Annotated in this window: 49 protein-coding genes and 2 pseudogenes (1 of these 51 running past the window's edge); 29 read left to right on the forward strand and 22 right to left on the reverse strand. The window is 62.0% G+C overall.

The window, feature by feature from the left end; genetic code table 11:
- Positions 1-319, forward strand: partial view of a DUF1810 domain-containing protein gene (locus ACGSLL_RS22895; RefSeq protein WP_394508034.1) — the 3' portion only. The gene continues 152 nt to the left of window position 1, outside the view; the window shows 319 of its 471 coding nt (coding positions 153-471); the start codon falls outside the window, past its left edge; it ends in the stop codon at positions 317-319.
- On the opposite strand, the gene ACGSLL_RS22900 is transcribed toward ACGSLL_RS22895, so the two are convergent.
- The gene (locus ACGSLL_RS22900; RefSeq protein ID WP_394508128.1) at positions 284-2,644 is read right to left on the reverse strand and encodes a DNA polymerase II; all 2,361 of its coding nucleotides are present in this window, start codon (positions 2,642-2,644) and stop codon (positions 284-286) included. The genes ACGSLL_RS22895 and ACGSLL_RS22900 overlap by 36 nt on opposite strands.
- 198 nt (positions 2,645-2,842) lie before the next feature.
- On the opposite strand from ACGSLL_RS22900, the gene ACGSLL_RS22905 reads away from it, so the two are divergent.
- Positions 2,843-3,283: a CBS domain-containing protein gene (locus ACGSLL_RS22905; RefSeq protein ID WP_090284551.1), complete on the forward strand. Its 441-nt coding sequence runs from the start codon at positions 2,843-2,845 to the stop codon at positions 3,281-3,283.
- Between the two features lie 132 nt (positions 3,284-3,415).
- On the opposite strand, the gene ACGSLL_RS22910 is transcribed toward ACGSLL_RS22905, so the two are convergent.
- Positions 3,416-4,039, reverse strand: a complete 624-nt coding sequence (locus ACGSLL_RS22910) for a glutathione S-transferase N-terminal domain-containing protein (RefSeq protein ID WP_208940537.1) — start codon at positions 4,037-4,039, stop codon at positions 3,416-3,418.
- Between the two features lie 1,090 nt (positions 4,040-5,129).
- Here ACGSLL_RS22910 and ACGSLL_RS22915 point away from each other — a divergent pair.
- The 12 genes from ACGSLL_RS22915 to ACGSLL_RS22970 all read left to right on the forward strand — a co-directional run bounded on the left by ACGSLL_RS22915 (position 5,130) and on the right by ACGSLL_RS22970 (position 18,368).
- Positions 5,130-5,945, forward strand: a complete 816-nt coding sequence (locus tag ACGSLL_RS22915; RefSeq protein ID WP_394508035.1) for an energy transducer TonB — start codon at positions 5,130-5,132, stop codon at positions 5,943-5,945.
- A 63-nt stretch (positions 5,946-6,008) separates the two neighbouring features.
- Positions 6,009-6,695 carry a MotA/TolQ/ExbB proton channel family protein gene (locus ACGSLL_RS22920; protein WP_394508129.1) on the forward strand — a complete coding sequence of 229 codons (687 nt, stop codon included), beginning with the start codon at positions 6,009-6,011 and terminating at the stop codon, positions 6,693-6,695.
- A complete protein-coding gene (locus tag ACGSLL_RS22925) occupies positions 6,695-7,096 on the forward strand; it encodes an ExbD/TolR family protein (RefSeq protein ID WP_394508036.1) in 402 nt (133 codons plus the stop codon). Before ACGSLL_RS22920 ends, ACGSLL_RS22925 begins: the two co-directional genes overlap by 1 nt.
- A 208-nt stretch (positions 7,097-7,304) precedes the next feature.
- On the forward strand, positions 7,305-10,016 hold the full coding sequence (locus ACGSLL_RS22930; protein ID WP_394508037.1) for a TonB-dependent receptor: 2,712 nt from the start codon (positions 7,305-7,307) through the stop codon (positions 10,014-10,016).
- A gap of 151 nt (positions 10,017-10,167) precedes the next feature.
- Positions 10,168-12,033 carry an extracellular solute-binding protein gene (locus ACGSLL_RS22935; RefSeq protein WP_394508038.1) on the forward strand — a complete coding sequence of 622 codons (1,866 nt, stop codon included), beginning with the start codon at positions 10,168-10,170 and terminating at the stop codon, positions 12,031-12,033.
- Position 12,034: 1 nt separating this feature from the next.
- The gene (locus ACGSLL_RS22940; protein ID WP_394508039.1) at positions 12,035-13,099 is read left to right on the forward strand and encodes a microcin C ABC transporter permease YejB; all 1,065 of its coding nucleotides are present in this window, start codon (positions 12,035-12,037) and stop codon (positions 13,097-13,099) included.
- A complete protein-coding gene (locus tag ACGSLL_RS22945; protein ID WP_394508040.1) occupies positions 13,099-14,121 on the forward strand; it encodes an ABC transporter permease in 1,023 nt (340 codons plus the stop codon). The genes ACGSLL_RS22940 and ACGSLL_RS22945 overlap by 1 nt, the downstream gene beginning before the upstream one ends.
- A 1-nt stretch (position 14,122) precedes the next feature.
- A complete protein-coding gene (locus tag ACGSLL_RS22950; RefSeq protein ID WP_394508041.1) occupies positions 14,123-15,757 on the forward strand; it encodes an ABC transporter ATP-binding protein in 1,635 nt (544 codons plus the stop codon).
- Positions 15,758-15,926: 169 nt separating this feature from the next.
- Positions 15,927-16,448: a DUF3455 domain-containing protein gene (locus ACGSLL_RS22955; RefSeq protein ID WP_258448636.1), complete on the forward strand. Its 522-nt coding sequence runs from the start codon at positions 15,927-15,929 to the stop codon at positions 16,446-16,448.
- Positions 16,449-16,611: 163 nt separating this feature from the next.
- Complete coding sequence (locus tag ACGSLL_RS22960) at positions 16,612-17,145, forward strand: sigma-70 family RNA polymerase sigma factor (RefSeq protein ID WP_394508042.1); 534 nt, start codon at positions 16,612-16,614, stop codon at positions 17,143-17,145.
- Positions 17,142-17,834, forward strand: a complete 693-nt coding sequence (locus ACGSLL_RS22965; protein WP_394508043.1) for an anti-sigma factor — start codon at positions 17,142-17,144, stop codon at positions 17,832-17,834. The genes ACGSLL_RS22960 and ACGSLL_RS22965 overlap by 4 nt, the downstream gene beginning before the upstream one ends.
- Before the next feature lie 132 nt (positions 17,835-17,966).
- Positions 17,967-18,368: a hypothetical protein gene (locus ACGSLL_RS22970; RefSeq protein WP_394508044.1), complete on the forward strand. Its 402-nt coding sequence runs from the start codon at positions 17,967-17,969 to the stop codon at positions 18,366-18,368.
- A 71-nt stretch (positions 18,369-18,439) separates the two neighbouring features.
- Here the strand turns inward: ACGSLL_RS22970 and ACGSLL_RS22975 are convergent, their stop codons facing one another.
- The gene (locus ACGSLL_RS22975; RefSeq protein ID WP_394508045.1) at positions 18,440-19,531 is read right to left on the reverse strand and encodes a DUF1615 domain-containing protein; all 1,092 of its coding nucleotides are present in this window, start codon (positions 19,529-19,531) and stop codon (positions 18,440-18,442) included.
- A gap of 197 nt (positions 19,532-19,728) precedes the next feature.
- Here ACGSLL_RS22975 and ACGSLL_RS22980 point away from each other — a divergent pair, with 197 nt between their 5' ends.
- Positions 19,729-21,933 (forward strand): TonB-dependent receptor, encoded by a 2,205-nt coding sequence (locus ACGSLL_RS22980; protein WP_394508046.1) that lies wholly within the window; start codon positions 19,729-19,731, stop codon positions 21,931-21,933.
- Between the two features lie 311 nt (positions 21,934-22,244).
- Positions 22,245-23,780 carry an FAD-dependent monooxygenase gene (locus tag ACGSLL_RS22985; protein WP_394508047.1) on the forward strand — a complete coding sequence of 512 codons (1,536 nt, stop codon included), beginning with the start codon at positions 22,245-22,247 and terminating at the stop codon, positions 23,778-23,780.
- A gap of 168 nt (positions 23,781-23,948) precedes the next feature.
- On the opposite strand, the gene hemB is transcribed toward ACGSLL_RS22985, so the two are convergent.
- Positions 23,949-24,923 (reverse strand): porphobilinogen synthase, encoded by a 975-nt coding sequence (hemB, locus tag ACGSLL_RS22990; protein ID WP_125918128.1) that lies wholly within the window; start codon positions 24,921-24,923, stop codon positions 23,949-23,951.
- A gap of 245 nt (positions 24,924-25,168) precedes the next feature.
- Positions 25,169-25,867 (reverse strand): glutathione S-transferase family protein, encoded by a 699-nt coding sequence (locus ACGSLL_RS22995; RefSeq protein WP_394508048.1) that lies wholly within the window; start codon positions 25,865-25,867, stop codon positions 25,169-25,171.
- A 282-nt stretch (positions 25,868-26,149) separates the two neighbouring features.
- Here ACGSLL_RS22995 and ACGSLL_RS23000 point away from each other — a divergent pair, with 282 nt between their 5' ends.
- A complete protein-coding gene (locus ACGSLL_RS23000; protein ID WP_394508049.1) occupies positions 26,150-26,824 on the forward strand; it encodes a histidine phosphatase family protein in 675 nt (224 codons plus the stop codon).
- A 119-nt stretch (positions 26,825-26,943) separates the two neighbouring features.
- Here ACGSLL_RS23000 and mnmH read toward each other — a convergent pair whose 3' ends face one another.
- Both mnmH and selD read right to left on the reverse strand, forming a co-directional pair.
- Positions 26,944-28,047, reverse strand: coding sequence for a tRNA 2-selenouridine(34) synthase MnmH (mnmH, locus tag ACGSLL_RS23005; protein ID WP_394508050.1), 1,104 nt, complete (start codon positions 28,045-28,047; stop codon positions 26,944-26,946).
- Entirely contained in the window at positions 28,047-29,081 is a 1,035-nt protein-coding gene (gene selD / locus ACGSLL_RS23010; protein WP_394508051.1) for a selenide, water dikinase SelD, read from the reverse strand. The genes mnmH and selD overlap by 1 nt, the downstream gene beginning before the upstream one ends.
- A gap of 293 nt (positions 29,082-29,374) precedes the next feature.
- On the opposite strand from selD, the gene ACGSLL_RS23015 reads away from it, so the two are divergent.
- The gene (locus ACGSLL_RS23015) at positions 29,375-30,334 is read left to right on the forward strand and encodes a nucleoside-specific channel-forming protein Tsx (RefSeq protein WP_394508052.1); all 960 of its coding nucleotides are present in this window, start codon (positions 29,375-29,377) and stop codon (positions 30,332-30,334) included.
- A 15-nt stretch (positions 30,335-30,349) separates the two neighbouring features.
- Positions 30,350-31,372, forward strand: coding sequence for a purine-nucleoside phosphorylase (locus tag ACGSLL_RS23020; protein WP_394508053.1), 1,023 nt, complete (start codon positions 30,350-30,352; stop codon positions 31,370-31,372).
- Between the two features lie 138 nt (positions 31,373-31,510).
- On the opposite strand, the gene ACGSLL_RS23025 is transcribed toward ACGSLL_RS23020, so the two are convergent.
- The 3 genes from ACGSLL_RS23025 to ACGSLL_RS23035 all read right to left on the reverse strand — a co-directional run bounded on the left by ACGSLL_RS23025 (position 31,511) and on the right by ACGSLL_RS23035 (position 33,677).
- Positions 31,511-32,467 carry a quinone oxidoreductase family protein gene (locus ACGSLL_RS23025; protein WP_394508054.1) on the reverse strand — a complete coding sequence of 319 codons (957 nt, stop codon included), beginning with the start codon at positions 32,465-32,467 and terminating at the stop codon, positions 31,511-31,513.
- Positions 32,468-32,499: 32 nt separating this feature from the next.
- Positions 32,500-32,673 carry a DUF1427 family protein gene (locus tag ACGSLL_RS23030; protein ID WP_073471384.1) on the reverse strand — a complete coding sequence of 58 codons (174 nt, stop codon included), beginning with the start codon at positions 32,671-32,673 and terminating at the stop codon, positions 32,500-32,502.
- A 221-nt stretch (positions 32,674-32,894) separates the two neighbouring features.
- Positions 32,895-33,677, reverse strand: coding sequence for an AraC family transcriptional regulator (locus ACGSLL_RS23035; protein ID WP_394508055.1), 783 nt, complete (start codon positions 33,675-33,677; stop codon positions 32,895-32,897).
- Positions 33,678-33,813: 136 nt separating this feature from the next.
- Between ACGSLL_RS23035 and ACGSLL_RS23040 the strand changes: the two genes are divergently transcribed.
- Together ACGSLL_RS23040 and ACGSLL_RS23045 are read left to right on the forward strand one after the other, a co-directional pair.
- Positions 33,814-34,041: a DUF6555 family protein gene (locus tag ACGSLL_RS23040; protein ID WP_090284584.1), complete on the forward strand. Its 228-nt coding sequence runs from the start codon at positions 33,814-33,816 to the stop codon at positions 34,039-34,041.
- 35 nt (positions 34,042-34,076) lie between these two features.
- Complete coding sequence (locus ACGSLL_RS23045; protein WP_394508056.1) at positions 34,077-34,349, forward strand: hypothetical protein; 273 nt, start codon at positions 34,077-34,079, stop codon at positions 34,347-34,349.
- Between the two features lie 553 nt (positions 34,350-34,902).
- Here ACGSLL_RS23045 and ACGSLL_RS23050 read toward each other — a convergent pair.
- Entirely contained in the window at positions 34,903-35,358 is a 456-nt protein-coding gene (locus ACGSLL_RS23050; protein ID WP_394508057.1) for a DMT family transporter, read from the reverse strand.
- A 3-nt stretch (positions 35,359-35,361) separates the two neighbouring features.
- Positions 35,362-35,847 (reverse strand): DMT family transporter, encoded by a 486-nt coding sequence (locus tag ACGSLL_RS23055; protein WP_394508058.1) that lies wholly within the window; start codon positions 35,845-35,847, stop codon positions 35,362-35,364.
- Positions 35,848-35,958: 111 nt separating this feature from the next.
- On the opposite strand from ACGSLL_RS23055, the gene ACGSLL_RS23060 reads away from it, so the two are divergent.
- On the forward strand, positions 35,959-36,894 hold the full coding sequence (locus ACGSLL_RS23060) for a LysR family transcriptional regulator (protein WP_394508059.1): 936 nt from the start codon (positions 35,959-35,961) through the stop codon (positions 36,892-36,894).
- 201 nt (positions 36,895-37,095) lie between these two features.
- On the opposite strand, the gene ACGSLL_RS23065 is transcribed toward ACGSLL_RS23060, so the two are convergent.
- The 3 genes and pseudogenes from ACGSLL_RS23065 to ACGSLL_RS23075 all read right to left on the reverse strand — a co-directional run bounded on the left by ACGSLL_RS23065 (position 37,096) and on the right by ACGSLL_RS23075 (position 40,294).
- Positions 37,096-37,917 (reverse strand): methyl-accepting chemotaxis protein, encoded by an 822-nt coding sequence (locus ACGSLL_RS23065; RefSeq protein WP_394508130.1) that lies wholly within the window; start codon positions 37,915-37,917, stop codon positions 37,096-37,098.
- Positions 37,918-37,953: 36 nt separating this feature from the next.
- Positions 37,954-38,778: pseudogene (locus ACGSLL_RS23070) on the reverse strand (cache domain-containing protein); the annotation flags it as partial.
- Positions 38,779-38,977: 199 nt separating this feature from the next.
- Positions 38,978-40,294 carry a Na+/H+ antiporter family protein gene (locus ACGSLL_RS23075; RefSeq protein ID WP_394508060.1) on the reverse strand — a complete coding sequence of 439 codons (1,317 nt, stop codon included), beginning with the start codon at positions 40,292-40,294 and terminating at the stop codon, positions 38,978-38,980.
- A 1,560-nt stretch (positions 40,295-41,854) separates the two neighbouring features.
- Between ACGSLL_RS23075 and ACGSLL_RS23080 the strand changes: the two are divergent.
- Together ACGSLL_RS23080 and ACGSLL_RS23085 are read left to right on the forward strand one after the other, a co-directional pair.
- Positions 41,855-42,001 (forward strand): annotated as a pseudogene (locus ACGSLL_RS23080) (HAMP domain-containing protein); the annotation flags it as partial.
- A gap of 102 nt (positions 42,002-42,103) precedes the next feature.
- On the forward strand, positions 42,104-42,859 hold the full coding sequence (locus ACGSLL_RS23085) for a methyl-accepting chemotaxis protein (RefSeq protein WP_394508131.1): 756 nt from the start codon (positions 42,104-42,106) through the stop codon (positions 42,857-42,859).
- Positions 42,860-42,989: 130 nt separating this feature from the next.
- Here ACGSLL_RS23085 and ACGSLL_RS23090 read toward each other — a convergent pair whose 3' ends face one another.
- The 4 genes from ACGSLL_RS23090 to ACGSLL_RS23105 are packed head-to-tail and all read right to left on the reverse strand — an operon-like array spanning position 42,990 to position 45,591.
- Entirely contained in the window at positions 42,990-44,303 is a 1,314-nt protein-coding gene (locus tag ACGSLL_RS23090) for a sensor histidine kinase (protein WP_394508061.1), read from the reverse strand.
- Complete coding sequence (locus ACGSLL_RS23095; protein ID WP_203418735.1) at positions 44,300-44,968, reverse strand: response regulator transcription factor; 669 nt, start codon at positions 44,966-44,968, stop codon at positions 44,300-44,302. Before ACGSLL_RS23095 ends, ACGSLL_RS23090 begins: the two co-directional genes overlap by 4 nt.
- A gap of 3 nt (positions 44,969-44,971) precedes the next feature.
- Entirely contained in the window at positions 44,972-45,283 is a 312-nt protein-coding gene (locus ACGSLL_RS23100; protein ID WP_208940505.1) for a PepSY domain-containing protein, read from the reverse strand.
- Positions 45,283-45,591 carry a PepSY domain-containing protein gene (locus tag ACGSLL_RS23105; protein WP_394508062.1) on the reverse strand — a complete coding sequence of 103 codons (309 nt, stop codon included), beginning with the start codon at positions 45,589-45,591 and terminating at the stop codon, positions 45,283-45,285. The genes ACGSLL_RS23100 and ACGSLL_RS23105 overlap by 1 nt, the downstream gene beginning before the upstream one ends.
- A gap of 376 nt (positions 45,592-45,967) precedes the next feature.
- Between ACGSLL_RS23105 and ACGSLL_RS23110 the strand changes: the two genes are divergently transcribed.
- The 4 genes from ACGSLL_RS23110 to codA all read left to right on the forward strand — a co-directional run bounded on the left by ACGSLL_RS23110 (position 45,968) and on the right by codA (position 50,765).
- Positions 45,968-47,047 carry a patatin-like phospholipase family protein gene (locus ACGSLL_RS23110; RefSeq protein WP_394508063.1) on the forward strand — a complete coding sequence of 360 codons (1,080 nt, stop codon included), beginning with the start codon at positions 45,968-45,970 and terminating at the stop codon, positions 47,045-47,047.
- An 83-nt stretch (positions 47,048-47,130) separates the two neighbouring features.
- Complete coding sequence (queD, locus tag ACGSLL_RS23115; protein WP_007915588.1) at positions 47,131-47,487, forward strand: 6-carboxytetrahydropterin synthase QueD; 357 nt, start codon at positions 47,131-47,133, stop codon at positions 47,485-47,487.
- 742 nt (positions 47,488-48,229) lie between these two features.
- Positions 48,230-49,501, forward strand: a complete 1,272-nt coding sequence (codB, locus tag ACGSLL_RS23120) for a cytosine permease (RefSeq protein WP_394508064.1) — start codon at positions 48,230-48,232, stop codon at positions 49,499-49,501.
- A 13-nt stretch (positions 49,502-49,514) separates the two neighbouring features.
- Complete coding sequence (codA, locus tag ACGSLL_RS23125; RefSeq protein ID WP_394508065.1) at positions 49,515-50,765, forward strand: cytosine deaminase; 1,251 nt, start codon at positions 49,515-49,517, stop codon at positions 50,763-50,765.
- Positions 50,766-50,957: 192 nt separating this feature from the next.
- Here the strand turns inward: codA and ACGSLL_RS23130 are convergent, their stop codons facing one another.
- Positions 50,958-51,938, reverse strand: a complete 981-nt coding sequence (locus ACGSLL_RS23130; RefSeq protein ID WP_394508066.1) for a diaminopimelate epimerase — start codon at positions 51,936-51,938, stop codon at positions 50,958-50,960.
- Positions 51,939-52,239: 301 nt separating this feature from the next.
- Between ACGSLL_RS23130 and ACGSLL_RS23135 the strand changes: the two genes are divergently transcribed.
- Positions 52,240-53,391: an MFS transporter gene (locus ACGSLL_RS23135; RefSeq protein ID WP_090284616.1), complete on the forward strand. Its 1,152-nt coding sequence runs from the start codon at positions 52,240-52,242 to the stop codon at positions 53,389-53,391.
- 93 nt (positions 53,392-53,484) lie between these two features.
- Here ACGSLL_RS23135 and ACGSLL_RS23140 read toward each other — a convergent pair whose 3' ends face one another.
- Positions 53,485-55,911, reverse strand: a complete 2,427-nt coding sequence (locus ACGSLL_RS23140) for a TonB-dependent siderophore receptor (RefSeq protein WP_394508067.1) — start codon at positions 55,909-55,911, stop codon at positions 53,485-53,487.
- A 98-nt stretch (positions 55,912-56,009) separates the two neighbouring features.
- On the reverse strand, positions 56,010-56,993 hold the full coding sequence (locus ACGSLL_RS23145) for a FecR family protein (protein ID WP_394508068.1): 984 nt from the start codon (positions 56,991-56,993) through the stop codon (positions 56,010-56,012).
- Positions 56,994-57,017: the final 24 nt, after the last annotated feature.

Genomic DNA, 57,017 nt, shown 5'->3' on the forward strand with positions numbered 1-57,017 from the left:
CGGCAGCGAGATGGCGCGACGCTTTGCCATCGGCTCGGCCGAAGAAGCGCAGGCTTATCTGATGCACGACTTGCTCGGCGCACGCCTGCGCACCTGCACGCAATGGGTGCTGGCCGTGCCGCAGCGCTCGGTCAACGAGATTTTCGGCCACCCCGACGATCTGAAATTCCATTCATCAATGACCCTGTTCGCCCAGTTCGCTGGCGCGGACAGCGTGTTCGATCAGGCGCTGGAGCGGTATTTCCACGGCATTCTCGATGAATGGACGCTGCAGCTGCTCGACTCAAAACAGGCCCAGTTGCCCGCCGATCAGGGTTGAGAAATCGTCATCGACGAACGGCAGAATCGCATCCGCCACCGGTTGCAGCTGCCGGGTGATGTAGTGGTCGTAATCGATGGCGGCGCGACGCACTTCCAGCGGCTCGGGGCCGGCCAGGGTGATCACGTAACTGATCCAACCGCCGTTCTGGTATTGCCGCGGGCGCCCGTGCTCGGCGTTGTAGTCATCGGCAAGGCGCGCCGCGCGCACGTGGGGCGGCACGTTGCGTTCGTAGTCGTCGAGGGTGCGGCGCAGGCGTTTGCGATAGATCAGGCGATCATCGAACTCACCGGCCAGCGTCTTGCGCACATAGTCGCGCACGTAATCCTGATACGGCTTGCGCTGGAAAATCCGCTCATACAGTTCCTGCTGAAATTGCCGGGCCAGCAGCGACCAGTCGGTGCGTACGGTTTCCAGGCCCTTGTAGACCATTTCTTCGCTGCCATCGGTGCGGACGACGAGGCCGGCATAGCGTTTCTTGCTGCCCTCCTCCGCGCCGCGAATGGTCGGCATCAGAAAGCGTTTGTAGTGAATCTCGAACTGCAATTCCAGCGCGCTTTCCAGCCCGTATTCTTCGCGCACATGCTCACGCCACCAGTCGTTGACATGCCGGACCAGCGCATGGCCGATCTGCGCTGCCTCCTCCTGGCCATGCGGGCGCCGCAGCCAGACGAAGGTCGAATCGGTGTCGCCATAGATCACCGCGTGGCCCTGCGCTTCGATCAACTGGCGCGTGCGCAGCATGATCTCGTGACCGCGCAAGGTGATCGATGACGCCAGTCGCGTATCGAAAAAACGGCAACCGCTGGAGCCGAGCACGCCATAGAACGCGTTCATGATGATCTTCAGCGCTTGCGACAGTGGCGCGTTGTGCTCGCGCTTGGCGGTCTCGCGGCCCTCGGCCACCCGCGAGACAATCGACGGCAGGCAGTGCCGCGTGCGAGAGAAGCGTGCGCCGCGAAAGCCCGGCACCGAATCGGCGTCGTCCGGGTGCTGCAAGCCTTCGATCAGCCCGACCGGGTCGATCAGAAAGGTGCGAATGATCGACGGATACAGGCTCTTGTAATCGAGCACCAGCACCGACTCATAGAGCCCCGGCTGCGAGTCCATGACAAAGCCGCCGGGGCTGGCTTGCGGCGGATTGGTGCCCAGATTCGGCGCAACGAAGCCCTGGCGGTGCATCAGCGGCATATACAGATGAGTGAAGGCCGCCACCGAACCACCGCTGCGATCCGCCGGCAGCCCGGTGACGCTGGCGCGTTCGAGCAAAAAGGTCAGCAGTTGGGTCTTGGCGAAGATCCGCGTGACCAGTTCGCAGTCCTTGAGGTTGTACTTGGCCAGCGCCGGTTTGTCCTCGGCGAACATGCGGTTGATTTCGTCCATGCGCTGGTACGGATTGTCGATGGCCTTGCCTTCGCCGAGCAGGGTCTGCGCGACGTTTTCCAGACTGAACGACGGAAAGCTCCAGGTCGCCGACCGCAGTGCTTCGATGCCATCGATGATCAGCCGCCCGGCGGCCGAGGCGAAATAGTGATTGCGGCTGCCGTGCTCGCGCCATTGCATTTCTTCGCCGCCACGGCCAATTTTCAACGGCACACCGAGGCGTCGCGCATGTTGATGAAGGATACGCAAATCGAATTGCACGACGTTCCAGCCGATGATCGCGTCGGGGTCATGCTGCGCGAACCACTCGTTGAGCTTTTTCAGCAGCAGCGTGCGCGAATCGCAATATTCGAGATCGAAGTCGACGATGCTGGCATCACCGTTCGGCGCGCCGAGCATGTACACCTGGCGCTGACCGCAGCCTTCCAGCGCGATCGAGTACAGCTCGCCGGTTTCTGTGGTTTCGATGTCCAGCGACACTAGGCGCAGCGTCGGCCGGTAAGCCGGATCGGCTTTGAGCTGGGCATTGAGCAACACGCCGTCGGCATCGGCTGTACCGCTGAACACGACCGGCGCGGTGATGAAGCGCTCCATCAGATAGCGTTCCGGCGGGCGCACATCGGCTTCGAACACATCGATGCCGGCGCGGCTCAGGGCGGTTTCCAAGCGCATCAACTGGCCGTGTTGCTGGCAATACAGACCCAGCACCGGACGATGCTCGAAATCCTGCAGGGCCAGCGGGCGCAGTTCGACGTTCTTTTCGTCGTGCAACAAGCGTTCGGCCGCTTCGCGCTGCTCGGCAGGAATGAACGCCACCGACGGCTGATGCGGCAAGCGCACACGGCGCGGCCCGGCGTCGGTCGCCAGCCAGAACTCGACTTCGGTGCCGGCCGGCGTATCGCGCCAGTGCCGGGTCAGGACGAAGCCCTGCGGTAAATCCACCACTGCAACCTCGGAATCTGGATAGACCGGCATTCTACCCGGCATTGCCGGAAATGACCTTGGCGATAAATCAGCGCTTGAACCGCAGAAAATCCGGCAAATGGCGTTTTTTGCACGCTATCTGCCGCTTTGCCACCTTGCCCTGCGCGGCTGCGTCTACGATGCTTGGTGAACAACGACAACACCTGAGTAACCGCCATGAAGACCGTCGCCCAACTGCTCAAGCTCAAAGATCAGAAAAATCAGGAAGTGCACCAGATCAAACCCGATCACATGGTGCTTGAAGCACTGATGAAGATGGCCGAGAAAAACGTCGGCGCCCTGCTGGTGGTGGAAGACGACAAGGTGGTCGGCATCATCAGCGAGCGCGATTACGCGCGCAAACTGGTGCTGCACGGGCGCTCGTCGGTGGGCACACCGGTCAGCGCCATCATGGTCAAGGACGTGATCACCGTAGACACCAAACAGACCGTCGACACCTGCCTGGGCATCATGTCCGACAAACGCCTGCGTCACTTGCCGGTGGTCGAGGACGGCCAGTTGATCGGCCTGCTGTCCATCGGCGACCTGGTCAAGGAAGCAATTGCCGAACAGGCCGAATTGATCAAACAGCTGGAGCAATACATCCGCGGGGAATGATCCCCTCAACATTCACCCCAATCCCCTGTGGGAGCGAGCCGGCTCGCGAAAGCGGTCTGCCAGCCGACTTATTCGGCGCTGACCGGACGCTTTCGCGAGCAGGCTCGCGCCCACATGGGTTACCGATTGCGCTCAGGTCGGCCAGTGCCGCGCAAACACCGGCGCCAGCACCGGGTGGCGGTCGATGCGTTGCAGCCAGGCGTAGAACCCCGGTCGCGTCTGCCGCAAATGCTCGCGGCTACCCTCCCAGCGTGTCACCACCGCCGCCAGCACATCCAGCGCCCCCGGCGTCTCGTCGTCCAGGTACAGCTCGCCGGAGAACTGGTCGGCAAACAGCTCCCAACTGAAGTGCAAACGCCGGCGCGCGCCGTCGATCAGGTTCTGCCGTGCGCCTTCGTCGGGCGTGATCAACCAGCGCTCGGGGTAATCGATGATGCCGATGGCCGCGTAGCAATTGCTGACGATGTAGGCCAGGCCGCGAATCGCCTGATCACGATCCGCCGCCTCGGCGGGCAGCAGACCGGATTGGGGAAACGTCAGCCCCAGGTGAATCAGAATCGCCGCGCTCTCGGTCATCGCACTGCCGTCGGGCAGTTGCAAGGTCGGAATCTGTTTCAGCGGATTGAGTTTGGCCAACGCCTCGGCGGCCTCCGCACTGGCTTCGTTATCAATGAAGCGATAAGCAATCTGGCATAACTCCAGTGCCGCCTCGATCGCCGCGGCGCCAGAATTCTTGTGCCCATAGAGCTGATACATAGCCAATCCCCCGAAAAAACCTTTGCCACAGCGTAGATGCCTGTGGCCCGGGTGTAGAAATAATCTGCCGGCGTAACGTTTCTGGCACGCTTTTCCCATGCACTGCCGACTTGCGAATTCATACCTCGCACAACAGCGCTGGCGGTGCCCATCCCGCACCAAGAGCAATCATCGAACGCTATCCGCGTTCTTGTAAGGTGCGATACCGAACCAAAAGTTCGCGTATCCGGGCTGGCAACAAGGAGTTCACCGCGTGAATCTTCAAACGTTCTGCCGTATCACTCGCCACTCTTATCTATGCGCTCAAGGCCCGGTTCATCCGAACAGCCGCCCCGCTTACTTTATTACCTGATTTCAGCAGCACCTCACTATCGGCCATCCATTGTTCGCCGAGAGCGAGGTGCTATTTACTTTTTAAATATGACTGGGATTGTTCGCGGCGCTAATCGGCGCAACTACAGAATTGTCGGACAACAACTTCCAGATAATCAACATTGCACCAAAAGCGTTCCAGCCGAATAACCAGACCAGCACTAGTTCATCGGTTTCCGATAAACAAAAACAAGGAAAACAGCCTGTGACCCGTTAGAACATTGACCCGCACCAAATCAGTCCGCCGCGCACCAGCACGTGCACCGGCCGGCAGCCACGCAACCGCTCTGTTCCGCTATTTCGCGGGATAAAGCGTCAAGCCCGGCTCGCCTCTGAAAAAGCCCCGCCCGACGGGGTAACGGTTCACTGCGCGTCATAACAAACGCTTGACCGTGATAAAACTTATATAAATGCGACATGCGTAACAGCAGTGAAATAAGCGCGCTACGTTGCAGCAACATCTGGCACAACGGTTGCAATATGTAACAGGCATGAGACACCCAGCTGTGTTTTGAGCAAAAGAACAACAACCATGGAATGGCGAATGAACAATCGAAGTCGATGGCACTGAGCCAGTAAGTTTGCACAAGCCTTGTTAATTAGATAGTTCCACTATCGGCTTCTGCACACCTTGAAGAAAGTTGCATTCACCCACTCGAACATTCACCCAATGTTCGGACGGCGGCTTATTGCCCTTCATCTACCCGAGGGAGCTTTAATGAACGATGCGGTAAAGCATAAAACCCTGCCGGGGCCGTTGCGGGAAGCGCCGGTCCCGCCGCCAACGGGCAGGCCGGCCTTCACAGCCAACACTTCACAACCCGGCGGTCTGAATAAACAGCAGATGGTCTTGCTGGTGGCCGTGTCGGCGCTGATACACGGGGCTGCCTGGTGGTTTCTCCAGCAGTCCAGAACCGAGCCATTGCCAACGCCGCCGCAGATTCCGGAAATGACCGTCGAGCTCACCAGCCCGACGCCACCGGCACCGCCGACTCCGGAACCGCCACCCCCGCCGCCTCCGCCGGAGCCTGAACAACCGGTGGAAGACGAGGACGCGGTCAAGCCACCGCCCAAACCGGTGGAAAAGCCCAAGCCGATCGAAAAACCGAAACCGCTCGAGAAGCCCAAACCGGTGAAAAAAGTCGAGCCTGCAAAAGCGCCACCAGCCCCGCCACAACCGGCTGCTCCCACTGCCCCGGCGGCACCGAGCGCGCCGCCGGCACCCGCCGCTGCGCCCGCGCCAGTGAAAGAGTCGGCAGCGATTTCCGGCCTCGCCAGCCTGGGCAATCCACCACCGGAATACCCGTCGCTGGCATTGCGGCGCAACTGGGAAGGCAGCGTGGTGTTGCGCATTCAGGTGCTGGCCAACGGTCGCGCGGGTTCGGTGACGGTGACCAAATCCAGCGGCAAGCCGCAACTCGATGACGCCGCTGTCGCTGCGGTGAAGAACTGGAAGTTCATTCCGGCCAAGCGCGGTGACACGCCGATCGACGGCTTCGCCACCCAGACCATCGATTTCAAATTGCCGCAGTGACGGCACAACCGACTCATAACTGATTAACGCAAGCGAGGTGTAACCATGAACGATTTGTCTTCGATGATTGTCCCCGGTGTCCTCTGGGGCCTGGTGCTGTTTTCCGTGGTCAGTTGGGCGATCCTGCTGGTCAAGTCGGCGCAGTACCTGCGCCAGAAAGCGCAGAACAAACAGTTCACCAAAGCCTTCTGGAGCGCGCCGGACCTGCTCACCGCCGCCGAGCACGCCAGCCAGTACCCGGGTTCGCTGGCGCGCATCGCCAGCAGCGGTTTCGAGGCATTGCTGGTGGAAGATTCGCCGCGTACCACGCAACAGCTAGCGCACACCATCAACCGCTCGGATCGTCTGGAACGCAACCTGCGCCAACAGATTCAAAAGGAACGCCGCTCGCTGGAAAACGGTCAGGCGATTCTCGCCAGTATCGGCAGCACCGCGCCGTTCATCGGCCTGTTCGGTACGGTGTGGGGCATCATGGAAGCGCTGAAAAGCATCGGCGAAACCGGTTCGGCCAGCCTTGAAGCGGTCGCCGGGCCCATCGGCCATGCGCTGATCGCCACCGGTGTGGGTATCGCCGTCGCGGTCCCGGCGGTGCTGATCTACAACTTCTTTCTGCGGCGCCTGAAGCTCGCCTCGGCGGACATGGATGACTTCGCCCACGACTTCGACGCCCTCGCCTCGCGCAGCGCGTTTTCCATCAGCCGTCAGGCGATTGCCAGCAAAACCACCAGCGCCGTGCGGGAGGCCAGCTGATGTCTTTCTCGACTCAAGACAGCGACGAAGTGCTCAGCGAAATGAACGTCACGCCGCTGGTCGACGTGATGCTCGTGCTGCTGGTGGTGTTCATCGTTACCGCGCCGCTGATGACCAACGCGATCAAGGTCAACCTCCCGAAGACCGACGCCGTTGCCCCCGCCGAAAAGAAAGACCCGGTGGTGGTCAGCGTCGATCAGGACGGCAGGTTTTACCTGGCCAAGACTGAGTTGGCCCCCGAGTCGCTGGAGGCCAGCCTCAAGGAGGTCAAGGCCAAGGATGCCGATGTCCGCGTGCAGTTGCAGGCCGACGCCGCCGTCAATTACGGCCAGGTGGCGAAAGCCATGGCCTCCATCGAACGCTCGGGCATCAGCAAGATATCGGTGATGACCACCCACTGAGTGCGGTGCCGCGCGCGGCTTGAAGGCGCGCGCGGCACCGCTCAACGAATCCCGTCGTAATCAGCCGACCGAAAAAACGCCACGCGTGTTCGGAGGGGATCGGCTTGCTTGAAGAAAGTGGTTTTCCGCACGCGGTATCACCGGTAGCGGAGCAATGAGCGGCTCACAAGGCCATTTCGATAACGTCTGATAAAAGTCGGAAACAACCATGCTGATGAACACTCCACGCTTCACGCTCAAACCCTTGGTGGCCACGATCTCTCGCCATCGTTTCGTTCCGCTGTACCTGGTGGCCATGGGGGTGGGCGCCGGCACCGTGCAAGCGGCCGAGGACGACAACGCCAGCGCTCCAGCGGCAGCCGCGGTCGTCGCGCCCACCACGCAGCTGCAACGGGTGGAAGTGACCGGTTCGGCGATTCGCCGGGTCGATGCGGAAACCGCGGTGCCGATCACCATTCTCAAGGCCGATGAACTGCGCAAACAGGGCGTGACCACCACCGCCGAACTGGTCCAGCGCATCACCGGCAGCCAGTCGATCAACAACAGTGCAGGCTCAGTGGGCTCGGCGACTGGCGGCGCCTCGTTCGCCGACATGCGCGGCATCGGCGCGAACAAGACGCTGGTGCTGCTCAACGGCCGACGCCTGGCCAACAACGCGTTGTCGGGCACCAACTCGGCGGGCGGCGCGGTGGATCTGAACATGATCCCGTTTGCCGCCATCGAGCGTGTGGAAGTACTGCGCGACGGCGCCTCGGCGCTCTACGGCACCGATGCGATCGGCGGCGTGATCAACTTCATCACTAAGAAATCCCTCACCGACGGCGCGTTGACCCTCGGCGGCGAAACCCCGACCCACAGCGGTGGTGGCGCGACCAAAGACATGAGCGCCAGTTGGGGTTACGGCGATCTGGAAGAAGACCGCTTCAACGTCCTCGGTGTGTTCAACTACAACAAGCAGCAGAACCTCGACGCCAACGACCGCTCCTTCGCCACCGACTATGCCCCCGGCCGCGGCCTCGATCAGACCTCCGGCACCGCGTTCCCCGGCAACTACAGCCAGAACGGCAACGCCACCAACCCGTTGGCCGCCAGCAATTGCAACGGGCCCAACCTGATCGCCCGCGACGGTTTGTGCCGCTTCAGCACTCGTGAATTCATCGACCTGGTGCCGCAGACCGAGAAGACTTCGTTCTTCGGCAAGACCACCGGCAAGCTCGGCGACGATCACAACGTCAACCTCGAGTATTTCTGGTCGCGCAACAACAATGCCGTCGCCGTCGGCCCGGCGCCGTTGACCGGTCTGAGCCTCGACGGCTCGTCGCCCTACTACCCGGGCAACGGCATCACCCCGGCGCCGACCGAGTTCGCCCTCGATCCGACACAACCGGTCGACGTCAACTGGCGTGAAACCGCCGCCGGCCCGCGGGAATCGAAGGACCAGAACACCAGCCAGCGCTTTCTGCTGAGCTTCGATGGCCTGGTCGCCGGCTGGGATTACAACGTCGGCGCCTCGTACAACCAGAACAAAATCGTCTCCAGCGTCACCAGTGGTTATGTCAGTGATCAGGCGATGATCGACGGTCTGGCCAGCGGTTTGCTCAACCCGTTCGGCCCGCAATCGGCCGCTGGTCAGCAGTACATCGATAACGCGGCGTACCACGGCGCCTATTCCACGGCTGTGGGCCGCGTGGCCGGGTTCGACGGGCGCATCAGCCGCGAGATCGGCGACTGGTTCGGCGCCGGCCCGTCCGGTCTGGCCTTGGGTGGCGAGTACCGCAAAGAGAAATTCCATCAGGACTTCGAACAGTTTGCCGGCGACATCCAGAGCCTCGGCATCGACCCCAACGGCAGTGTCGAGGGCGACCGCAGCGTCAAAGCCGCTTACGCCGAAATCAACGTACCGGTGCTCGACAGTCTCGAACTGTCCGCCGCCGTGCGCCACGACAAATACAGCGACTTCGGCAGCACCACCAACCCGAAATACTCGTTCCGTTATCAGCCCTTGAAAGAGCTGGTGGTACGTGGCGCCTACAGTGAAGGCTTCCGTGCGCCGTCGCTGTACGAGCTGTATTCGCCGCGCAGCATCACCTTCACCCAGGGCTACTACAACGACCCGGTGCTGTGTACCGGCGGCGTGGTGCAACCGGGCGGCAACGGTGGCCGCGATTGCGGTCAGCAGTTCCTCAACCAGATCGGCGGCAACGAAGACCTGGCCCCGGAAAAGGCGCGCAACGTGACGCTGGGCTTCGTCTATCAGCCGATCAGCAACCTCTCGGTAGGTCTGGACTTCTGGTGGATTCACATTTCCAACCAGATCCAGCCGTTCCCGGAATCCACCGTGTTCGATCAGGCCGGTTCCTATCAGGATCGCTTCGTGCGTAACGCCGACGGCACGCTCAATTACATCGTCACCGGCAACGCCAACCTCGGCATCGTCGAAACCAACGGCGTCGATGTGTCGCTCGACTATCGCTTCCCCAATACGCCGTACGGTCAGTTTGGCCTGGGCCTGCAAGGCACTTATGTCGACGAGTACGACTTCCAGAGCACCATCAAAGGCCCGTTCACCGACAAGGTCGGCGACTTTCAGGGTGACGGCGTGATCGCGCGCTGGAAGCACAACCTCACCGGCAGCTGGAGCCTGGGCGCGGCGCGGGCAGCGCTGACCAACCGCTTCACCACCGGTTACAACGACTACGACCGCGACACCCATTCGCGCGTGGCCTCGTATTCGGTGTGGGACCTGTCGGCCGGCTACACCTTCAACAAGGTGCTCGACGTTGATGCCGGGATGAAGAACGTCTTCGACCGCAACCCGCCGTTTTCCAACCAGGCCTACAACTTCCAGAGCGGCTATGACCCGCGCTACACCGACCCGCTGGGGCGCACCTTGTTTGCGCGCATGACTTACCACTTCTAACTGAAAACAGAACACATCCCCCATGTGGGAGCGAGCCTGCTCGCGAAGGCGTCGTGTCAGTCAACACACCTTTCGCTGACACACCGCATTCGCGAGCAGGCTCGCTCCCACAGGGGGCGGTGTCTTTTCAAAGGGATTGAGGAGTGACTTCATGAGTTTTTTGCGCAACATCGCCGCCCTGCTGTTCGGCAGTGCGTTGCTGTGCTCCGGCGCCTCGGCGCTGGCCGCTGGCAGCCATGCGCTGACGGTGTACGGCGAGGCGCCGAAGTATCCGGCGAATTTCCAGCATTTCGATTTCGTCGATCCCAAGGCGCCCAAGGGCGGTTCGCTCAGCCGCGCGTCGATGGAAATCGGCCAGTACAACTACATCACTCCGTATGCCGATCAGGGCATTTCCGTGGTGCAGGTCAACGACTGGGTGTATGCGCCGCTGGCGTTCCGCTCGCTCGATGAGCCCTACACCGTTTACGGCCTGGTCGCCGAGCAGATCGAGCGCGATCGCGACGGGCTCTGGGTGCGTTTCACCCTCAACCCCAAGGCGCGTTTTGCCGACGGCACGCCGATCACCGCCGAAGATGTGCGCTACACCTTCAACCTGCTGATGACCAAGGGCAGCCTCAGTTATCGCCAGCAGTACGCCGATGTGCAGGACGTGCTGATCGAAGGCCCGCAGCAAGTGCGCTTCACCTTCAAGAACAACCTCAACCGCACGCTGGCGCTGGATCTGGCGACGATGCGCGTGGTGCCCGAACACTGGTGGAAAACCCGCGACTTCGCCAACGGCGGCGGTTTCGAGCCGCCGCTCGGCAGCGGCCCGTACCGGGTGAGCAAGGTCGACGCCGGGCGCAGCATCAGTTTCCAGCGCGACCCGGACTGGTGGGGCAAGGACCTGCCGGTCAGTCGCGGCATGTACAACTTCGACACGCTGACGGTGAATTTCTATGGAGACACCGACGTCGCCCGGCAGCTGTTGCAGGCCGGTGCGTTTGACTACAACCGCGAGTTTTCCTCGTCCGGTTACGTCGTCGGCTACGACAGCCCGGCCCTGCGCGACGGGCGTTTGCAGCAAGCGATCCTCGCCCCGGAAAAGCCTACCGCCGCCCAAGGCTTCGTGTTCAACCTGCAAAACCCGATCTTCAAGGATCGCCGCGTGCGTCAGGCGATCAGCCTGCTGTGGGATTTCGAATGGACCAACAAGCAGATGATGCGTGGCTTCTACGTGCGCCAGAACAGCTTCTGGCCGAAGAGTGAAATGGCCGCCACCGCCCTGCCCGACGCCGAGGAATTGCAGATCCTCGAACCGCTGCGCGGCAAGGTCCCCGATGAGGTTTTCACCACGGTGTATCAAGCGCCGAAAACCGACGGCAGCGGCTACATCCGCGACAAGCAATTGCAAGCGCTGAAGCTGCTCGCCGAAGCCGGCTGGACGCCGCAACACAATCGTCTGGTCAACGCTGCCGGTGAGCCGCTGGAATTCACCTTTCTTGACGGTCAGGGCGGCTTCGATCGGATGTTGCTGCCGTTCAAACGCACCCTCGCGCAGATCGGCATCACCCTCAATCTGCGGCGCATCGATTCGGCGCAATACATCAACCGTCTCAACGCCCGCGACTACGACATGATCGTCACCAGTTTTCCGCGCAGTGGCGATCCGATCGTTTCTCCAGGCCGCGAGTTGTACAGCCTGTACGCCTCGCAAAGTGCCACGCAGGTCGGCAGTTCGAACTCGATGGTGCTGGCCGATCCGGCGGTCGATCAACTGATCGACGGACTGGTCCAGGCCAACAGCCGCCAAGCCATGGTGCATTACGCCCGCGCCCTCGACCGGGTGCTGCAATGGGGTTACTACATGATTCCCAACTACTATTCCAAAGGCACGCCGACGGTATTTCAAAACCGCTTTGGCATGCCACCCGTGCAACCGGCGTACGACGAAGGCCTCAACACCTGGTGGGAAGTTTCGGTCAAGCCGCTGACCACCCAGCAGATGCGCGCTCAGCTCGCGGGAGGCCAGTGACATGTTGCGTTATCTGAGCCGCCGCTTGCTGCTGATCATCCCCACATTGCTGTGCATTCTGGTAGTGAATTTCCTGATCGTGCAGGCCGCGCCCGGCGGGCCGGTGGAGCAAGCCATCGCGCGGCTGCAAGGCTTCGGCGGGCACAGCATGGGCGGTGGCGGCGAAGTCGCGGCAGTCGGCGGTGCCGGGCGCAGCAGCCGTGGCCTGGACCCGGCGCTGATCGAAGAAATCAAACACCATTACGGCTTCGACAAACCACTGCACGAACGCTTGTGGCTGATGCTGAAAAACTACGCGCAGCTGGATCTGGGCAGCAGTTTCTTTCGCGGCGCCAAGGTCACTGACCTGATCGTGCAGAAGCTGCCGGTGTCACTGTCGCTGGGCTTGTGGGCGACACTGATCACCTACCTGATTTCGATCCCGCTGGGCATTCGCAAGGCAATCAGAAACGGCAGCGCCTTCGATGTCTGGAGCAGCACGGCAATCATCGTCGGCTATGCGATGCCGGCGTTTCTCTTCGCCATACTGCTGATCGTGGTGTTCGCCGGTGGCAGCTACGTTAACTGGTTCCCAGTGCAGGGGCTGGTTTCGGACGACTTCGACCAACTGAGCATGTTGGGCAAGCTCGGCGATTACCTCTGGCATCTGGTGTTGCCGGTCACCGCGCTGGTGATCGGCGGCTTCGCCACCCTGACGATCCTGACCAAGAACAGTTTTCTCAACGAAATCAGCCGCCAGTACGTGATCACCGCGCGGGCCAAAGGCCTGACCGAGCGCCGCGTGCTCTACGGCCACGTGTTTCGCAATGCCATGCTGCTGGTGGTGGCCGGGGTGCCGTCGGCGCTGATCGAGGTGTTCTTCGCCGGCTCGCTGCTGATCGAAACCATCTTCAACCTCGACGGCCTCGGGCGCATGAGCTACGAAGCGGCGGTGTCGCGCGACTACCCGGTGGTGTTCGGCGCGCTGTTTCTGTTCACCCTGTTCGGCCTGTTGATCAAGCTGATCGGCGACCTCTGCTACACCCTGCTCGATCCGCGCATCGACTTTTCGGCGAGGGCTGCCTGATGTTCACACTGTCTCCTCTGGGCCGGCGCCGCGTCGCGCAGTTCAAGGCCAATCGCCGTGGACGCTGGTCGCTGTGGCTGTTTATCGGCCTGTGCCTGATTTGCCTGGGTGGCGAGTTGATCGCCAATGACAAGCCGCTGGTGATCCGTTATCACGACGCTTTTTACTTTCCGATCTTCAGCGATTACCTGGAAACCGATTTCGGTGGCGAACTGCCGTTTCAACCGGATTACGCCAGCAATTACGTACACAAGCTGATCGAAGATCAGGGCGGCTGGATGCTGTTTCCGCCGATCCCGTTCAGCTACGACACGGTCAATTACGACCTTGCGGAACCGGCTCCCAGCCCGCCCTCGGCGAGCAATTGGCTGGGCACCGATGATCAAGCCCGCGATGTGTTGGCGCGGGTGATTTTCGGCACGCGGATTTCGATTCTGTTTGCGCTGATCCTCACCGCCATCAGCGCGTTGATCGGCATCGTTGCCGGGGCGCTGCAAGGCTATTACGGCGGTTGGGTCGACCTGCTCGGGCAACGCGTACTGGAGATCTGGTCGGGGCTGCCGGTGCTGTACCTGCTGATCATTCTGTCCGGTTTCGTCTCGCCGAGTTTCTGGTGGTTGCTGGGGATCATGGCGCTGTTTTCCTGGCTGGCGCTGGTCGATGTGGTGCGCGCCGAGTTCCTCCGTGGGCGTAATCTGGAGTACGTCAAAGCCGCGCGGGCACTGGGCCTGACCGACAACGAACTGATGCGTCGGCACATCCTGCCCAACGCCATGACCTCTACCCTCACCTACCTGCCGTTCATTCTGACCGGTGCCATCGCTACCCTGACCGCGCTGGATTTTCTCGGCTTCGGCATGCCGGCCGGCACCGCCTCGCTGGGCGAGCTGATCGGTCAGGCCAAGCGCAATCTGCAAGCGCCATGGCTGGGGCTGACGGCGTTTTTCGCCTTGGCGTTGATTTTGTCCTTGTTGGTTTTTATTGGTGAGGCTTGCCGTGACGCGTTCGATCCCCGGAGCTGACATGACTGACAACCTGATTGAAATTCGCGACCTGCGTGTCGCCTTCGCCGGGCAGCCCGTGGTGCACGGGGTCAACCTTGATATTCGCCGTGGCGAGTGCCTGGCATTGGTCGGTGAATCCGGCTCGGGCAAATCGGTGACGGCGCATTCGATCCTGCGCTTGCTGCCGGGAAAGAACCTCAGCAGCAGCGGTTCGATCCGCTACAACGGCGTGGACTTGCTGCACGCCAGCGAGCAGCAGATGCGTGGCTTGCGTGGCAATCGCATCGCGATGATCTTTCAGGAGCCAATGACCTCGCTCAACCCACTGCACACGGTGCAACGGCAGATCAGCGAAGTGCTGGAAACCCACAAAGGCCTCAAGGGCCGCGCCGCCCGCGCGCGCACGCTGGAGCTGTTGGAACTGGTCGGCATTCGCCAGCCGTTACAGCGTTTGAAGGCCTATCCGCATCAGCTCTCCGGCGGTCAGCGGCAACGGGTGATGATCGCAATGGCGCTGGCCAATGAGCCGGAGTTGTTGATCGCCGATGAGCCGACCACAGCGCTCGACGTCACCGTGCAGCAGAAGATCCTCGAACTGCTGATCGAGTTGCAGCAACGCCTCGGCATGTCGTTGCTGCTGATCAGTCATGACCTCAATCTGGTGCGACGCATCGCCCAGCGCGTGTGCGTGATGCGTCACGGCGAGATCGTCGAGCAGGCCGATTGCGCAACGCTGTTCAACGCGCCGCAGCATCCTTACAGCCGCCTGCTGATCGAGGCGGAGCCGAGCGGCGCGCCGGTGCCGAGTCAGTACGAGCACAACCTGCTCGAGGTCGATGATCTGAAGGTCTGGTTTCCTCTGCCCAAATCCTTGTTCAGCCGCCAGCAGGATTACATCAAAGCGGTGGACGGGGTCAGTTTCACCCTGCAACGCGGCAAGACCCTGGGGATTGTCGGCGAGTCCGGTTCGGGCAAGTCGACCCTGGGTCAGGCGATCCTGCGTCTGGTTGAATCCGAAGGCAACATCCGTTTCGGCAACAAGCAACTGAGCCTGCTCAACCAGCGCTTGATGCGGCCGTTGCGGCGGCAGATTCAGGTGGTGTTTCAGGACCCGTTCGGCAGCCTCAGCCCGCGCATGTCGGTGCAGCAGATCATTGCCGAGGGCTTGCTGACCCATGGCATCGGTACAGAAGCCGAGCGTGAAGCCGCGGTGATTCGCGTGCTCGAAGAGGTCGGCCTCGACCCGCACAGCCGCCATCGCTATCCCCATGAGTTTTCCGGCGGCCAGCGCCAACGCATTTCCATCGCTCGCGCACTGGTGCTGGAACCGGCGCTGATCCTGCTCGACGAACCGACCTCGGCGCTGGACCGCACCGTGCAAAAGCAGGTGGTGGAGTTGTTGCGGCAGCTGCAGATCAAACATGGGCTGACGTATCTGTTCATCAGCCATGACCTGGCGGTGGTGCATGCGCTGGCGCATGACTTGATGGTGATCAAGGATGGCAAGGTCGTGGAGCAAGGATCGTCGCAGGCGATTTTCGCCGCACCACAACATCCGTACACCCAAGAGTTACTGAAAGCCTCGGGCCTCAAGCCTTACAGAGAGCCTTGTGGGAGCGAGCCTGCTCGCGAATGCAGTGCGTCAGTCACATAAATGCTGACTGACCCGACGCTTTCGCGAGCAGGCTCGCTCCCACAGGTTTGATCGGTGGTGTTTGAATTTATTTTTCAGGCACTGCATCCAATCGCCGCCGCCACGGGTAGTCCCTGTAACAGCCCACTCTTGTGCTGTCAGCGCTCTACCCTTTTCGGAGAATCATCGGATGAACATCACCCAGCTGATTGGCTTCACCGGTTTGCTCGCCGTCACCTCGACGACCTTTGCCCAGAGCAGCTATCCCGACACCATCAAAGTGCCGGACGGCCACAAGATCGCCATGGAAACCACCGGCGTCGGCGAGATCACGTATGAATGCCGCGACAAGCCGAACATGGCCGGCCAGACCGAGTGGACCTTCGTCGGCCCGAAAGCCGTGCTCAATGACCGCAGCGGCAAGCAGGTCGGCACCTACTTCGGCCCGCCAGCGACCTGGCAGGCCAAGGACGGTTCGAAAGTCACCGGCACGCAATTGGCGGTGGCGCCTTCGAGCCCGGGTAACCTGCCTTATCAACTGGTCAAGGCCAACCCGGCTGAAGGCAAAGGCGCGATGAGCGGCGTGAGCTACATCCAGCGCGTCGCGCTCAAGGGCGGCGTGGCCCCGGCCAGCGCCTGCACGATGGCGAACAAGGGCAAGCAGGAAGTCGTGAAGTATCAGGCGGATTACATCTTCTGGGCGGCGAGCTGATTTTCAAAAGCACTGAAGATCCACCTGTGGGAGCGAGCCTGCTCGCGAATGCGCCAGGTCAGACAGAAATGCTTCGACTGACACTCCGCCTTCGCGAGCAGGCTCGCTTCCACAAGTAACAAGGCGTCTGGATGTTTGGGGAATGTCAGCTAGATTGCACACCATGCCTTTAGCCGAAGCCGATTTCGATTACCAAGCCCGTCTCGCCGCCTGTGCCCGCGGCGAGCGTGCGGCCCTGCACGATTTGTACGTGCAGGAAGGCCCGCGCCTGCTCGGCGTGGCCAAGCGGCTGGTGCGCGACACCGCACTGGCGGAGGACATCGTTCATGAAGCATTCATCAAAATCTGGAACGGCGCGGCGGGGTTTGACCCGGCGCGCGGTTCGGCGCGTGGCTGGATGTTCAGCGTGACCCGCCACCTGGCGCTGAACCTGTTGCGCGATCACGGTCGCGAAACGCCGTTCAGTGCCGAGCACGAAGTGGCGGCTGAAGACGACGGCTTCGATGCCGCCGCACATTCGGCACGCATCCACCGTTGCCTGGAACAGCTGGAGCCGCAGCGGCGCACCTGCATCGTGCATGCGTATGTCGATGGCTACAGCCACGCGCAGATTTCGGCGCGCCTTGGCACGCCGCTGGGCACCGTCAAAGCGTGGCTCAAGCGCAGCCTCAATGCGTTGCGGGAGTGCATGGGATGACCGGCGAATCGGCGCAGGAACGTGATGAACTGGCCAGCGAATACGTGCTCGGCACGCTATCGTTCGAGCAGCGGATCGAGGTGCAGCGACGCTTGCCCGACGAGCCCGAGCTGCGCGCGGCGGTGGACGCATGGGAGCGGCGCCTGCTGGAACTGACCGATCTGGCCGAACCGCAGCAACCGTCGGCCCTGCTGTGGCCGCGTATAGAACGCAGCCTCAATCGCCTCGCGGAAAAAACACCTGCAACGGCGTGGTGGAATCGGCTGCCGCTGTGGCGCGGCTTGAGTGCGGCCGGCCTCGCTGCGACCTTGATATTGGGCACCATCCTGTTGACCCAGACCCCGCCAAAACCAAGCTATCTGGTGGTGCTGGTGGCGCCGCAGGACAAGGCACCGGGCTGGGTCATCCAGGCCAGCAACTCGCGCGAGATTCAGTTGATTCCGCTCGGCGTGGTCGAAGTACCGGCAGACAAGGCCCTGGAATTCTGGACCAAAGCGGACGGCTGGCAAGGGCCGGTGTCGCTGGGGCTGGTCAAACCGGGCGAGGCCTTGTCGGTGCCGCTGGATAAACTGCCGCCGCTGCAACCGAACCAGCTGTTCGAGCTGACGCTGGAGGGCGCCAATGGCTCGCCGATCGGCAAACCGACCGGGCCGATTCAGGCGATCGGCCGTGCCGTGAAGGTGCTTTAAGGCTCTATCCTGCGGCTTGCGGCTACCATCATCGGCGTCGATGTTCACCATCACGGCAATGAAGTTCTCAGAAAAAATTCCGGGCGTAACATCAGCTCCATACCAACCAACAACACCCCGGAGCACACCATCATGAAACGCCAGACTCTTCTCAGCATCGCTTTCTCGGTTTTCGCAGTTAACGCTTTTGCCGCTTCCCCGGCCCACACGATGATCGCCGAAGGCGGCTCGGACAAATTGATCGAAAGCCGTCTGGCTGAAGGTGGCTCGGATCGTCTGATCGAACGCCGCGTTGCTGAAGGCGGCTCGGATCGTCTGATCGAACGTCGCGTTGCTGAAGGCGGTGCTGATCGTCTGCTCGAACGCCGCGTTGCTGAAGGTGGTGCTGATCGTCTGATCGAACGTCGCGTTGCTGAAGGCGGTTCGGATCGTCTGATCGAACGTCGCGTTGCTGAAGGTGGTGCTGATCGTCTGATCGAACGTCGCGTCGCTGAAGGTGGTGCTGATCGCTTGAACGAACTGCGCAACGCTTGAATGAATGGCGTCACGCGCAACACCGCAGAAAAACCCGGCTCCCTCAGCCGGGTTTTTTATGTCTGGCGGTTTTACCCGGCCCTGGCCATGCAGCGTTTGTAGCGTTCGTCCACGCGTTTGGCGAACCACGCGGTGGTGAGTTTGCGGGTGATCTTCGGACTTTGCAGGACGATGCCCGGCAACACCGCCCGCGGCAATGGCTTGCCTTCAGCCTGCTCGGCCAGTTCAAAAACCCGCTTGTATAGTTTCGTCTCTTCGAATTCCAGGGTTTTGCCCTTCTCCAGTTGATCGCGAATGCTCGGATTGCGCATGCCCAGTGATTTGCCGAGTGCGCGCACCGCCAGTTCCGTGCCGCCGGGCATGATCGAGTCATAGCGGATCAGGTCGCCATCGAGCGCCAGCGGGATGCCCGAGGCGCGGCTCACGGCATTCTGGAACGCGGCGTTGCGGCTGGCGTACCAACCGGCATTGAAATCGGCGAAGCGGTACAACGGCTCGCGGTAACTGACCGGGTAACCGAGCAGATGGGCGATACCGAAGTACATACCGCCGCGCCGGCTGAACACTTCGCGGCGGATCGTGCCGTCCACCGGGTACGGGTAATCCTTGGCATGCTGTTCGGCAAATTCGATGCTGACCTGCATCGGTCCGCCGGTGTGCACCGGGTTGAAGCCGCCGAACAAGGTGCGGCCCATCGGCACCATGCCAATGAAATCATCGAAAATCGCACTCAGCTCTTTCTCGCTGCGCGCCGCATTCAGGCGTTCGCTGTAGCTTTTGCCGTTGGGCGAACGCACTTGCAAAGCACCGCTGACCAACAGGCTGGGGATGTGCACTTTGGCGGCGCGGCGGTCGATTTCGTCGCGGGCGATCTTGCCCAGGCCCGGGACTTTCGGGTCGGCCTGAAAGGTCGACTCCTGCTCGGCCACGGCCAGCACCGAACACAGATTTTGTGTGGTCGGGCTGATGTCCTGCGCGGCGAAGGCGGCGTAAATGTCGGTGGCCCAGCCCTGCCGATCGGGGATTTTCGTCGGCAGCAGCCGGACGATTTCGGCTTTTACCTCGGCGGGCGGGCGTGGCGGCGGTTCGCCGCCGCGCTGGCTGGCGCAACCGGCCAATACCAGCAATGCCGCGAGGGTGATGAGTAAGCGAGGGGTGTGCATGTTGCGGTATCCAGTCCGTAAAGGCGCCACCACCATACACAATCGCTGCCCAAACGTGGGCCGCGACCGGCGCTGACATACTGATTGCAAAACGTTACTGCGAAACCCTATCATTCGCGCCTGGAGTCGTATTTGCGCAAGGAGTTCCCGCGCCGCCCTTATTTTTCCAACCGGCCGCGCGCCTCCAGGAATCGAACATGCCCACTCCAGCCCGACTCAGCGTGCCTTTTCGCCCGACGCTGCTCGCCCTGCTGTGCTCCCTAACCGTTACCGCTTACGCCGCTGAAGGCGACAACAAAGCGCTGGTGCTGGACGACGTCAACGTCAACGCTCAAGCCCCGGCGCCGAGTGCCCTGCCGCCGGTTTACGCCGGTGGGCAAGTCGCCCGCGGCGGCCAATTGGGCGTGCTGGGCAATCAGGACATGATGGACGTGCCGTTCAGCGCCGCGTCGTACACCGAGCAACTGATTCAGGATCAGCAGGCAGAAAACGTCGCCGACGTGCTGCTCAACGATGCCTCGGTACGCCAGGCCTCGGGGTTTTCCAACCAGGCCCAGGTGTTCATGATCCGCGGCCTGCCGCTCAACGGCGACGACATTTCCTATAACGGCCTGTACGGCGTGTTGCCGCGGCAGATCATTTCCACCGACGCCCTGGAGCGCGTGGAAGTGTTCAAAGGCCCGAATGCCTTCATCAACGGCGTGACCCCGACCGGCTCCGGCATCGGTGGCGGCGTCAACCTGCAACCCAAACGCGCCGGAGACGAACCGCTGCGCCGCTACACCACCGACATCAACAGTGAAGGCCGCATCGGTCACCACTTCGACATCGGCCAGCGCTTCGGCGAAGACAACCGCTTCGGCGCGCGAATCAACCTGTCCCAGCGCGAAGGCGACACCGGCATCGACCACGAAAACCAACGCTCGAAACTCTTCGCCATCGGCCTCGACTACCGCGGCGATGCGCTGCGCCTGTCCGGAGATTTCGCTTATCAGAAAGAACGCGTCAACGGTGGCCGCAGCTCGGTCAACCTCGGCACCGCCACGCACCTGCCGGACGCACCGTCGGCCGACACCAATTACGCGCCGAAGTGGGGCTTTACCGAGATCGAAGACACCTTCGGCATGCTCCGCGCCGAATACGACCTCAACGACAACTGGACCGCCTACGCCGCTGGCGGCGCCAAGCACACCCGCGAAGTCGGGCGCTACAACTCGACCACTCTGGTAGGCAACAGCGGCGCGTCGTTCACCACCGGCTCGTTCGTGCCCCATGACGAAGACAACACCAGTGTCATGGCCGGCCTCAACGGCAAATTCAACACCGGCCCGGTCAGCCACAAACTCAACTTCGGCCTCACCGGTATCTGGGCTGAGCAGCGCAGCGCCTATGATTTCGACCTGACCCGCTACGCCAACAACATCGATCACCCGATCACCACTCCGGCGCCGGTCGGCAACTTCGCCGGTGGCGACCTGAATGATCCGGGCATCGTCGGCAAGACCTTCAACCGCAGCGTGGCGCTGTCCGACACCCTCGGCTTCTTCGATGATCGCCTGCTGGTCACCGCCGGACTGCGTCGTCAGCAACTGGTGGTGCAAGGCTACAACTACGCCAGTTGGGGCAGCGGCGGTCGAAAGTCGAGCTACGACGAATCGATCACCACACCCGTGTATGGCGTGGTGTTCAAGCCGTGGGATCACGTGTCGTTCTACGCCAACCACATCGAAGGCCTCGCGCAGGGCCCGACCTCGCCGGCCAGCTCCGGCGGCTTCCGGGTGACCAACGGCAACGAAGTCTACGCACCGGCGCGCTCCAAGCAGACCGAAGTCGGGGTCAAGGTCGACATGGGCACCTACGGCGCGAGCCTGGGTGTCTATCGCATCGAGCAACCGAGCGATGGCTACTGCGAAATCAACAGCGCCAGCACCTGCACCTACGTGCGCGAAGGCGAGCAAGTCAACAAGGGCGTGGAAATGAACGTGTTCGGCGAGCCGATTCAGGGCCTGCGCCTGATCAGCGGCCTGACGCTGGTGGACACCGAACTGAAGAACACCCTCAACGGCGCTAATGATGGCAACCACGCGATCGGCGTGCCGACCTTCCAGTTCAACGCTGGCGCCGACTGGGATGTGCCCGGCCTGCAAGGCGTCGCGCTGAACGCGCGGATGCTGCGCACTGGCGGTCAATACGCCGACGCGGCGAACAACCTCAGCCTGCCGACCTGGAACCGTTTCGACGCGGGCGCGCGGTATGCGTTCAAGGTGTCGGAGAAGGACGTGACGTTGCGCTTTGGCGTGGAGAATCTGGCGAACAAACGCTACTGGGAATCGGCGCAGGGCGGGTACCTGACCCAGGGTGAACCGCGGGTGGCGAAGTTGTCCGGCACGATTGATTTCTGACCGCCACCGGAAGATCAACAGCCCCTCACCCTAGCCCTCTCCCAGGGGGAGAGGGGACTTGACCGAGGTGTGTTTGCGAGTCGCGCCTGCCAGAAATATCGTGCCGGACGCAGGAATTGAACGGCTCGCCAATCGGCTCCCTCTCCTTGGGGAGAGGGCTGGGGTGAGGGGCCCGGATCTCATTCGCGCCACACATTCCCAGCCATACGCCAGGACAGGGTCTTCTTCGACCCCGTCCAGCCGACCAGACTCGCCTCCCTCCTCCGCTGATCCATACTTGCTCCACAGCAACCACGAGGGAGGACAGCGCCATGAACCGCAGCGACGTTCTGATCATCGGCGCCGGCCCCACCGGGCTGGTGCTGGCCCTGTGGCTGAGCAAGCTTGGCGTGCGGGCGCGGATCATCGACAAGACCTCCGCCCCCGGCACCACTTCGCGGGCGCTGGCAGTGCAGGCGCGCACGCTGGAGCTGTACCGGCAACTGGACCTGAGCGAGACCATCGTGCGCAACGGCCATCGGGTCGCGGCGACGAATTTCTGGGTCAACGGCAAACCACTCGCGCAGCTGCCGCTCAAGCGCATCGGCGAAGGCCTGACGCCGTACGCCTTCGTCGAAATTTTCCCACAGGATGAACACGAACGGCTGTTGATCGAGCGCCTCGAAGACTATGGCATCACCGTCGAGCGCGACACCACGCTGGAAATTTTCGAAGAAAGCAGCGACGGCCTCACCGCACATTTGCGCCTGCCCAACGGCGAGCAGGAAATCTGTCAGGCCTGCTACCTCGCAGGCTGCGATGGTGCCCGCTCGGTGGTGCGTAAAAGCCTCGACACCGGTTTTCCCGGTGGCACCTATCAGCAGGTTTTCTATGTCGCGGACGTCAAGGCCAGCGGCCCGGCGATGAATGGCGAGCTGCACCTGGACCTCGACGAAGCGGACTTTCTCGCGGTATTTCCGTTGGCCGGCGCCGGCCACGCACGGTTGATCGGCACCGTGCGCGATGAGCGTGCGGATCGCGCCGAAACCCTGCAATTCAGCGACGTCAGTCGCCGCGCCATCGAACATCTGAAAGTGCACATCGAAGACGTCCATTGGTTCTCGACCTACCGTGTCCATCACCGTGTCGCCGAGCACTTTCGCAGTGGCCGCGCGTTTCTACTCGGCGATGCCGCGCATGTGCACAGCCCGGCCGGCGGTCAGGGCATGAACACCGGGATCGGCGACGCGATCAACCTGGCCTGGAAGCTTGCCGCGGTGCTCAGCGGCGGCGCCGAGGCAAGCCTGCTCGACAGTTACGAAACCGAACGCATCGCTTTCGCGCGGCGCCTGGTATCGACCACCGACAAGGTCTTCAGCTTTGTCACCGCCGAGGGGCGGCTGGCGGATCTGCTGCGCATGCGTGTGGCGCCGTTTCTGATCCCGAAAATGGCCTCGTTCGAAGCCAGTCGCGAATTCCTCTTTCGTACCGTCTCGCAGGTCACGCTCAACTATCGTGGTATGCCGCTAAGCGCGGGCGCAGCCGGGCACGTCCACGGCGGCGACCGCTTGCCGTGGGCCCATGAGGGTGAGGGAGATAACTATGAACCGCTGCGCCAGCCTTGCTGGCAGGTGCATGTGTACGGCGACACCAGCGACGAAATGATCGCCTGGTGCGCTGAACATCACTTGCCGCTGCACGTGTTCGACTGGCGCCCGGCGTTTGAAACGGCGGGGTTGGCGCGTAACGGGTTCTACCTGCTGCGCCCGGATACGTACGTGGCGATTGCCGAGAACAGCGCCGATCCGAAGGTGGTCGAACGGTACTTCCATGATCATGGGATCCGGCCGTACTTCAACTGCACCTGACTCACACCGAACCAAATGTGGAAACCACTCTTCAACTGCACCTGACACCACGCAGATCCAAATGTGGGAGCGAGCCTGCTCGCGAATGCGGTGGGTCATCAACAGGCGTATTGACTGACACGACGCTTTCGCGAGCAGGCTCGCTCCCACAGGGATACAGAGTGTTGATCAGATCCCGGCCAATGCCAGATCCATCGCGAAGTAGGTGAAGATCAGATCCGCACCCGCGCGCTTGATCGCGCCAAGGCTTTCGCGCACTACGCGATCTTCATCGATGGCTCCGGCCTGGGCGCCGAACTTGATCATCGCGTACTCGCCACTGACCTGATACGCCGCCAGCGGCAGATTCGACGCCTGACGGATGTCGCGGATGATGTCGAGGTACGCGCCGGCCGGTTTGACCATCAGCGCGTCGGCGCCTTCCTGCTCGTCGAGCAGCGATTCGCGCAGGGCTTCACGGCGGTTCATCGGGTTCATCTGATAGCTTTTGCGGTCGCCCTTCAGCGCGCTGCCACCGGCCTCGCGGAACGGACCGTACAGCGCCGAGGCGAACTTGGTCGAGTAGGCCATGATCGGAATCTGGGTGAACCCGGCCGCGTCCAGCGCCTGACGAATTGCCCGCACCTGGCCGTCCATCGCTGCCGACGGCGCGATCACGTCGGCACCGGCACGCGCTGCCGCCACCGCTTGTTTGCCGAGGTTGATCAGGGTCTGGTCGTTGTCGACTTCGTGGTTGTGCATCACGCCGCAGTGGCCATGATCGGTGTACTCGCAGAAGCACGTGTCGGACATCACGATCATTTCCGGCACGGCGTCCTTGGCGATGCGCGACATGCGCGAGACCAGGCCGTCTTCACGCCAGGTGTCGCTGCCGTTGCTGTCCAGATGATGCGAGACGCCGAAAGTCATCACCGACTTGATCCCGGCGCGCGCGTAACGCTCGATTTCGCTGGCCAGCTTGCGCTCGGGAATGCGCTGCACACCGGGCATGCTGGTGATCGGCACGAAGTCGTCGATGTCTTCTTCGACGAAGATCGGCAATACCAGATCGTTCAGGCTGAATTCGGTTTCCTGGAACAGACTGCGCAGGCTCGCATTGCGGCGCAGACGGCGGGGACGTGCTTCGGGGAACTGACTGGACATGGGGCCTTTCCTGAAAACGGCGGATGAGACGAAAGTCGTAGGGGGCGAAGCTTATGCCTTGCGGGGGTTGGGGTACAAACCTGGATCAATCAAGAGAGCGTTACCGGGTTCGCAATAATCTTTCTGCCAATCCAATTCCCTGTGGGAGCGAGCCTGCTCGCGAAAGCGCCGTGTCAGTCAACCTGCTTGCTTCTGACACATCGCATTCGCGAGCAGGCTCGCTCCCACAGGTTTAACCTGCGGAGTCAGGAGGGAATGGTGAGGCCACGAACGACAGCAGGACGAGCGAGAAACCGCTCCAGCACCCGCGTGACATTGGGGAAGTTCTCAATCCCCACCAGATCACCCGCCTCATAAAAGCCGATCAGGTTGCGCACCCACGGGAATGTGGCGATATCGGCGATCGTGTAACGCTCGCCCATGATCCAGTCGCGCCCTTCCAGGCGCGTGTTCAACACGTTGAGCAGGCGTTTGCTTTCATCGACATAACGGTCGCGCGGACGCTTGTCTTCGTAATCCTTGCCGGCAAATTTGTTGAAGAAACCGAGCTGGCCGAACATCGGGCCAATGCCGCCCATCTGGAACATCAGCCACTGAATGGTCTCGTAACGCAGCGCGCCTTCCTGGGCCAGCAACTGGCCGCTTTTGTCCGCCAGATAGATCAGGATCGCGCCAGATTCGAACAGCGGCAGCGGCTGGTCGCCGGGACCATGCGGATCGAGGATCGCCGGGATCTTGTTGTTCGGGTTCAGCGACAGAAACTCTGGCGAGGTCTGGTCATTGGTGTCGAAGCCGACGCGATGCGGCTCGTACGGCAAACCGATTTCTTCGAGCATGATCGAGACTTTCACGCCGTTGGGCGTCGGCAGGGAATAAAGCTGAATCCAGTCAGGGTACTGCGCCGGCCATTTCTGGGTGATCGGGAACGCGGACAGATCGGTCATGGGAAGCATCCAGTCACAAATTAGAAGCCGATCATAAAACAGGCCCGCCGCAGCGCCTACACGAACCGTAACATCCTGTCGCTAACCTGCGCTCAAGCCCGCCAACTTAGCCGTTAAAGTGCCGCGCGGCGGGCCGAATCGAACCAAACGGCCCGAGATGACTCTGAGCTATGCCTTTTTGCAGAGGAAGCTGTTCACGACATGGAAAACACCCGGCGCCGGCAGCCTGCGGTGTAAAGGTTTGTCAGCCCTAACTGAATTTGCTGAAGAACTTTCTATTACATGACGAACCTCATGCGTTTCGCCAACCGTTTCAAACACCGTGCATACGTGGCCCTGCCCTCGCTGCTGGCCGTGACTGCGCTGGCGCTGTCGCTGGAATCCAGCGAGAGTCGCGCGCAGCCGGCCGACGGCACGCAGACGCTGGTATTCCTGCGCCATGCCGAAAAACCCGAAGGCGGGTTGGGTCAGCTCAACTGCCAGGGCCTGAACCGCGCCATCGACCTGTCGACGCTGCTACCGGAAAAATTCGGCAAGGCCGACTACGTGTTCGCCGCCAATCCGACGCGCAATGTCGAGGAAGGCGAGCTGGATAACTCCTACAGCTACATTCGTCCGTTGATGACCATCAGCCCCGCCGCGATCAAGCTCGGCCTGCCGGTGAACATCGAGTTCTCGGCCAATGACACCAGTGATCTTGCGCGCGAACTGCTGGACGAGAAGTACCACAACTCGACGATCTACACCGCTTGGTCACACGGCTATCTGCCGGAGCTGATCAACAAGGTCGCGGGCAACGCGGTCGGCAAGAAACAGAACATCACCGAGGACTGGGCGGGCAATGATTTCGACTCGCTGTACGTGCTGACCCTGACCTGGCACAACGGCAAGGCGAGCCTGCAGAGCCACAGTTACAAGCAGGGGCTGGATCATGGTGAGCAGAGCTGCCCGACCTGAGTTTTGCAGCGCCTGACCCGGCCCTTTCGCGAGCAGGCTCGCTCCCACAGGGGATTTGTATTCCACGCAGATCCAATGTGGGAGCGAGCCTGCTCGCGAAGAGGCCAGCCACCACAACCTTAACCTTTCTGATTCAACCGCTCGCGCAAATACTCGATCACCGCCCCCCGCTCCCCGGCAAACTCGATTCGCCCGCCCTTCTTCTCGCGCTGGAACACATACATCGGGTCGTAATACTCACGCAGCAAACCTTCGATCCAGCCGCGATGCAGGTCCACCGCGCCGCTGCGGGCCTGCTCGGCCAGTGCGTCTTCCATCAACAACAACAAGCGTCGATGGCGCTCGCCGCCCAAACGTTTCTGCACGTTGTTCAGGCTTTCGAGCAAGCGTTCGGAGAACAGCGTGAAACCCTCCTCGCCGTGGACCGCTGAAAACTCCGCCGCCAGATCGGTGACGTAATCACGCAGGATCCGCTCGACGCGGTCCTCGAAACGGTCTTCCAGCCAGACCATCGGGTACTGCTGCATGCCCTGATACAGCGCCAGCGGCAAGGCGCAACTGCCAACCACCCGGCTCTCGTCCTCGAGCACGAACTGCTCGATAGCGGCATCGCGCTTCTTGAGGATGTCGATGGCCAGACGGTTTTCGAAATCGATGTTCGACGGCTGCCCGGTCGCGCGTTTGCCGAAGCTCGAACCGCGATGATTGGCGTGCCCTTCCAGGTCCAGACCATTGCGCAGTTGCACCAGCACTTCGGTCTTGCCGGTGCCGGTCATGCCACCGAGCAAAACGAAATCGCACTGGGCGATGGCCTGTTCAAGGGTGTCGATCAGAAAACTGCGCATCGCCTTGTAGCCGCCACCGACGCGCGGATAGTCGATGCCGGCCTCGTCGCGCAGCCATTGCTGGGTGATCTGCGAGCGCAGGCCGCCGCGAAAACAATAGAGATAACCGTCAGAATGCGCCCGGGCAAAATCGGCCCAGGCCTGGATGCGCTCGGCCTTCACCGCGCCGGAAACCAGTTGATGGCCCAATTCGATGGCCGCCTGCTGGCCGTGCTGCTTGTAGCAGGTGCCGATTTTTTGCCGCTCGGCGTCGTTCATCAGCGGCAGGTTGACCACGCCGGGGAACGCGCCCTTGTGAAACTCGACCGGCGCGCGGGCGTCCATCAGCGGCCGGTCGTTGAGGAAAATGTCGCGGTAGTCGGTGCAGTCGCGGAGCATCAAATCACCTCGACTGCGTTCGTCTGTCGCTCGACCAGTTCGCCGATTGGTTCAAGGCTCAGGCCCAGTTCGGCGGCGACTGCGAGGAATTCCTCGTTGCCCTCTGGCGTCACGGCGATCAGCAGACCGCCACTGGTTTGCGGGTCGCATAACACGCGCTTGTGCAGCTCTTGCACGCGGCCGACCTGTTTTGCGTAGCTGTCGAAATTGCGCAAGGTGCCGCCGGGCACGCAGCCCTGATCGAGGTAATACTCGACGCTGTCCAGACGCGGCACGCGGTCATAGGCGATGCGCGCGGTGAGCTGGCTGCCGTCCGCCATTTCCACCAGATGCCCGAGCAGGCCAAAACCGGTGACGTCGGTCATTGCGGTAACGCCGGCGAGTTTGCCGAAACGGCTGCCGGGCTTGTTCAGGGTGCACATCCAGTCACGGGCCACGCCGACGTCGGCGGCGCGCAGCTTGCCCTTTTTCTCGGCGGTGGTGAGGATGCCGATGCCCAACGGCTTGGTCAGGTACAACAGGCAACCGGCGGTGGCGGTGTCGTTGCGCTTCATGTGGCGCTTTTCCACCAGACCGGTCACCGCGAGGCCGAAAATCGGCTCCGGCGCATCGATCGAATGCCCGCCGGCCAGCGGAATGCCCGCCGCGTCGCACACCGAGCGGCCACCGCGAATCACTTCCCGCGCCACTTCCGGCGCCAGCACATTGACCGGCCAGCCGAGGATCGCGATCGCCATCAGCGGATCGCCACCCATCGCGTAGATATCACTGATCGCGTTGGTCGCGGCAATGCGGCCGAAGTCGAACGGGTCATCGACGATCGGCATGAAAAAGTCCGTGGTCGACACCACACCGCGTTCGGCATCTATCTCGTACACCGCCGCGTCATCACGCGAGGCATTGCCGACCCACAGTTTGGGGTCGAGGTTCTGTGCGCCACTGCCGGCCAGAATCACTTCCAGCACCTGCGGAGAAATCTTGCAGCCGCAACCGGCGCCGTGGCTGTATTGGGTCAGACGAATCGGCTCGCTCATGGGAGGGTCTCTGGCAATGAATGGGGCGGATTCTAGCAGAGCGCGACAAGGATCATGGGCGCTGGCGTCTGCCAAACGTTTCGGCGAACAGGCTCGCCGCTACAAGGTTTGGCGCTGGAAGTAGCTTTCTGATCGATCCGTCATGAAATGTCGCGAAAGCTCCAACATTTCAGCGTCTTGCCAAATCTGGTACGCCTTGTGCAAACGTTTGCTTGTCACCCATGCCTGCGTTTTCGTGACAAACCGTCATCGCCCACGCAACAGCGGGCCCGGATCCACAAAAAGGACTTTGCATGCACCTCGCCTCTTCTTATCGCGCACCGTTATTGCGCACTTGCGCTGTTTCCCTGCTACTGACCGGCGTTACCGGATTTCTCAGCCACAGCGCCTATGCGCAACCGGCGCCCGCCGAAGAATCCGCCCAGGGCGAGACCCTCAGCCCCGAAGCCAGCCCGCCGAAAAAAGGCGCGTACTTGTCGGACTGGTACAACCAGGACCTGACCCTGATCGGCAGCAAGGACATCAGCTTCGGCCCGCAACCGGCCGATGATATCTATCTGGAATACGAGTATTTCGGCCGCAAAGGCCCGTTCGAACTTTACGGTTACATCGACGTGCCGAAGATCTTCAACATCGGCAACAGCCACGACAAAGGCGTGTGGGATCACGGTTCGCCGGTGTTCATGGAGCACGAGCCGCGCATCTCCATCGACTACCTCGCCGGCCGCAGCCTGGCCATCGGCCCGTTCAAGGAATGGTACGTAGCGTTCGACTGGATCTACGACCACGGCAGCCGCAAGGAAAACCGCGCCAACACGCTTTACAGCGGTTTTGGCACCGACATCGATACGCACTCGCGGGTCAATCTGTCGGCCAACTTATACGGTCGTTATCAGTGGGAAAACTACGGCGCGAGCAATGAGTATTCGTGGGACGGCTACCGCGCGCAGCTCAAATACATCATCCCCATCGACAAATTCAGCAACGGCGCGTCGCTGACCTACATCGGCTTCACCAATTTCGATTTTGGCTCGGACCTGCACAAGGACGACCCGGCGCGCACCGCCAACGCGACGGTGGCGACCAACGTCTTGCTCTACTCGTTCACGCATTTGCGCTTCACTTTGGTCGGCCGCTATTTCCATAACGGCGGCAACTGGGATGACGGCAGCGAGCTGAATTTCGGCGACGGCAATTTCCGCGCGCGTTCCAACGGCTGGGGTTACTACGCCGGCATCGGTTATCAGTTCTGACTCAAGGAGTTTTCCATGCAAGCCATGAAATGTTTGACCCTGACCGGCGCGGCCCTGCTCGCTTCCCCTGCATGGGCGAGCGAGGCACCGATTCAACCAAAAGTCGTGCTGATCACCATGTTCGCCCCCGAGGCGCAGCACTGGATCGACCGGCTCGAGCTGAAACAGGAAATCCGCGTGCCGGGTCTTTCCGCCGAATATCCGAGCATCCGTTGCAACGCGCAGCAAGTGTGTCTGTTGACCACCGGCATGGGCCAGACCAACGCCGCTGCCTCGACCCTGGCACTGGCCCTGTCGCCGAAATTCGACCTGCGTAAAAGTTACTTTCTGATCGCTGGGATTGCCGGCATCAGCCCCAAACACGGCACCATCGGCACCGCCGCATGGGCGCATTATCTGGTCGAGTTCGGCACGCAGTGGGAGCTGGATTCGCGCGACGCCCCGGCGAGCTGGCCGACCGGTTATCTGGGCATCAACACCCAAGGCCCGAACGAAAAACCGCCGCTGGACTACAAGACCGAAGTCTTCGAACTCAACCCGACACTGCAAGCCAAAGCCTTCGCGCTGAGCCACAAGGTCGAGTTGAGCGAGAGCAAGGAATCGGCGGCGTGGCGGCAGAAATATCCTTCCGCCCCGGCCAACCAGCCACCGGTGGTGACGCGCTGCGATACGCTCGCCGGCAACACCTGGTTTTCCGGCACGCGCCTGAGCGAACGAGCCGAGGTCTGGACCAAGCTGCTGACCGACAACAAGGGCGAATACTGCACGACGCAACAGGAAGACAACTCCACGTACGAAGCGCTGCTGCGCGCCAGCCGCGAAGGCCTGGTCGACGTGCAGCGCCTCGCCGTGGTCCGCGCCGGCTCCGATTTCGACCGCCCACAACCCGGCGGCAGCGAAGTCGACAACCTGCTCAAATACGCCGATCAGGGTGGGTTTGTGCCAGCGCTGGAAAATCTGTATCGGGCCGGTAATCCGCTGGTGCAGGACATTCTGAAAAACTGGTCGGCGTGGGAAAAAGGCGTCCCCGCCTCTTAAGACACACTCAGCCCCCTGTGGGAGCGGGCTTGCCCGCGATCGCGTCAGGTCAGGCAACCTTTCTCTCGCCTGTTCCATTGCCATCGCTGGCAAGCCAGCTCCCACAGGTTTCAGGTTGTTAGAGAAATTCGAAGTGAGTCAGGGGATGAGGATGATCTTGTCCCCGCCACCCTGATTTACTTCGGCATACCGCGCGAGCCCTTCAGCCAACGGCACCTCAACCAGCCCCTGCGGCAACGGCAACCGATCCTCATCGAAAAACCGCCCGAACTGCTCAAGCATTGCTGCGCACGCTTCAACGCCATACAACAACGAATTGATCCCCACCACCGAACCGCCCTTGCGGTACAGCGCCAGTGCTGGCAGCTGTACGTGGCCGTCCACTGGCGCGGCGATGATTGCGATGCGCCCGAACGTCGCCAACGCTGCCACCGAGGCCGGCAACCAGAAACCGGTGGTGTCGAAAATCACATCGGCGCCGCCGCGATACACCGCGTTGACCTGCGCACCGAGGTTTTCGGGTTGCTCCAGCTGAATCGTCTGATACCCCTGCGCCTGCAAGTCAGCCACTTGCTCTGGTCGCCGCGCCGCAGCGAGCAACTGCGCGCCGCGCACTTTCGCCAGTGCCAACGCCGCTGTCGCCACCGCCCCGCCGCCGATCACCAGCAAACGCGTGTCGGCGTTCACCAGACTGCGCTCCAGCGCATCCCACGCGGTGGTGTACGGCACGCCGAGGCTGGCGGCCTGAGCGAAACTCAAGTGCGACGGTTTATGCGCGATACCGCCGGCCGGCAGTTTGACGAACTGCGCATGGGAGCCATCGGCGAAAAAGCCCAGCTCACGGCCCGTTCCCCAGACTTCCTGACCGATCAGCGCTTGCGGCCCTTCGACCACCACCCCGGCAAAGTCCCGCCCGGGAATCCGCGGCAGCGTGGTGTAAGGAAAACGCCCGAGGACGTTTTTCACATCGCTGGGGTTGAGGCCGGCCGCTTTGATCTGCACCAGTACTTCATCAGGGCCAGGCACGGGTGTCGGCACCTCGGTGTAACGCAGGGAAGACAGGTCGCCGGTTTTATCGAATTGCAGAGCTTTCATGAGCACATCCACCGATAAGGAAAAAGGAAAATTCAGGACAACCAGCCAGCGACCAGCTGCCGGCCCAGCGGCCACAACTGTTCACCGGCGAGCATGCCGAGCAGGCCCACCAGCGCGATCGCCGGCGGCGCGGGAGAACGAAAATCCAGCGCGCCGTACAACAGGCCGACGCCCAGACCGATGGCGAGCGAAATCAGATAATTCATGGAGGCACTCCGCCGTTGAAAGGAATGGGCAGAGTTTAGGGAGAGGCGCCGAAGGCTACCGGCCAAGGACTTCTGGATTTCAGCCAAACCCGTTGAAATCAGCGAGGAACCCTGTGGGAGCGAGCCTGCTCGCGAATGCGGTGTACCAGCACGCTCATTCGGCGCTGAGGAACCGCATTCGCGAGCAGGCTCGCTCCCACATTGGATTTACATCGGTCTGATTAATTGTGTTCCATCACGAACTGCGAAGGCGCCACCCCCAGCTCACGCCGGAACATGTCACTGAAACTGCTCGGCGAATAACCCAGCTCCCGCGCGATGACACTCACCGCTACGCCCTGAATCAACTCGGCCACCGCCGTCGCCAGTTGCACCTGGCGCCGCCATTCGGCGAAGCCCATGCCGAGGCTGTCCTTGAACAGCCGCGCGAGGGTGCGCACGCTGGCCCCGGCATTCTCCGCATGCTGCTCGAACGGCAGCGCCAGCGACGGCGCCGCCATCACCGCCTGACACACGTTCATCAGGCGCCGATCAGAATCGTCCGGCAGCGGGACCTTCAATGAAGAGCGCCGTGCACGCCTGAGCTCGAGCAGGGCCAGACCGACCAGCGCCTCGTAGTATTCGGGTTCGCCGCTGTCACCCTGCGCCACCAGGCCGACAATCAGCTCACGCAGCAAACCGCCGACTTCGATCACCTGCACCGTCGCATCCAGCGTCGCCGCCAGCGCCGGGCGCAGGTAGATATTGCGCATCTGCAAGTCCGACACCACGCGAATGGCATGCGGCACCCCCGGCGGCAACCACACCGCCCGCTGCGGCGGCACCACCAGCGCTTCGTGCGGCGTCTCGACCCACATCACCCCGCTCATCGCATACAGCAACTGCCCCCAGACATGCTCATGGGGTTCGATGAACAATCCGCGCGGATAGGTGCGCGCCAGCGGTTGCACCGGCACATCGGGGTCACTCAGATCGGGGGGCGCAGCAAGGGCCATGGCGAGCATTCATCGGGGTTGGCGAAGGCGCCATGTTAACCAGCGCGCCCCAAGCTCGCCAATCATCGCTACCGTCGGACAATCCGACTGAATTTTCGCGACGCCCTGCGATCCGTTAATTACCACAGGGAGGAATACCGGCTTTATGAACAACGCAAAACTTTTTGTTATCGACTACACCCTTCACGGTACGCCCAAGTCGTTCATTATCCGCTCGGACAAAATGGACAATGCCGAAGCCTGGCACTGGGCGAGCTGCGACGCCGGCGTCGGCCGAATCCCGCGCTTTGGCCGTGAAAAGGTACAAAAGACCAGCAAACCGATGGCGGAAAAATTCGGCCTGGAAAACGTCACCTGGCGCCAGACGCATTAACCACCCAGCCGCTTGCGGACGAAGGAGGAGCACTGATGGACATCCTTTACCACCCGGCGCGGCTGGACTACGGCCTGACCACGTTCTTCGGCCAGATCAGCAAAACCGTAAACTGCGAAGTCGGCCTCGAGACCGTTGCGGACGATCCTTACCGCTTCACTTTATGCGTAAAGGCGCCGGTGCCGGAAGATCTGGACCAGGCGAAAATCGTCGTGGTGAAAGTGGATGGGCGCACGCTTCAGGGCAGTGTTCGAGAGACGGAGCCGCTGCAGGATGGAGGGATGAAACTTCAGGTGGAGCCTGATTGATCAAAAGCCCCTCACCCTAGCCCTCTCCCGGAGGGAGAGGGGACTGACCGAGGTGAATGCGAGGGCTACGTCGACCTGCGATACCGAGTCGAATGCGAATTTCGAATCCAACCAAAATCGGCTCCCTCTCCTCGGGGAGAGGGCTGGGGTGAGGGGCAGCCACACCGAAAATCCCAAGCCAACCACCCGCTTCTAACCACTCAACAATGAGCGTTAGCTCGAGTGCCTTTGATCTTGATCTTGCCTAACCAGCGACATCGGAAGGCTGAGCGCAGGGATTGATCCGGGCGTGGGAGCGCAGCGACCGTCTGGCGCAGCCAGACACAGCGGACGTAGGTGCAGCGCAGCAAACCGTAGCCGCTGCGCCCGGATCGGTCCCGGAGCGAAGGGACCCGAGCCTGCGAGGGCCGAACGCAGGAGCAAAGCCTTTTGGTTCCTTTTTGCTGGGCCGGCACTCCGGCGTCTGAAAAAGGGACTCGCCGTAAGGGCGAAACCGCCAGCCGCAACACCCGCAGCAACGGATATACACCCCCATCTCAGCAACAATAAACAATCAATCCACGGAGCGCGAAGAACTCCGATACATAAACACCAGCGCCAACGCCAGACACCCCATCGCCAAAACCCGGCTCGACGAAAGCTCGATCGCCGGATTGCCCAACCAGCCGAAATTATCGATCAACATCCCCATCCCCAACTGCCCGACGATCACCGCCACCGTCGCCACCGCCGTGCCCACCACCGGCACCGCACCGACCATCACCATCATGTAAACCACGCCGAACAAGGCCCCGGTCAATTGCCACTTCGGCACGTCGAGCAAGCTCACCGCCTGCGCCGGCTCAAAGAAGAAAATCAACAACCCGGTCACCACCGCGCCCACCGCAAAGGTCAGCAGACTGCTGCGCAATACGCCAACCGACTCACCCAGGCGCCCGTTGATCGCCGCTTGCACGCTCAACACCGCGCCGGCCAACACCACCACTGCCAATAAAATCACCAGCCCCATCACTCACCCCCGCGCAATCAGAATCAATGCCACCACGATCAGCCCCAAGGCCAGCCAACGCTCGCCATTGACCTTTTTGCGCGTCGCGCCGAACCAGCCGAAATGGTCGATCAGCACGCTCTTGCCCACTTGCCCCGAGAGGATCGCGATCATGGTCATGGCAATACCGATATGCGGCGTTGCCAGGGTCAGCACCACCACATACATCGGCCCGAGAAACCCGCCGATCAACTGCCAGCGCGGCAGCTCGGTCAGCGCCGGGCCTTTCTGCGGGCCAGCGAACAGCAACAGCAAAAACAGGATCGCCGCACCGACGCCGAAGATACTCAATGTCGCCCACAGGTGCCCGACCTGCTCGCCCAGTGGCCCGAGCAGTCCGGCCTCAACCGACAAGCCCATGCCGGCCACAATCACCAGCGGCAACAGCAACAAGCGCAACCCCGACTTTTTCACAGGCGTGGCAACAGCCACGTCATCCAGCGTCTGCATAAAAACTTTCCACTCAAGAAACGATGGCGCGGATTATCGGTTGGCAGAGCTGTGCGATAAATGGGAGCATTCGGACAACACTTTTGCGCAACTCGCACAGCAGGACTTTTCATGCACGGGCTCAATGAACTGGGATTCAAGGCACTGCGGCTGTTTGTTGCTGTACTCGATCAGGGCAGCTTTTCCGAAGTCGCGCGCCGCGAAGGCGTGGCGCCCTCTTCGATCTCGCGTCAGATCCAGTTGATGGAGCAGGCGCTGAATCAGCAATTGCTCTATCGGCATACCCGCGCCGTTTCGCCGACAGAAGCCGGTCGCCTGCTCGGCCACCATGCGCGGCTGCTGCTGGCGCAACTGGAAGAAGCCGAGCAAGCGCTGCAGGAGCAACAAAGCGAACCTACCGGCCTGGTGCGGATCAATGCCCCGGTGGTGTTCGGTCAGCGTCATCTGAGCCCGTGGCTGGGCACGTTGTGCGCGCGTTATCCGCAGTTGCAACTGGATATCCAGCAGACCGATCACTACGTCGACCCGTTGCAGGAAGGCGCCGACCTGCTGGTGCGAATCGGCCCGTTGCCCGATTCGAGCATGCAGGCGCGGATTCTGGCGCCGCACCGCTTTCAGGTCGCCGCCAGCCCGGCCTATCTTGCGCGCCACGGCACGCCCCAGAAGCCCGAGGATCTGGCTCAGCACCAGTGCCTGGCCTACAAAGGCGCGACCGGCCAGCAGCGCTGGTTTTTCCGCCGCGATGGCGAGGACTGGACGCCGTACTCGGTCAAAGGCCCGATCACCAGCAACCACGCCGACACCCTCACCCAGGCCGCCGAACAAGGTCTGGGGCTGGTGATGTTTCCGTCATGGCTGATTGGCGAAGCGGTGCGCGCCGGCACGCTGGTGCCGGTGATGCGCGGGTATCAGGTGTCGAACAGCCTGGAGCCGCAGCAGATTGCGGTGCTGTGGCCGGGGAGTCGAAGGTTGTCAGTGAAGGTGCGGACGGTGATTGATTTTTTTGTTGAGTGTTTTGGTGAGGTGCCGTATTGGGACAGGCCTTGAAGATCAAGAGCCCCTCACCCTAGCCCTCTCCCGTCGGGAGAGGGGACTGATTGGGGGATATTGCAGGTATGCACCGACCTGAAAGCTCTGCTGTGAATCCATAATCGACTCGATTTCTCAGGTCGATGTATGGCGCAAGACAACTCGGTCAGTCCCCTCTCCCTCTGGGAGAGGGCTAGGGTGAGGGCTGCTTTTCAAGCGTCAGATCCGGAACTGCCCAACCAGTTTGCCCAACCGTTGCCCCAACTCCGCCAGACTGCGCGAGGTCTGCGCGCCGAGCTGCGTTTCATCGGCAACGCTATCCACCGCCACGGCGATCTGGTGCACGCTGCGGTTGATTTCTTCTGCCACCGCAGTCTGTTCTTCGGCGGCGCTGGCGATCTGTGCGTTCATCGAGTTGATCGTCGCGATCAGTTCAGCCATGGCATCCAGCGACGCCCCGGCCTGATTGGCCTGTTGCGAAGTGCCGTCGCCGGCCTCGCTGGAGCGGCGCATGGCTTCCACGGCCTGCTGCGTGCCGGCCTGCAGACGATCGATCATGCCTTGAATTTCCTGGGTGCTGATCTGCGTGCGGCTGGCCAGCGCGCGGACCTCGTCGGCGACCACGGCAAAACCACGCCCGGCCTCGCCCGCCCGCGCCGCTTCGATTGCCGCATTGAGAGCCAGCAGGTTGGTCTGCTCGGCAATCGAGCGAATCACCCCGAGCACACCGACAATCGACGTCACGTCCTGCTGCAGGCTGTCCAGTGATACGCCGCTGTTGCGAATGTCATCGACCAGCGCATGGATCTGTTTGATGCTGCCAGCCACTACGCGTTTGGCACTCTGACCTTCTGCATCGGTTTGCTGCGCGGCGACGGCGGCGTTCTGCGCGCTCTTGGCGACTTCCTGTGCGGCGGCGGACATTTCGTTGATGGCGGTGGCGACCTGATCGGTCTCGTGACGCTGACGCTCCATCGCCTGATCCGAGCGCTGCGCCTGATCGGACACCTGAGTCACCAGCCCGGTCAGTTGCGTGGTCATCTCGGTGATCTGGCGCACCAGGCCGTGGATCTTGTCGACGAAGCGGTTGAACGAGCCGGCCAGTTCGCCGAGTTCATCCTGGCTGGTGATGTTCAGGCGCCGGGTCAGATCGCCCTCGCCCGCCGCGATGTCATCGAGGTTGGCTTTCATCTGGGTCAGTGGACGCAGAATGGTGTTAGCCAGCAGCATCCCCGCCGCGGCAATTACCAGCAGCACCAGCACCGCCACGCCGACAATGCTCAGCACCACACCTTGCACGCGTTCCTGGACCTGGGCTTCGACCAGCGCCACTTGCGCTTCGATGCCGTCGAGGTTGACCGAGGTACCGACGGCCATGTCCCACTTGGCCAGGTATTCGGTGTAACCGAGTTTCGGCACCAGCACTTTCGCATTGCCCGGCAGCGGCGAGCTGTATTGCAGGTAGTGAGTGCCGTCCTTCGCCACTTTCACCAGGCCGAGGTTGACGTAGACGCCATTCGGGTCGCGGTTGTCCTTGAAGCTTTTGCCCACGCCGTCGGGGTCGTTGGCCTTGAACAGGCGCACGATCTCCGAGTCGTAAGCGAAGAAGTAGCCGTCCTTGCCGTAGCGGATGCCCGACAGCAGCTTGATCGCCTGCGCGCGCGCCTCGGTGTCACCGGGCGCGGCAGCGTCGTACAGCGGTTTGATCGTGGTCATCGCCACGGCGACGTAACTTTGCAGGGTGGCTTTGGCGTCGCCGAGCAGGCGCTCGCGGGTCTGCTCGACTTCCTTGCGCGCCTGTTCCTGGAGGATGAACAGCGTGGTCAGGCTGATGACCAGGGCAAAGAGCAATACCGGAAGAACGGCGAGGGACAGGACTTTAGCCTTGAGGCTCAGGCGCATTGTGGGGCTCACTCTTTTGATTTTGTTGGCGTGGTTAAAGGCTTTAACGGCACGCCAGCTCAAAAGTTGAGCACAGGGATTGCCCTTTCCCCTGTGGGAGCGAGCCTGCTCGCGAAAGCGTTGGGTCAGCACCTCATAAAGCGACTGACACGACGCCTTCGCGAGCAGGCTCGCTCCCACATTGAGGATTGGTGGGGAGTCAGAGCACCATCGCGGCCACCCAGCCGAAGGCCAGCAGCGGCAGGTTGTAGTGCAGGAAGGTCGGTACCACGGTGTCCCAGATGTGGTGATGCTGGCCGTCGATGTTGAGGCCGGAGGTCGGGCCGAGGGTCGAATCCGAGGCCGGTGAACCGGCGTCGCCCAGCGCACCGGCGGTGCCGACGATGCACACGATGGCCATCGGGCTGAAGCCCAGTTGCACGCACAGCGGCACGAAAATCGCCGCCAGAATCGGCACAGTAGAAAACGACGAGCCAATGCCCATGGTCACCAGCAAGCCCACCAGCAGCATCAGCAGTGCGCCGACGCCTTTGCTGTGATTGATCCACGCTGCCGACGATTCGACCAGGGTCTGCACCTGCCCGGTAGCCTTCATCACTTCGGCGAAACCGGAGGCGGCGATCATGATGAAACCGATCATCGCCATCATTTTCATGCCTTCGGTGAACAGATCATCGGTTTCGCGCCACTTGACGATGCCGGACACCGAGAAGATCAGGAAACCCACCAGCGCACCGATAATCATCGAATCCAGCAGCAGTTGGACGACGAACGCCGAGGCGATGGCCACACCGGCGATCAGCAGGCTCAACGGGTTGTACTGCACCGCGGTCTGCTCGACCTGCTCGATTTTTGCTAGGTCATAGACGCGCTTCTTGCGATAACTGACGAACGCCATCGCCAGGCCGAAAACCATGCCCAGCGCCGGAATGCCCATGGCGTGGGTAATGTTGATGCCGCTGATGTCGACGCCGCTGCGCGCAACGTTGGCCAGCAGGATTTCATTGAGGAAGATGTTGCCGAAACCCACTGGCAGGAACATATACGGGGTGATCAGGCCGAAGGTCATGACGCAGGCGATCAGGCGGCGGTCGAGTTGCAGCTTGGTCAGCACATAAAGCAGTGGCGGCACCAGCAGCGGAATGAATGCAATGTGGATCGGCAGGATGTTCTGCGAAGCAATCGCCACTACCCACAACAGGCCGATCAGCAGCCATTTGACGTTGCCACCGCCGGTGGAATGTTGCCGGTCAACCATCGCCAGCGCCCTGTCGGCCAGCGCATGGGCCAGGCCGGATTTGGCGATTGCCACAGCGAAAGCGCCGAGCAACGCGTAGGACAACGCCACCGTGGCACCGCCGCCCAGGCCACTGTTGAACGCTTTGAGTGTGGCGTCCATGCCCAGGCCACCGGTCAGGCCGCCAACCAGCGCCCCGACGATCAGCGCGATCACCACATGCACGCGGGACAGGCTGAGAATCAGCATGACGCCGACTGCTGCTATGACTGCATTCATTTCACTACCTCGAAAAACACTGCGGTGGACAATCGACCGCCAGACAGGATGAGTCCGCCAGAACTGCTCGGCGGAGCCAAAAGGGTCTTGTTAAAAGGGCGCGCACTGTGCCCCAAGCAGCCACAAGCTGCAAGTTTCGAGCGGCAAGCTGAGCTGCTTTTGATCGTTCCCACGCGCAGCAAAGGAATGCAGCCCGGGACGCTCCGCGTCCCAAAGCGGACGCAGAGCGTCCATTGAGGCATTCCCACGCGGAGCATGGGAACGATCAACGCAGAGGGTGGGAACGATCAAGCTTTTCGCTTGCAGCTTGCAGCTTGCAGCTTGCAGCTTGCCGCTTGCCGCTTGCCGCTCAAGAAAGCTGTTTTTCAGCCGTTAGAGTGCAAAGTCTCAGATATTTATCGAATAAGGATGTTTTCCATGTCGCTCAGACACCTTTCCATCCAGTGGAAAATCACCCTGCTCGCCGGCCTCTGTCTGGCCGGGATCGTGACCCTGTTGGTCGGTCTTTCGCTGTATCGCATGCAGCACAGTTCCGCGCTGGTCAAGGCGTCGAGCATGGAAATGCTCACCGAGTCGGCGCAGGCGCGCATCGAGTCGCAGGGTGAGGTGCAAGCGGCAGGCATTCGTCAGCAGTTCATGGATGCCTACCAGTACGGTCATGGCTTCTCGCGGCAGGTGCTGTTTTTGCGCGAACAGGCCGAGAAGCGTTTTCTCGATGCCTTCGATCTGCGCGAAGACATGACCCGTCAGGTCAAATCTGCATTGCAGGCCAACCCGGATCTGCTCGGCCTGTCGCTGGTATTCGAAGCCAACGCGCTGGACGGCAAGGACGAACTGTTCGCTGGGCAAGATGAGCTGGGCAGCAACGACAAGGGCCGTTTTGCGCTGTACTGGTCGCAGCCGACCCCGGGCAAAGTCCACTCGATGGCCCTGCCGGAAAGCGACATGAGCGACACCCGCACCGGCCCCAGCGGTCAGGCGGCCAACGCCTGGTTCACCTGCCCGCGCAGCACCCTCAAGCCCTGCGTGATCGAACCGTACTTTTACGTGATCGACGGGCAGAAAGTGCTGATGACCAGCATCGTCTTCCCGCTGCTGCTCAACGGCAAGGTCATCGCCTCACTGTCGGTCGACATCAACCTCAACAGCCTGCAAGCGATCAGCCAGACCGCAAGCAAAAAGCTCTACGACGGTCAGACCGCCGTGAGCATCATCAGCCCCGCCGGCCTGCTCGCCGGTTACAGCGCCGATGCCAGCAAACTCAGCCAGCGTCTGGACGCCGTCGACACCACCAGCGGCGCTGAGCTGCTGCGGCGCCTGGCGGCCAGCACGGGCGTGAGCAGCCTGCACAACGACGGCCAGTTGAAAGTGCTCTCGCCCTTCCAGCCGATTCCGGGCGGGCCGGCGTGGGGCGTGCTGCTCGATGTGCCGGAAAAAGTCCTGGTCAGCCGCGCCGAAGCGCTCAAGCAACAGCTGGACGCGAGCAATACCTCGGGCACGTTGATGGAGTTGGGCCTCGGCGGCCTCGCCGCCCTGCTCGGCCTGCTGCTGGTGTGGCTGATGGCGCGCAGCGTGACCCGACCGATTCTCGGCGTCGCGCACATGCTCGAAGACATCGCCAGCGGCGAAGGCGACCTGACCCGTCGCCTGGCCTATGACAAGCAGGATGAACTCGGGCAACTGGCGGGCTGGTTCAACCGCTTTCTCGACAAATTGCAGCCGATCATCGCCGAAGTGAAACGCTCGGTGCAGGACGCACGCAGTACCGCAGACCAGTCATCGGCCATCGCCACTCAAACCAGCGCCGGCATGGAGCAGCAGTACCGTCAGGTCGATCAGGTCGCGACTGCCTCCCACGAAATGAGCGCCACCGCGCAAGACGTCGCCCGCAGCGCGGCCCAGGCTGCCGAAGCCGCCAAGGATGCCGACCGCGCCACCCGCCAGGGCCTGACGGTGATCGACCGCACCACCGCGAGCATCGATACCCTCGCCGCCGACATGAGCGCGGCGATGGTGCAGGTTGAAGGTCTGGCGGCCAACAGCGAGAAAATCGGCGCGGTGCTGGAAACCATTCGCGCGATTGCCGAACAGACCAACCTGCTGGCGCTCAATGCTGCGATCGAAGCAGCGCGGGCGGGTGAAGCCGGACGCGGTTTTGCCGTAGTTGCCGATGAAGTGCGCAACCTCGCAAGGCGGACCCAGGAATCGGTGGAGGAAACCCGTCAGGTTATCGAGCAATTGCAGAACGGCACGCAGGAGGTGGTCGGCTCGATGGGCAACAGCCATCGCCAGGCCCAGGGCAGTGTCGAGCAGGTCGGCCAGGCAGTGACCGCGCTGCGCCAGATCGGCGACGCGGTGACGGTGATCAGCGACATGAACCTACAGATCGCCAGCGCAGCCGAAGAGCAGAGCGCGGTGGCCGAGGAGATCAACAACAACGTGGCGACGATTCGTGATGTGACCGAATCGCTGTCGGGGCAGGCGAATGAGTCGGCGCGGGTGAGTCAGTCGCTCAACAGCCTGGCGAATCAGCAGCAGCGGTTGATGGATCAGTTTCGCGTGTAAGGCCCAGCGCGAAACCCAATGTGGGAGCGAGCCTGCTCGCGAAAGCGACGTGTCAGACAGCAATCATTTGTCTGATCCGCCGCATTCGCGAGCAGGCTCGCTCCCACAGGGGATACAGGTGTTTGGGCAATCAGCGTTTAGGCAACTCGATCACCACCTTCAACCCGCCCCACTCGCTCTCGCCCAACACCAGCAACCCGCCCCACGTTTCCACGATATCGCGCACGATCCCCAACCCCAGCCCATGGCCGTCGGTCTGTTCATCCAGCCGCGTACCACGGCTGAAAACCTCGGCGCGCTGTTGTTCGGGAATCCCCGGGCCGTCATCCTCGACGCTCAGGGCAAAGCCATCAGTGCGTTCGATCACGCTCAAGCGCACTTCGGCGTCCGCCCACTTGCAGGCGTTGTCGAGCAGGTTGCCCAGCAGCTCAAGCAAATCCTCACGGTCCCACGGCAGTTGCAGACCGGCCGGGGCGACGTAACTGAGCGCCAGATGCTCGCCGTGGATCATGTTCAACGTCGCCAGCAAGCCCGGCAGTTCCGCGTCGCAATCGAACAGCGCGCCGGGCAGCGCATCGCCGGACAGACGTGCGCGATTCAACTCGCGATTGAGGCGCTGCTGCACTTGTTCCAGTTGCTCTATAAGGATCTTGCGCAGCTCCGGGTGCGCATCGAGTTTTTCGCTCGACGCCACGCTCAACAGCACCGCCAGCGGGGTTTTCAAGGCATGGCCGAGGTTGCCAAGGGCGTTGCGCGAGCGCTTGAGGCTGTCTTCGGTGTGGGCGAGCAAATGGTTGATCTGCGCCACCAGCGGCTCCAGCTCCACCGGCACCTGATCATCGAGCTGCGAACGCTGGCCCTGCTGCAATTGCGCGATCTGCTCGCGCGCGCGTTCCAGCGGTTTCAAGGCGCGGCGCACGGTCAGGCGCTGCAACAGCAGAATCACCAGCAACGCCGTCAGGCCCGCCGCCAGACCGATCTGGCGCATGCGCTGGAAGCTCTCGCGCACCGGCGTGTAATCCTGCGCGACGCTGATCGAGATCGACTGACCGAGACGTCGATAATCCGAACGCAGTATCAGCAACTGTTGTCCGTCCGGGCCCAGTTGCAGATTGCTGTGCAGGCCGGGATGGTCGAGCAGCGGCAGGTCCTGATCCCACAACGAGCGCGAACGCCAGTGGCTGTCGGCAAAGTCGATACGGAAATAATGCCCCGAAAACGGCCGCTGATAGGCTGGCGACAGATGCCGCTCGTCCAGCTGCAAGCCTTGCGGGCCGCGCACCAGCGCTACCAGCAGACTCTCGCTGTCGTTGCGCAGACCCGCTTCGAGATAACGCTGCAACCCTGCTTCGAACAACCACAGACTGGTCTGCGCCAGCACCACGCCGACGATCACCATCACACTGATCAGACCCAGGCTCAAACGGCGCTGGATCGATCTCATGAGGCTTGTCCGCCGAACAGGTAACCCTGGCCGCGACGGGTTTCGATCACGCTTTTGCCAAGCTTGCGCCGCAGATGATTGACGTGGACTTCGAGCACGTTGGAATCGCGCTCGGTTTCACCGTCGTAGAGGTGTTCGGCGAGGTGGCTTTTGGAGAGGATCTGCTCTGGATGCAACATGAAGTAGCGCAGCAGCCGAAACTCGGCGGCGGTCAGTTGAATGTCGGCGCCGTCACGCACCACGCATTGACGCCCCTCGTCCAGATGCAGACCGGCGGCCTTCAATGTCGGTTGATTGGCCTGGCCTTTCGAGCGGCGCAGCAGCGACTGGATGCGCAGTTGCAGCTCTTCGGGGTGGAACGGCTTGGTCAGGTAATCGTCGGCGCCGGCCTTCAGGCCCTCGATGCGTTCGGCCCAGGAATCGCGTGCCGTCAGTATCAGCACCGGAATCGACAGCCCACCGGCGCGCCACTGCGCCAGCACTTCAAGCCCAGGCACACCGGGCAGGCCAAGGTCGAGGATGATCAGATCGTACGGCTCGCTACTGCCCTGATACACCGCATCGCGACCGTCCGCCAGCCAATCGACCGCGTAACCTTGCCGCTGCAGGCTGGCGAGCAACTCGTCGGCCAGCGGTACGTGGTCTTCCACCAAAAGCAAACGCATCGATCAATCTTCCTTGTCTTTGACTAACTCGCCGGTGTCGGCCTTCAAGTGCAGCTCGCGCGCCACGCCTTCGACCGTCAGCAACTCGACTTCGTAAATGTAGACGTCGTGTTTTTCTTCCAGCTCGACTTCCAGCAGTTTGGCGCCGGGATAACGATCCATGGCCTGCTGCAACACTTGCTCCAGCGGCAGGATCACGCCCTTCTCGCGCAGGCTCAGGGCTTCGTCTTGATCGAGGTCGCGGGCCATGGCCGTGGAGCAAAACAACACCAGCACCAGGGCCGTACGCCGGGTGGTGCGAACATTAAGCTTCATTACGTATCCTGATGATGCTTGAGCACTTCGCCATTGACTGCATTGAACTCCAGATCCCACTTCAGCCCTGTCGGGTCGCGCAGCTCGATCTGGTAAATGTACTTGCCGTACTCTTCTTCAAGCTCGGTTTCAGTGATTTCCGAACCTGGGTGTTTTTCCAGCGCGATGGCGTTGAGCTTCTCGAAGGAGACGATAGTACCAGCGTCGCGCAAACGAAGCGCTTCGTCAGGCCCCAGATCACGCGCAGAAGCGGTGCCGGCAGTGAGGCAGATGAGCGAGGCGGTGATCAGGGCAGTCAGGGTGTTCACGGGTGTCTCCCAATTCTTATGGATTGCTTAAGGTGGGCACCTTAGCGGCAGCAACTTAACTGAAACTGAATGGCCATCATTGTGCCTCTTCAGACGGTGCACAACCCTGTGGGAGCGAGCCTGCTCGCGAAAGCGTTCTTTCAGCCAGCACATTTGGTACTGAAACACCGCTTCGCGAGCAGGCTCGCTCCCCCATGATTTTGCGTCTGACACAAAACCCATGAACACCTTGCCCCTGGAGTGAGCCTGCTCGCGATAGCGGTCTTTCAGTCAGCCCATTTGGCACTGACACACCGCTATCGCGAGCAGGCGAAGGCCTACAAGGGCTTTGCAACATGTGCTTATAATTCGCAGCTTGCTAACGATCGAGGCCGGTATGACCGCCATCCACATCAAATTCCCCGCCCTCACCCTCAAGGCCGGCCCGCGGGCCATGGCGCGCATTCGTGCCCAGGGCCTGAATGCTGCCGACGTCGGCACCCTGCCTGGCGCGGCCGGCGGGCCGAAGGCGCTGGGGATTCAGGGGCTGGATCTGGCGCTGTTCGGTGAATGGCTGCCGAGTGCGCCGCGCGAGCGGTCGCTGATCGGCGCTTCGGTCGGCTCTTGGCGCTTCGCCAGTGCCTGTCTGCCCGACGCCGCCGAAGGCATCCGCCGCCTCGGGCATCTGTACGCCGAGCAGAATTTCAACAAAGGCGTGACCATGGCCGAGATCAGTCAGAGCTCGCAACGCATGCTCAACGACCTGCTCGACGGCCGCGACGCCAGCATCCTCGACAATGCGCATTACCGCTTGAACATCATGGTGGTGAAAAGTCAAGGCCGTCTGGCCGAGGATCATCGCGGGCGACTCGGTCTCGCGCTGGGTTCGGTGATTGCCGACAACCTGCGCGGCCGGGCGCGGCTGTCGCGGCACTTCGAACGGCTGATCATTCACGATCCGCGCCTGGCGCCGCCGCTGCATGCGCTGGATGATTTTCCTTCGCGCTTCGTCGCGCTGAACACCGGCAACCTGCGCCAGGCCTTGCTCGCCTCGGGTTCGATTCCGATGGTCATGGAAGGCGTGCGCGACCTGCCGGGCGCCGGTGCCGGGACGTTCCGCGACGGTGGCCTGCTCGACTATCACCTCGATCTGCCCTACAGCGGCGAGGGCATCGTGCTCTATCCGCACTTCACCGACCGGGTGATTCCCGGCTGGTTCGACAAGACCCTGCCGTGGCGCCGCGCCTCGGTGCAGCGTTTGCAGGACGTGCTGTTGCTCGCGCCGTCGAAGGAATATCTGGCGCGCCTGCCCTTCGGCAAACTTCCCGACCGGAACGACTTCAAACGCTTCATGGGCGATGCGCCGGGCCGGCAGAAGTACTGGCACACGGCGATGGACGAGAGCCGCCGCCTCGGTGACGAATTTCTCGAACTGACGGCCAACGGTCGCCTCGCCGAGCACTTGCTGACCCTTTAGTCAGCACAGCCACAGACAAGCTGATAAACTCGCCGCCTGCCCGAATCGCTGCGGCGAACGCCATCTGAACAGAGCCAAATACCGTGGAAATCTTCAAAGAGTTTACTTTCGAATCCGCCCACCGCCTGCCGCACGTCCCGGACGGCCACAAGTGCGGGCGTCTGCACGGTCACTCGTTCAAAGTGGCGCTGCACCTGAGCGGCGACCTCGATCCGCACACCGGCTGGATCCGCGATTTCTCCGAGATCAAGGCGATCTTCAAGCCGCTGTACGAGCGTCTCGATCACAACTACCTGAACGACATTCCCGGTCTGGAAAACCCGACCAGCGAAGTGCTGGCCAAATTCATCTGGAATGAAATGAAGCCGCTGCTGCCGGAACTGAGCGCGATCCGCATTCATGAAACCTGCACCAGCGGGTGCATCTATCGCGGCGAGTAATATCAGGCGATTCGAATACCCCTTGTGGGAGCGAGCCGGCTCGCGAAAGCGGTGTGCCAGGCACGGTCCCTTGCAAAGGAAAACCGCAAGCGCGCGCAGGCGCGCGGCCACAGGTGAACAGTGTTGATCCAAAAGAACAGCCGCCATGGCTGTTTTTTTACACCTGCGCCGCCCTCCGGCGCTTCCTCTGACAGCCTCCAAATCCCCTGACACCGATCGTTCCCATGCTCTGCGTGGGAATGCCTCAACGGACGCTCCGCGTTCGGCTTTGGCATGGGACGCGGAGCGTCCCCGGCTGCATTCCCACGCAGAGCGTGGGAACGATCATGCAATCCCCTGACACCGATCGTTCCCATGCTCTGCGTGGGAATGCCTCAACGGGCGCTCCGCGTTCGGCTTCGGCATGGGACGCGGAGCGTCCCGGGCTGCATTCCCACGCAGAGCGTGGGAACGATCATGCAATCCGCTGACACCGATCGTTCCCATGCTCTGCGTGGGAATGCCTCAACGGACGCTCCGCGTTCGGCTTTGGCATGGGACGCGGAGCGTCCCGGGCTGCATTCCCACGCAGAGCGTGGGAACGATCATGGGCCGTGGCTCCCACATTGCACACGGGTGCGCTCAGGTGCACCGTTTTTGCGCCTGTCTGCGCCGTGTCGTCTATACATACCCCACCGAATCGGTATTTGGCACGACCGCTGCAACCCTCCCGCGTCTTCTCCCTTCCAGCAAGGACTGCCTCATGACGCAGAACGCTCCCGGCAACGATTACCCCCTCAGCGAAGTCCCGATGCACGCGCGCAAAGGCCTCGCCTCTACCGCGATGGTGTTACTGGGCTTCACGTTTTTCACCGCGACCATGTTCGCCGGCGGCAAGCTCGGCGTGGCGTTCACTTTCAGCGAGATGATCGCGGTGATCGTCGTCGGCAACCTGCTGCTCGGCCTGTATGCCGCGGGTCTGGGCTACATCGCCTTCAAGAGCGGGCTCAACTCGGTGCTGATGGGCCGTTTCTGTTTTGGTGAAGTGGGCAGCAAGCTCAGTGACCTGATTCTCGGATTCACCCAGATCGGCTGGTACGCCTGGGGCACGGCGACGGCGGCGGTGGTGATCGGCAAGTATTTCAATCTCAATGAAGCCACGGTGCTCGGCCTGATGGTGCTGTTCGGGCTGGGCTTCTGCGCCACGGCGTACATCGGTTATCGCGGGCTGGAAATTCTCTCGTACATCGCGGTGCCGGCGATGCTGTTGCTGTTGATGCTGTCGATGTGGGTCGCGACGATAAAGGTCGGTGGTTTCGAAGGCTTGCTCAGCGTTGTGCCGACGGGCTCGCTGGACTGGTCGACAGCCATCACGCTGGTGTTCGGCACCTTCGTCAGTGGCGCGACGCAGGCGACCAACTGGACGCGTTTCTCGCGCTCGGCGCGAGTCGCGGTGCTGGCCAGCCTGATCGGATTCTTTGTTGGCAACGGCCTGATGGTGCTGATCGGCGCGTACGGCGCGATCGTCTATCAGCAACCGGACGTGGTCGAGGTGTTGCTGTTGCAAGGTTTCGCCATGGCCGCGATGGCCATGCTGTTGCTGAACATCTGGAGCACCCAGGACAACACCATCTACAACTTCGCCGTCGCCGGTTGCAACCTGCTGCGCACCGGCCGGCGCAGAACCGTGACTTTGGGCGGCGCGGTGATCGGCACGGTGCTCGCCTTGCTGGGCATGTACGACATGCTGGTGCCGTATCTGATTCTGCTCGGCACGGTGATTCCGCCAATTGGCGGGGTGATCATGGCGGACTTTTTCTACCGCTGGCGCGGGCACTATCCTCGCCTGGCCGACGCGCGGTTGCCAGCGTTCAACTGGCCGGGGCTCGGGGCTTACGGGGTGGGCACCATTGCCGCGTTCAGTTCGCCGTGGGTCGCGCCGCTGGTAGGGATTGCCGCTGCCGCGCTAACGTATGTCATCGTCACCGGTCTGCTCGGCGCCCGTCGCGTCAGCGCACCACTACAAGATCTATAAAAGGATTCGCCTGATGCACATCATCAACGCCCGCCTGCGTAATCAGGAAGGCCTGCACGAACTGCACCTGGAAAACGGTCTGATCCACAGCATCGCCCGCCAGACCGAAGCGCCGACGCTCGGCCCGGACGACCTCGACGCCGGCGGCAATCTGGTGGTGCCGCCCTTCGTCGAACCGCACATTCACCTCGACGCCACCCTCACCGCCGGCGAGCCACGCTGGAACATGAGCGGCACACTGTTCGAAGGCATCGAGTGCTGGGGCGAGCGCAAGGTCACGATCACCGAAGAAGACACCAAGACCCGCGCCAAGAAGACCATTCAGGCGCTGGCCGCACACGGCATTCAGCACGTGCGCACCCACGTTGACGTCACCGACCCACAACTCACCGCACTCAAGGCCATGCTCGAAGTGCGCGAGGAAAGCCGTCATCTGATTGACCTGCAAATCGTCGCGTTCCCGCAGGAAGGCATCGAATCGTTCCGTAACGGCCGCGAGCTGATGGAAGAAGCGATCCGCATGGGCGCGGACGTGGTCGGCGGCATTCCGCATTTCGAGTACACCCGCGATCAGGGCGTCAGCTCGGTGAAGTTTCTGATGGACCTGGCCGAGCGCACCGGTTGCCTGGTCGATGTGCATTGCGACGAGACCGACGACCCGCACTCGCGCTTCCTCGAAGTGCTCGCCGAAGAAGCGCGCAGCCGCGACATGGGCGCCCGCGTCACCGCCAGCCACACCACGGCGATGGGCTCCTACGACAACGCCTACTGCGCGAAACTGTTTCGCCTGCTCGGGCATTCCGGGATCAGTTTTGTCTCCTGCCCGACCGAGAGCATTCACCTGCAAGGCCGTTTCGACAATTTCCCGAAACGCCGTGGCGTGACCCGTGTCAACGAACTGCTCGAAGCCGGGATGAACGTGTGTTTCGGCCAGGATTCGATCGTCGACCCGTGGTATCCGCTGGGCAACGGCAACATCCTGCGCGTGCTCGAGGCCGGGCTGCACATCTGCCACATGCTCGGCTACCGCAACCTGCAGAGTGCGCTGGATCTGGTCACCGACAACAGCGCCAAAGCCATGCACCTGGGCGAGCGTTACGGGCTGGAGCAAGGGCGCCCGGCCAATCTGCTGATCCTGTCGGCGGACAGCGACTATGAAGTGATTCGCAGCCAGGGCTTGCCGCTGTATTCGATTCGCGATGGCAAGGTGTTGATGAAGCGGCAGATGCCGGTGGTGGAGTTCAGTGGCCAGCGTTCATATTGAAAGTTGATGCACCGCAAATCGAATGTGGGAGCGAGCCTGCTCGCGAATGCGGTGGATCAGTTATGAATAGGTGATCGGGTAGGCCGCCTTCGCGAGCAGGCTCGCTCCCACAGGGTTTCGGTTTGGACATGAACGTTGTGTTCGGCACAAAACCTGTGGGAGCCTGGCTTGCCAGCGATGGCGGCCTCGAATTCAGCCCATCAACCGCGCCGTCCCGAACAGTCTGACCCTCACTAACTGCCCGTCTTCAACCTCCAGCAAAACCGGCGCCGTGCCGCCGGGCATCACCACCTGCACTTGCCCCGCCACAACCCAACCCACCCGCCACGCCGCCGATGCCACCGCACTGGCGCTGGTGCCGGATGAGGCGGTCGGCCCTTCGCCCCGCTCGAACACCCGGGCGCGGATTTTCTGTGTTGACTCCAGCGCCGCCCATTGCAGATTCACGCCCGCCGGGCAGGGATCGCCGGCACCGATCGGCATGGCATAGGCGATTCGGGTCAAGCCTTCGTTCAACCTGGATTCATTCATTTGTTCATTGCTCGGTAATGCGCCGAGATCGCTGAGCAACGTCACGCAATGCGGATTGCCGATGCGCACGAACTGGCTGTGCGTCCAGGCTGGATCGAGCTGTGTCAACGGCACTACGCGGCTGACCGCTCGCCCGTTGAATTGCACCTCTTCGACTTGCTGCGCGCCAACGGCATTTGGGCCGAAACCGGGCTGACCAAGGTCGAGCCAGAAGCCCCGAACAGCATCGACCGTGGCCGGTTTCACCGAGGTTTGCACAGCGTCGCCCTTATCGTGATGCACGCGTAACACCGCGCCCGCCTCCGGCATCAAGCCTTGCTCGGTCAATGCCTGAGAGAAAATCGTCAGGCCGTTGCCACTGCGCTCGGCGAGGGTACCGTCGGTGTTGACGATCAGCACATCGAACGGCGGCGCGGCCTGGAACGGGCCGATCAGCAAGCCGTCGCTGCGGTGAGCCTTGCTGTTCGCCGGGCGCTGGCCTGCGGGCCAGTCGCAACAATAAGAGATCGCCGCGTCGCTCCATGCCTGACGCGAGGCGGCGCATTCGGTGGCGCTGGCGGGCAAGGCGATGCCTGCATCGCGCAAGGCTTCGGGTGAAACCACACCATAGATATTGCCTCGTGCGTCATAAAACCGAGTCATCCCCACCTCTCTGTGCTTACGAAAATCCCACTGTAAACCGCAATCCCCTGTGGGAGCGAGCCTGCTCGCGAAGGCGGGGTGGCCCGGTTAAATATGTAGACGGGGACACCCCCGGAGCGGGCCCGCCTGCTCGCGAAGGCGGTGTGCCAGTTAAAAATATCTCGACTGGCACACCGCCTTCGCGAGCAGGCTCGCTCCCACAGGGTAGGATGTTGTCTGTACTTCCTCGAATGACTGGCGATCGAACCTCGCCGCTGAATCACTGTCCTTCGGGGACGCGATGTTTTTACCAAGGATCGATATGACCAGCCTCAACCCCCAAGACACCTTCGTCCCCGGACGCCTGCAACAGATGTCCACGCGCGTGGCTTTTTTCATCGCCGGGCTCGGCATCGCCGCGTGGGCGCCGCTGGTGCCTTATGCCAAGGCCCGCGCCGGTCTGGATGAAGGCACACTGGGCCTGCTGCTGTTGTGCCTGGGCGTTGGCTCGATTCTGGCGATGCCGCTGGCGGGGATTCTGGCGACGCGCTTCGGCTGTCGGCGCGTGGCCACGGGTGGCACGTTGTTGATCTGCGCGGCGTTGCCATTGCTGGCGACCGTGTCGTCGATACCGGCGCTGATCGCCACGCTGTTCATGTTCGGCGCGGGTCTGGGTACGGTGGATTCGACGGTGAACCTGCAAGCGGTGATCGTCGAACGCGCCAGCGGCAAGAACATGATGTCGGGCTTTCATGGCTTGTTCAGCCTGGGCGGGATCGTCGGCGCGGCGGGCGTCAGCGCCCTGCTCGGCCTCGGCCTGTCGCCGCTGGCGGCCATGCTGGTGGTGGTCGCGCTGTTGATCGCCGCGCTGTGCAAATGCGTGCCGCACATGCTGCCCTACGGCAGCGAAAGCTCCGGCCCGGCCTTCGCCATTCCCCACGGCATCGTGCTGTTTATCGGCGGCATGTGCTTCATTGTCTTTCTCACCGAAGGCGCAGCGCTGGACTGGAGCGCGGTGTTCCTGGCACAGGAACGCGGGATCGACACCGCGTACGCCGGATTGGGTTACGCAGCCTTTGCCTTGACCATGACCGCCGGCCGTTTGTTGGGTGATCGCATCGTCCGCCGTTTGGGCGCGACGCGGATCATTCTGTTCGGCGGGCTAACGGCAGCGGCCGGCCTGTTTCTGGCAACCTTCGCACCGAGCTGGCAAGCCGCGCTGGTGGGGTATGCGCTGGTCGGTGCCGGCTGTTCGAACATCGTGCCGGTGCTGTACACGGCGGTGGGCAAGCAGACGGTGATGCCGGAAAGCATCGCGGTGCCGGCGATTACCACGCTGGGCTATGCCGGGATTCTTGCCGGGCCGGCGGTGATCGGTTTCGTCGCCCACGCCAGCAGTTTGAGCTTTGCCTTTGGCCTGATGGCGGTGCTGCTGGTGGCGGTGGCGATTGGCGGGAAAGTGCTGAAGGTCTAAAGGTCTGAAAAGCTTCGCGAGCAGGCTCGCTCCCACAGAATCTCGGTGAACCTGTGGGAGCGAGCCTGCTCGCGAAGAAGCCGACGCGGTCTGTCAGAACCCCACGCTGGCCTGTACAAAGAACGTCCTCGGCGCACCGACATACATGCCCGCATTGTTGTCGCTGGAGCGGGTGAAGTATTGCTTGTCGAAAACGTTCTTCACCCCGGCGCCGAGCTTGAGGTTCGACAGTTGCGCGCCAAAGTCGTAGCCGCCGCGCACGTTCCAGGTGACGTAGCCGGGAATGTTGCCGTACTGGCCGTCCGCCGAGCCTTCGGTGATGTAGTTGCCGTTGAAGCTGCCGTCAGCGTTGACCCCGGTACCCGGCGAGCGTTGTTGCGATTGAGCGAAGCCGTCGAGGTTGTACGTCCAGCGATCAACGTCGTAACGCAAACCGACCGTCGCCACCTGACGCGAGTAGAACGGCAGGTCGCGGCCCTTGAAGCCGGGAATCTCGCCCTCGTACACCGCGCGGGTGTAAGTCACGCCGGCGTTGGCGGTCAGGCCGTCGAGGCGCGGATCGAGGGCGGCCATGTCGTAATGCACCGAGGCTTCGATGCCCTGGTGCGTGGTCGCGCCGAGGTTGGTCCAGCCGACGTCGTTGCTGATGTATTGCAGCTCGTCGTCGAAGTCGATGTAGAACAGCGTCACCTCGCCGCCCCAGACGTCGTCGTTGTAGCGCGTGCCGATCTCGTAGGTCTTGGCCTTTTCCGGATTCAGGCCACTGGCGGTCTGATCACCCGAGCCGCCCTGGCCGAGCTGAAAGTACTGCAAGGCACCGAACGAGGTTTCGTAGTTGGCGAACAGTTTCCACGCATCGGACAGGTGATACATCACGCTCAACGCCGGCAGCGGTTCGTTGCTGTCGATGCTGCGGCGTTTTTCCTGCACCGGCCGGTTCGACGTGTCGAGCACCGGGCGGTCGTGCCATTCGGTGCTGATGTGTTCGAAACGGATGCCCGGGGTGATCGTCCAGTTGCCCACATCGATCTTGTTGTCGACGTAGAACGCGTTGGCCTCGGTGCCGCCGGTACGGTCCTGATAAACGTGACCGTCAGAGGTGCGGGTGACCACCGGTTGGTTGTTCACCAGCGCCAGACGACTGGCTTCTTCGTGCATGCCTTCTTTGAGGTAGCGATAACCGACGCTGACTTCCTGGGTCGTCGGGCCAACATCGAACACATGCGAAACCCGCGGCTCGATGCCGAAGGTGTAATAGGTGCGCGGGTAAGAGCTGAGGGTTTTCTGATCGCGCGCGGCAATCGTGCTGCCACGGTAACTGTCGGAATAGTAGGTCAGCACTTCGGCCTGGGTGCGCTCGTCGATCTGGCGGATCCACTTGAACGACACGTCCTTGCGCCGGCCGCTGAAGCTGTCGTAATCGCGGTCGGACTGGAACGGCTTATCGTCGTATTGCTGCTGGGTCAGGCCGCCGGGCATGTCGGCGCTGGCGTCGTAGTAGTGGAAGTTGAGGCTGAAATCGTCCTGCTCGGTCGGCGCCCAGTGGGTCTTGAGGATCACGTCGTCAATGTCGTTGCCGTTGTTGCGCTCGCGGTAGCCGTGGCCGTTGACTCCGGAATACAGCAAGGCCATGCCGATGCCATTGTCGGCGGTGCCGCCGAGGAATGCCGTGTCGATGTGTTTCCAGCCGCCGTGCTGCGAGGTTTCCAGAGTGGTGCCGATCTCACCGGTGGTTTTCTCCGGAATCGCGCGGGTGACGAAGTTGATCACCCCGCCGACGTTCTGCGGTCCGTAACGCACCGAACCGGCGCCGCGCACCACGTCGATGCTGTCGAGATTGCCCGAAGAAATCGGCGCCATCGACAGTTGCGGCTGACCGTACGGCGCAAACGCCGCCGGCACGCCATCAATCAGCACGGTGGAGCGCGGCGACAGACGCGAGGTCAGGCCACGCACGCCAACGTTGAGGGAAATATCGCTGCCGCCGGTGCCGTTGGCGTCCTGCACCTGTACGCCCGGTACGCGCTTGAGCACATCGCCGACGGTCATTGCGCCCTGCTCGACCATGGCTTCGCGGCGGATCACCGTGCGCGCGCCGGGGTGGTTCTGCACCACGGCGGCGTTGGCGTCGCCGAGCCAGTCGCCGACCACTTTGATATCGGTCACGCCGAGTTCCAGCGGGCCATTGCTCGCCGCGGAAGTAGCGGCCGGGGACAGCGTCACCGAGCCTTCGTTGATCTGGTAATCCAGACCGCTGCCCTGCAGCAACTGACGCAGCGCCTGCTCCGGAGAGAGATCACCGTCGACCGCCGGCGCCTGTTTGCCGGCCACCAGATCCGGGCTGAAAAACACTTGCAGCGAGGTTTGCTGGCCCAGCTCGCTCAGGGCCTGGCCCAGCGGCTGCGCGCGAATATGAATGGCTTCGGCGGCGAATGCCTGCGGCACGGCGGCGCTGACCGCCAGCGCGAGGGCCAGCGGTAACCAAGGGGATTTTTTGTTATTGGCGATGGTGTTTTTCACGTCGTACAGAGTCCTGTGGATCGCAAGAGTGTGCGGCTGTTAATGCAAACCAGTTGCAGTTGAACAGGAAGACGCTGAACTCGAAAAAAACCTGAATTTTATTTTGCGATTATTTCCTGACGGCCATCGGCCAGGCTGCGCACGGCCACCGGCAGGATGTTCGGCAGAGCCTTGAGCAAGGCGTCGGTGTTGTCGGCGTTGAACACACTGGTCAGGCGCAGGCTGGCCACGGCCGGGTCGGTAACCGTCAACGCATGCTGTCGATAACGCGAAACTTCGGCCGCGACGTCGCTGAGGCTGGCGTTGTCGAACACCAGTTTGCCGTTGCGCCACGCGGTCAGCTGCGCCGGATTGACCGCGTAGGCTGGCGCGACTTTGCCGTGGGCATCGACGTGCGTACCGAGGCCAGCCGTCAGACTGATGAATTGCTCGCTCGGCGCATCCCGCCCCTGCACTTTGACCGTGCCCTGCTCCACCGCTACCCGGGTTTGCGCAGGGTCGCGGCGCACATCGAAACGCGTGCCAGTCACCGTGACCTTGCCGCTGTCGGTTTGCACCACAAATGGCCGCGATGCATCGTGCTCGACGCTGAACATTGCTTCGCCTTCGCGCAGTTCAATCAAGCGACGATCCTGTTCATAGCGCACCTGCAAACGGCTGCGGCTGTTCAGATCGATCAGCGAACCGTCCGGCAAGGCCACGTGTTTGCGCTCGCCCAATGCAGTGGCGAATTCGGCGCTGTAGCCGCCCGAACGGTGCAAGCCGCTGAACAGACCGAGGCCGAGCGCCACCGCCAGCACACTGGCGGCCACCGCGTAACGCAGCAACGGACGGCGCGCGCGTTGGTCCGGCGGCGTCTCAACGAGCGCTTTGAGGCGTGGCGCCGGGAGCAAATCAGCCGCCGACCACAAGCCCTTCAGCAACTGAAATTCGTCGCGATGCTGCGCATGCTCGCTCAGCCAGGCGTCGAAGCGCTGCTGCTCTTCAGCGCTGACGTCCGGCTCCTGCAAACGCACGAACCAGCGCGCGGCATCATCGCGCACCGTGCTCGGCCCGCACGCGCAATCACGAGTATCCGTCATGGAAGATCCTGTTGAGCTGGGGGG

Origin of the sequence: Pseudomonas retamae (assembly GCF_043496865.1) — a bacterium.
Taxonomy (GTDB): Bacteria; Pseudomonadota; Gammaproteobacteria; order Pseudomonadales; family Pseudomonadaceae; genus Aquipseudomonas; species Aquipseudomonas retamae.

Bases quoted from the DNA above. Each gene is read 5' to 3' on its own strand.
- codA (WP_394508065.1), top strand. From the start codon at position 49,515: ATGCACATCATCAACGCCCGCCTGCGTAATCAGGAAGGCCTGCACGAA.
- ACGSLL_RS22945 (WP_394508040.1), top strand. From the start codon at position 13,099: ATGTTCACACTGTCTCCTCTGGGCCGGCGCCGCGTCGCGCAGTTCAAG.
- selD (WP_394508051.1), bottom strand. From the start codon at position 29,081: ATGAGCGAGCCGATTCGTCTGACCCAATACAGCCACGGCGCCGGTTGC.
- ACGSLL_RS23145 (WP_394508068.1), bottom strand. From the start codon at position 56,993: ATGACGGATACTCGTGATTGCGCGTGCGGGCCGAGCACGGTGCGCGAT.
- ACGSLL_RS22920 (WP_394508129.1), top strand. From the start codon at position 6,009: ATGATTGTCCCCGGTGTCCTCTGGGGCCTGGTGCTGTTTTCCGTGGTC.
- ACGSLL_RS23135 (WP_090284616.1), top strand. From the start codon at position 52,240: ATGACCAGCCTCAACCCCCAAGACACCTTCGTCCCCGGACGCCTGCAA.
- ACGSLL_RS23060 (WP_394508059.1), top strand. From the start codon at position 35,959: ATGCACGGGCTCAATGAACTGGGATTCAAGGCACTGCGGCTGTTTGTT.
- ACGSLL_RS23065 (WP_394508130.1), bottom strand. From the start codon at position 37,917: ATGACCACGCAACTGACCGGGCTGGTGACTCAGGTGTCCGATCAGGCG.
- ACGSLL_RS22985 (WP_394508047.1), top strand. From the start codon at position 22,245: ATGAACCGCAGCGACGTTCTGATCATCGGCGCCGGCCCCACCGGGCTG.
- ACGSLL_RS23020 (WP_394508053.1), top strand. From the start codon at position 30,350: ATGCAAGCCATGAAATGTTTGACCCTGACCGGCGCGGCCCTGCTCGCT.
- ACGSLL_RS23025 (WP_394508054.1), bottom strand. From the start codon at position 32,467: ATGAAAGCTCTGCAATTCGATAAAACCGGCGACCTGTCTTCCCTGCGT.
- ACGSLL_RS22955 (WP_258448636.1), top strand. From the start codon at position 15,927: ATGAACATCACCCAGCTGATTGGCTTCACCGGTTTGCTCGCCGTCACC.
- ACGSLL_RS22930 (WP_394508037.1), top strand. From the start codon at position 7,305: ATGCTGATGAACACTCCACGCTTCACGCTCAAACCCTTGGTGGCCACG.
- ACGSLL_RS22980 (WP_394508046.1), top strand. From the start codon at position 19,729: ATGCCCACTCCAGCCCGACTCAGCGTGCCTTTTCGCCCGACGCTGCTC.
- ACGSLL_RS23130 (WP_394508066.1), bottom strand. From the start codon at position 51,938: ATGACTCGGTTTTATGACGCACGAGGCAATATCTATGGTGTGGTTTCA.
- ACGSLL_RS22915 (WP_394508035.1), top strand. From the start codon at position 5,130: ATGAACGATGCGGTAAAGCATAAAACCCTGCCGGGGCCGTTGCGGGAA.
- ACGSLL_RS23110 (WP_394508063.1), top strand. From the start codon at position 45,968: ATGACCGCCATCCACATCAAATTCCCCGCCCTCACCCTCAAGGCCGGC.
- ACGSLL_RS22975 (WP_394508045.1), bottom strand. From the start codon at position 19,531: ATGCACACCCCTCGCTTACTCATCACCCTCGCGGCATTGCTGGTATTG.
- mnmH (WP_394508050.1), bottom strand. From the start codon at position 28,047: ATGCTCCGCGACTGCACCGACTACCGCGACATTTTCCTCAACGACCGG.
- ACGSLL_RS22995 (WP_394508048.1), bottom strand. From the start codon at position 25,867: ATGACCGATCTGTCCGCGTTCCCGATCACCCAGAAATGGCCGGCGCAG.
- ACGSLL_RS22965 (WP_394508043.1), top strand. From the start codon at position 17,142: ATGACCGGCGAATCGGCGCAGGAACGTGATGAACTGGCCAGCGAATAC.
- ACGSLL_RS22935 (WP_394508038.1), top strand. From the start codon at position 10,168: ATGAGTTTTTTGCGCAACATCGCCGCCCTGCTGTTCGGCAGTGCGTTG.
- ACGSLL_RS23030 (WP_073471384.1), bottom strand. From the start codon at position 32,673: ATGAATTATCTGATTTCGCTCGCCATCGGTCTGGGCGTCGGCCTGTTG.
- ACGSLL_RS22905 (WP_090284551.1), top strand. From the start codon at position 2,843: ATGAAGACCGTCGCCCAACTGCTCAAGCTCAAAGATCAGAAAAATCAG.
- ACGSLL_RS23035 (WP_394508055.1), bottom strand. From the start codon at position 33,677: ATGCTCGCCATGGCCCTTGCTGCGCCCCCCGATCTGAGTGACCCCGAT.
- ACGSLL_RS23050 (WP_394508057.1), bottom strand. From the start codon at position 35,358: ATGGGGCTGGTGATTTTATTGGCAGTGGTGGTGTTGGCCGGCGCGGTG.
- ACGSLL_RS22960 (WP_394508042.1), top strand. From the start codon at position 16,612: ATGCCTTTAGCCGAAGCCGATTTCGATTACCAAGCCCGTCTCGCCGCC.
- ACGSLL_RS23040 (WP_090284584.1), top strand. From the start codon at position 33,814: ATGAACAACGCAAAACTTTTTGTTATCGACTACACCCTTCACGGTACG.
- ACGSLL_RS23075 (WP_394508060.1), bottom strand. From the start codon at position 40,294: ATGAATGCAGTCATAGCAGCAGTCGGCGTCATGCTGATTCTCAGCCTG.
- ACGSLL_RS23045 (WP_394508056.1), top strand. From the start codon at position 34,077: ATGGACATCCTTTACCACCCGGCGCGGCTGGACTACGGCCTGACCACG.
- ACGSLL_RS23000 (WP_394508049.1), top strand. From the start codon at position 26,150: ATGACGAACCTCATGCGTTTCGCCAACCGTTTCAAACACCGTGCATAC.
- ACGSLL_RS22940 (WP_394508039.1), top strand. From the start codon at position 12,035: ATGTTGCGTTATCTGAGCCGCCGCTTGCTGCTGATCATCCCCACATTG.
- hemB (WP_125918128.1), bottom strand. From the start codon at position 24,923: ATGTCCAGTCAGTTCCCCGAAGCACGTCCCCGCCGTCTGCGCCGCAAT.
- ACGSLL_RS23095 (WP_203418735.1), bottom strand. From the start codon at position 44,968: ATGCGTTTGCTTTTGGTGGAAGACCACGTACCGCTGGCCGACGAGTTG.
- codB (WP_394508064.1), top strand. From the start codon at position 48,230: ATGACGCAGAACGCTCCCGGCAACGATTACCCCCTCAGCGAAGTCCCG.
- ACGSLL_RS23055 (WP_394508058.1), bottom strand. From the start codon at position 35,847: ATGCAGACGCTGGATGACGTGGCTGTTGCCACGCCTGTGAAAAAGTCG.
- ACGSLL_RS22910 (WP_208940537.1), bottom strand. From the start codon at position 4,039: ATGTATCAGCTCTATGGGCACAAGAATTCTGGCGCCGCGGCGATCGAG.
- ACGSLL_RS22950 (WP_394508041.1), top strand. From the start codon at position 14,123: ATGACTGACAACCTGATTGAAATTCGCGACCTGCGTGTCGCCTTCGCC.
- ACGSLL_RS22925 (WP_394508036.1), top strand. From the start codon at position 6,695: ATGTCTTTCTCGACTCAAGACAGCGACGAAGTGCTCAGCGAAATGAAC.
- ACGSLL_RS23090 (WP_394508061.1), bottom strand. From the start codon at position 44,303: ATGAGATCGATCCAGCGCCGTTTGAGCCTGGGTCTGATCAGTGTGATG.
- ACGSLL_RS23085 (WP_394508131.1), top strand. From the start codon at position 42,104: ATGGAGCAGCAGTACCGTCAGGTCGATCAGGTCGCGACTGCCTCCCAC.
- ACGSLL_RS23100 (WP_208940505.1), bottom strand. From the start codon at position 45,283: ATGAAGCTTAATGTTCGCACCACCCGGCGTACGGCCCTGGTGCTGGTG.
- ACGSLL_RS22970 (WP_394508044.1), top strand. From the start codon at position 17,967: ATGAAACGCCAGACTCTTCTCAGCATCGCTTTCTCGGTTTTCGCAGTT.
- ACGSLL_RS23015 (WP_394508052.1), top strand. From the start codon at position 29,375: ATGCACCTCGCCTCTTCTTATCGCGCACCGTTATTGCGCACTTGCGCT.